We start from the raw sequence: 43,960 nt of genomic DNA on the forward strand, positions 1-43,960 counted from the left end.
CACGTTTACAGATATAGTCAAACTGATTTTCTATTGTGGTCTGAAAAGAAGATGGTTTCATGTTTCTCACCCCCTTTCTGTCTAGGAAAGGAAGTGAGCCTTGCTCGTTTATCTCCTTTCACTCTTAGTCCCAATGTGAAAGGGGGATTTGTTGCATTACTGATAAATAAACTTTGTAAAAAAGTTCTGAATAGCCAAAAAAGCATATAAACAGATTTATTTCTCTGTTTACATGCTTCTGTTATTCTATCTATATGATTTATAAAACCACATTGGTGGACGTACTTATCTATTGCAGATAGACGACTTTTTTTGACAAGAACCCAATGTAAGGAAATTTATTGTATATGATGTACTTCATGGCGACGTTGACCTCCAACAAACCGCCATTTGGAAGTAATATACAATATTTTAACAGCGTAAATAGCACTACCATATAACGGTTTTTTTTATTGGCGTTTAGTAGTGCTTTTTATTAAATATAAACCTATAAACCATATAACACGTTTTTCTATACCTGTTTTTAATTCAGTAGGAACAATAAAATGTATAGAGGTGGTCTACTATGCGTAAAAAAGAAGATAAATATGATTTTAGAGCCTTTGGTTTAGCCATTAAAGAAGCTCGATTGAAACGAGGTTTAACTCGTGAACAAGTGGGAGCATTGATTGAAATTGACCCACGGTACTTAACTAATATTGAAAATAAAGGGCAACACCCCAGCATACAAGTTCTTTATGACCTTGTATCGTTACTTCATGTTTCCGTTGATGAATTTTTCTTACCTGGGGTCCCGAGCGCTTAGTGGGAATTTGTATCGATAAGGGGTACAAATTCCCACTAAACCAATGTTTCAAGGCCTATTTATTTTTTATATTCAATTCTCTTAAGTGTTTAGGAATAGATAACAAGTCAAATTTATACTCTCCAAGAAAAGTGATATGCTCCCAATTAATAGGAGATACATGCTTCATATACTTAGTTACTTCGGGATCTATTTTGACGAGATAATTATAAGCTGCTTGTAAGTAGACGGCGTTCCATATACTTATTGCATTTATTAACACATTAAGCGCACTAGCACTTTGAAGTTGTCGGCGAATATCGCGCTCCATAAATTTTCCGCGTCGCCCAAAAAATAGTTCTCTAGCTAAAGCATTAATCGCTTCTGTCTTATTTAGTCCATGAGTGATCCTTCGCCGTAGCTCACTATCTGTAATATAATCTATCATAAAAATGCTCTTTTCAATGCGACCTAGTTCTCTCAGTGCAAGAGCTACTCTATTCTTACGTGCGTATGAGCCTAGCTTTCCTAATAGTAAAGAACTAGATACTTTTCCTGTTTGAATCGAATAGGCGATTCGTTTAATTTCATCATAGTTTTCTTCAATAATTTTTACATTGATTTTTCCGCTTATATCTTCTGATAAGTTAGGGTAGTAGGAAGGTGATTTGATAGAAAATAATTGTGATTTTTTTATATTTCTGATGCGAGGTTCAAAATCAAAGCCTAGTAATGCGGTCATTCCAAACACCTGATCAGAATACCCATTTGTATCAGTAAAATGTTCCTCAATATCTAGATCTGTTTCATGATAAAGTAGGCCATCAAGGGTATGAGTAGCTTCCCTTGTATTAGTTGAAGCAACCTCGATATGATGAGTCGTATGCCTATCATTTATTGATCGAATCATTGTAGCTCCTTTTTCCATACTTTTGTAATGTGGATTAACATCGGATTTTAGAGCTGAGACGCCCACTGGGACGCGCATTCCGTCTGAAGCAGTGGTTTTTCCTTCACCCCAAAAGTCTGCAACAGGAAGCTTTAACTGATAATTAACCAAAACAGATTGAGCACGAGTCAGAGCTTCTTTATAAAAGCGCCATTGTTTGGCATTGGCTAACTGAGAATAAGAAATTCCAGGAGTTGATTGGGCCATTTTTTCAAGACCAATATTCATCCCTAAACCCAGCAAAGCAGCAAAAATAATTTTTCTTTCTTGTTCACTCGGCGGTTTCCCTGTAGAATCATGACTAAATTCTTGTGAAAAGTTGGTCCAACTGTCCACCTCAATTAAAAGATCACTAAGCCTTATCTTAGGAATTATTGAATAAAGTTTTTTTCTATATATTTCTGCTTCGCTAGGTGTAACTTTTTCCAACTTTTTAAGGTTTGCTCTTGAAATTCTCTTATCAACTGTCGAATAAAATTGAAGCTGTAAATCTAAAATTATTTCCCGATCCTTTAAATAGTCCTCAAACGTGTCTGGAATAGTTTCTGAATCAATACAAGCAGATAAATCAACTAAGTAATCATCAATATTTCGATGGATCATACTTCCTTCAACTGAAATATCTCCTGATCGAATATTGTTCTTTAGCTCGGTGAAAGCTACTAACTCATAGTAAGACCGATCTATTTTCCCCTCTTCTGGCCGAACAAGGCTTTTCCATTTTTTACTCACAAAATCAGTAGAAGTATCTGCCGGTATTTTTCTTTTACCACTATTGTGTAAATCAGTTAGTTGAGTTAGGGCCATGAGGACTGGATTTGCTGCCGGAGTTGCTTTGAACGAAAGGGTCCTCAATAACATTGGCGTGTATCTTCGGAGGTAATTAGCTTTATTTCGAACCATTTCTAAATAGCCATGATTTTTATTACCTGTAATTTTTTTAGCTTCTTCTCCATCTTGTACTAAATCTTCCCAAGGCATGATTCGTTCAATTTCGTCAAAAGGATTACTATCATTATCTTTTGCAAAGTGAAGAGCATCAATTAAAGAAGCATAATGTTCCAATTTTTTAGTAGCCAATTTTCCTTTTTCTTTTAACTGTTCTTGTGAATCACGTGTCCCTTTGCGTTTAATACTTGCTAAAATGCGGTCATTAATCTCAATCAGTTGATCGATCAGATATTGATGATGATTGACTAAAAAAGCAATAAGTAAAGAGTATCTTTTTTCAAGCTCAAAACGGGAGAAGTCATATGCATCATAATTTTCCCCTAGTCTAGCTAGCTGAAGAAACCTGTTCCGATTAATATGGGAGACATTAATTGTCCCGAGTCCCATGGAAGCAATCACTTCCACTTTTTTACAAATACTCATAAAGCTTTCTGGATTTGCCTTACCTGGAATGTCTTTTAGCCAAGCGAGTTTAGTTATTTTCGTCTCTTCATAAATTTGAAACAAACTCTCTAGTTTTTCAATTTGTATATCTGTTAATGAACAGAGTAATATTGAAAATAAGTTGTTTTCTGCTTTATCTCGACAGCGGCTTATAATGTCTTCAAGTGTAGCTATAGATGGAAAAATAATTCTTTTTCGAGTTAAGAAATCAATTGTTTTTTTCATTAGATAGATAGAGTCATCATTTTCTAAAGCTAGTTCAATTAAATATTCTATTAACTGTTTTTGTGTATTAGCACTACCGAATCGATGATAGTTGAATACTTCTAAGATCTCGTTGAAGTGATTTGCACGTGTATTTCTATGATCATATGAATTTAAATCAATTGCATCAAGATGGAGCTGTCGACTCACATAAGAAGTTAGTCTGGTTGATTTAATCGGCCAATTACTTAAAGAACACCCAGGATACCGGGCCAAACAAAGTTGTATCGCAAATCCTAGTTTATTGACCTTTCCACGGTGTTGATTAATAACCTCCAGATCATAATCAGAAAAACTAAAATACGCTTTAAAATCCTCTTCTGATAAGTGGTCTACAGAAAGAAGTTGTTCACGCTGTGAAGTAGTTAAAATTCTTTTCATAGCCATATCTTAAGCATTCCTTTTATTGAGGTAACGGTAAAAGGTTGTTTTGCTTAATTTAGAGGCATCAAGAATTTGACGAATAGAATACTCTTTGCTGTCATACATTTTTAAAGCTAAATCAATTGATAGCTTACCTTTACTTGGACGGCCCCCTTTTTTTCCTCGGACTCTGGCTGCCTTAAGACCAGAGTTAGTTCGTTCAATAATAATATCCCGTTCCAGTTCTGCTAAACTAGCCATAACTCGGAAAAAGAATCTTCCCATAGACGTTGAAGTATCTACGTTATCTTGAATAGATATAAAATTGACACTAAGTTCTTCAAATAATTCAGAAAGTTCAATCAAATGTTTAGTTGATCGTGAAATTCGATCTAACTTGTAAATGACAACAGAATCTCCTTCACGTAGTAGGTTGATCATTTCTTCTAATTGCGGTCGGTCTTTTTTCGCACCAGTTACTTTTTCTTGAAATAATTTATCAATTCCATAATGAGTAAGTGCATCAATTTGTAAACTAAGATTTTGATCATCCGTACTCACTCGAGCATAGCCAAAAATCATAAAAAAACCTCCTTAATTTTATAATTTAAATGTACCATAACTCATTAAGTATAACTATATAGGAACTATGAAAAAGGAACGGATTTTGGTACTTGATTTACTTAAAAAACATTTAGAAAAAGCAGGAAAATGAAAAGGTACCATAAACGGTCGTTTATGGTACCATTCAAATTTATCCTTATTGTACAAAATAACAGCGAAATTTTTAAATCTATTCCTTATCGATACAAATTCCCCGTAGGCGCTAGGGACCTCTTTAGCTCCTTGGAAGCTGTCAGTAGTATACCTAATAATTTATCTACATTCCCTTTAGTAACGTGTAACTTTCCAAATTTACAAAAGCGACTCATAGAATTATTTCCTCCCGTTAAATAATAGATAACTATTAAAAATAGACAATACTTGCTCATAAGTAACGGTACTTAAATTGTTTACTTTGGCGTGTTTCATTGCTTGATGAAACTGATTTTTAGTAAACAGTTGACGATATTCTCGATTGACCCATTTTGAAACAAAGTACGTATATAGCTTCCAATATTTATCTGGAACATCTGTGGTATGGCGGGTAAGTTTTATTAAGACACTGTTTACTTTTGGTTTAGGATGAAAGCATTCCGCTGGCAGCTTAAGCAATTGCTGAATCGAGACTTGAGTGTGCAAGAGCAACCCTAGTGTTCGGTGAATATCCAAGGTACGCTTGTAGAATCCTTCTTCAACAATCAGATAGATGTCAGACGCATGGCTTTCAAAAACCACTTTTTTAATAATTTGTGTGCTTAAATGGTAAGGAATATTCCCAACAATTTTATACCTCTGTTTGTTAGGGAATTGAAACTGTAGAATATCTTGGTGAATTAAAGTGACACGAATGTTCAGTTTTAATTTTTCTGACGATAAGTTGAATAGATGACTGTCTAATTCAATAGACGTTACCTGTTTACTTATTTTAGCCAGTTTCGTCGTTAAATGCCCTTTACCTGTTCCAATTTCGTAAACGGTATCGGTTTCTTTTAAATTCAATTGTTTTATTATTTGGTTGAGTACTTTTTCACTCGTTAAAAAGTTTTGAGAATATTTTATATTTTTGTTCATGTAATCACTCCTGAAGTGATTACATCTATAAATAAATACAGAAGTTAAACGATTTGTTTGTAATTTTAGTTATCTGTTTAAAAAGTCATAAGATTAGTCACTGGTAGGAATTAATCTAACGTATTTATTTATCTGCGTAATCACTGTTTTTAGTCTGTTTCAAAACAGTAGATGTTTTATCTACATTACGCATTTGGAATACCAACATGACGAATCCCTCCTTCTTAATTACAAATTTTTAGCATCTAATTTAACTTCAATTCCTATTATACAAAATTTTAAGATAATGCACTATCAACACACTCTTAAGTTTGCTTCTAAGTCTTATTTCCATAACTTTAGGGTTAACCATACGCAAGACCAATCACTCTCGGACAATACTCATGATTTTAATGATAAAATCCATGTTAAACCCATAGATAAGAAATACACCTGCAATAACCGTTACCTGTTTGTGCCAATTTAAAAATGCACCACTTTTTTATAATTAAAACGGTTGAAAACTGTACCACTAATAACTCACAATAGAGAGATGTCACCGTCAAGTTAAATGTACAAAATAACAGCGAAATTTTTAAATCTATTTCTTATCGATACAAATTCCTCGTAGGCGCTCGGGACCCCTACCTGCTAATAACTTGGTAAAAAGCACCCGACGATTACAGATAGAGAAATACATGGATAGCTTTACAGACAAAGAACTATCCTTAATGGAATCTTTAGCCAGCGGTATCAACGAAGCAAGAAACATCGAAGACTAATTAAAAGAATCCATACATAACGGAAAGAGCCGATAAAATGAGATTGTATTAATCTCATTTTATCGGCTCTGCGTCTTTGCGTCTGGCTCTGTAATCACAGTTACTTTGAACTGCTTTATTTCAATTAAATTTTCTTGTCTGCATTTCGGACAATAGAGGGGGAATTTTTTTAATTCAGTATCTTCCCTTATCTTTAATCGTGTTTTATTTCCACATACAGGACACAATATCCACTTGTAGTTTATAATAACTATCTCCTCCTTTACACTTTAATTCAAATCTTTATTAAAAAATATTTCATCTTATTTAACAAGAAACCATATTTATATAACAACATAAAATACACTAAGTTATTTTATTGAACATATATCGTACTTTATCTATCCGACTATTTGGACGACGGGGCTGGCAAACAGGTTCACCGGTAGTAACATGGTACCCTTTTAACTCTGTTAAACAAACACTACGTCCATTTGTAAAGAAAGTTAAATCACTACGATATTCTTGAATACACCGAGCAGGGATTTCTCCACTAAGAATGACCTCATTATTTTTCAATTGAGTGTCTACGATGTTCGCACAATATTTAGGAGCATCGTTGTATGCTCGTGAAAGATATTCCTGTGGCGCATAAATTTTAAAACTAAGATATGGCTCTAACAATTCTGTTCCAGCTTTTTTTAAGACTTGTTCCAATACAATAGGAGCAAGCATCCGAAAATCTGCTGGAGTACTAACAGGGCTATAGTATAAACCGTACTTAAAACAGATTTTACAATCCGTCACATTCCAACCATATAATCCTTGTTCGCAACCATAGCGTATCCCTTCCATAACTGCATTTTGAAATGATTGATTTAAGTATCCAAGAGAAACCGAGCTCTCATACTGCATTCCACTTCCCAACGGAAGCGGTGATACAGATAAACCAATGGAAGCCCAGAAAGGATTTGGCGGCACTTCGATGTGAATGGTATATTCTGCATTTTTTAACGGTCTCTCCATATAAATGACTGTAGGCTCTTTTAGTTCTATCTCCACATGATACTTTTCTTGCAACAGTGCACTAATCACTTCCATTTGTACTTTCCCTAAGAAAGAAAGTATAATTTCATGTGTCGTAGAATCCACGTAATATCGTAGAAGCGGATCACTATCTGAGATTTCCAAAAGGGCATCAAGCAACATTTCTCTCTGTTCAGGTTTACTCGGTTCAACAGTTGTTTGTAGTAGAGGGTGCGGATTTTCAATCTTTTTTCTCTGTGGCAATAGTTTTGTATCTCCAAGAACACTATTTAACTTCAAAAACTCATTTTGCAAAATAACAATTTCTCCAGAATAAGCTCTATCAATCTTACATAATTCACCATTTATTGAAGTATACATTTCTGTAACTTTTATTTTTTCTTTTTCTGATACTCTAACCGAATCTCGTAAATGTAGTACTCCACTATAAAGGCGTATATATGCAAGACGTTGTCTTTTTTTTGTATATTCAATTTTGAAAACATTTCCGCAAAGTTCAGACGGACCTCGATGTGTTGATGAATAAAATTTATTAGTAATAACTTCTATAAGGTTATCAATCCCTATATTACTTTTTGCACTTCCATGATAAAGAGGGAACAGAGAACAATTCTGAAATCTTATGCTTTCCTCTTGTTCGAGTTCCAATGCTTCTAATGATTTACCGGACATATATTTCTCTAAAAGGTCATCGTTTCCCTCTATTACCGTATCCCATTGTTCAGATTCGGTAAAGTTCGTCACACACATATTAGGATACAGTTCTACCTTCTGTTTGATTACAATTTCGGCAGAAAGTTTCTCTTTAATATCCTGATAAACCGTTGATAAATCAATTCCATTTTGGTCAATCTTATTGATAAAAAAGATTGTGGGAATCCCCATTTTCCTAAGTGCATGAAATAATATACGAGTTTGTGCTTGTACGCCATCTTTTGCAGAAATCAGTAGAATTGCCCCATCTAAAACTGATAATGAACGATATACTTCTGCTAAGAAATCCATATGTCCTGGCGTGTCTATGATGTTCACCTTCGTATTTTCCCACTGAAAAGAGGTTATTCCTGTCTGAATTGTAATTCCTCTCTGACGTTCTAAAAGCGTATTATCCGTCCTCGTTGTACCTTTGTCCACGCTTCCTAATTCTGTAATCGCTCCACTGTTATATAATAAGCTTTCTGTTAAGGTAGTTTTTCCTGCATCAACATGAGCTAAAACTCCAATATTAATAATTTTCATGTGATTTTCCTCCATTCAAAAACCCAAAAGGGCATAAAAATCCCAGTGATAAATACTTTTATCACTGGGATTTTTATGCATAACCATAGGTATACAAAGCATACAGATATTCTCTGGATACTTTAGAATCACATGATAAAGGTATTCTTAAACTGGGTACAAAAAACTAAGCCCTCCTAAAAAAGGACATCTAATTATTTGTTCCCGCTATCAAATTGACAGTTTATTTAAGAATACCTTGCCGCATATTTATTAACTCCTTTTAAATAGTCACTTAAATAATAGCACGTAAGAGCATATTTGTAAAGGAATCTCCAATTTTTTATCAAAGAGAGTACGTGATTACAAAATAGCTGTAATAATGTACCAATATTTGTTATTCTATAATCTTCCAATTACTCCCGTTCTTTTCAAGTACCAAATCAAATTGAGATACCTGCGTTGCTTTGGTCTGCTGGTCGATATACTCCACTGTCAGCGATACCGTGACTTGATTATCCTTACGATTGTGAATAGGATTTACCAGTTCTTGAAAGATGTACTCTTTTCCGATTGGTTTTAATATCCCGTCATTCACATAGTAGGAAAGTTCACTGGCTGTCGCTGTAGGATAGAGCTTGAAGAACGTCGTTAAAAACTCATTGATTTCATTGGTTGTAATGGAATCAACCGTCCCCTCACTTTCAATGGCTTTTGGTTTATAACTTGATTTCTTAGGTATGTTGGTAATGGTCGGATTCTTAACCAGTACCATATTTCCAGAACCATCTACATAGACACTCACTATATAAGCAGAGTGGACGGTCTTTGTATTTTCTCCCTCTGTAATGAGCTGGTCTACACTGTAGGTTACATTAAACTCATTGTCGCCAGTTGGCTCTACCGTCCATATCTGAAATCCTCTTACAGAAGACGATACAGGAATATCTTTGCGTACTGTATCAACATTGAGAGCTTGAAGTTCATCTGTCAGATAGCCTTTTAGACTTTCCATTCGATTATCAATGGACTTATCGGATTGCTCCCATGAATAGTAGACTTTCGCAAAGTTCTCTACAAAATTTTCTACATGATGAGTATCAACGTATTCCTTTTCTATGATAGTTGTTTCGTGAATAGTATGAGTATCTATAGCTGTAAAGTGCTTGAATATCGCAAAGCTGAAACTAAGCCCTAAAAGTACCCACAAGGCAATCACAACCTTTTTATGAGGATTGACCTTATAGTAGACACGAGGTTTCTTTTCCTTTGGTATCTGTTTTTCTTTATTCTGATTTTTTCTAAATTTCATCATTAAATCTTCCTTTCTCATTGTTTGATTCGTCCTGCTCCCACTAAATGCTGTTGCCAGTAGGGGCTTGTTAAGTCGGCATAACCGATTGGGTCGCCTGCATGAAACATACGGTTATTGCCAAGGTATATCCCAACATGAGTAATATAAGAGCCAGCGTTATAGGTAGAATGAAAGAAAACCAAATCGCCAGCTTGTGCTTCCGATAGTGGGATATGCTGGGTCACATCATATTGCTGTTGTGCGGTTCGTGGTAAGTTAATTCCAGCTTTTCCATACGTCCATTGTGTCAGTCCGCTACAATCAAAAGAAGTAGTCGGGGAAGCTCCACCGTAAACGTATCGCCAGCCCTCATATTTCAGTGCTTCGTCCATGATGGCTTGTACCGTATCATCATCAAACTCTGTTGTGACAAGATACTGCGTTACCAGTTGCACATAAAACATATTGCCATAGTTGTATCGCCAGCCCCCATTGATAGGTATGGCTATGGGATTGGGGTAAGACACTTTTTCGCCACCTGAATACTCTTTTGAGAAACTTTGAGCCAGTTCAAAGGTATATTTATTTCCACGATTAGCCACATACCCTAAGAAACCACCACCATAATTGTAGGACTGGATAACCGATTCTAAATCTACACTGAGCCTTTCGCTACTGGCTAATAATTCACTGAAATACTTCACACCTTGCTTAATGGATTCTTCTGTACTCAATGAATTAGGTGGAAGACCGAGGGATTCCGAGGACTGCATAACATCTTCCGCAGTACCGCCCGATTCCACCTGTATAATCGCAAGAAGTATGTTGACATATTCTTCAACGCCATATTCTTTGGCATATTTTTCTACCATAGGCTTATGAGCCAGCACTTCTGCGGAAACATTCACACCTCCATAATGAATATTGGAAATTCCGCTGTCCTGTTCATCTGAAAATAAAATGGCAACAAACAGAAGCAGTGAGAAGACCATCAAGAATAATCCAGAACCACCAATCACTAAAGTTTTCAACTTCATGGTTTCTTACCGACTTTCTTAATGGTGGCGGTTTTGATTGGTGGTCTACTTCTTGTATTTTGTAGTGGTACTCTTTGAACAGTAGACGGACGTTCTTTTGTGATTGGACGTTGTGAAGTTCTATCTGCTGTAGTGGTTGAAGTTGCTGGCTTTTGAACGGTTTTTTCTTGAACGGTATTGCCTTGGCGTTCCACTTTTGGACTTGAAAAATCGGACTTAACTGCTGGACGCTCTTGTTTGGCTTGTTGAGATTCCTTATATGAAGTCTGAATATTAGACTGTTTTGAGGTCTGTTCATCATGATATTGTTCTTGTCTTGTAGTCGGTCTTTCATGAACAGAAGAAGCAGGCTGTTTTTTCTGTTTGACCTGTTCCATTTCAGAGCGACGCTTCGCAATGGTTTTTCGCCTTTGTTCCTGCTGTTCCTTGCGTCCACTGGCTCTGTCCGCTTTGGTTTGAGAAATACTACTGGTTAAATCACGGACATTCTCTTTTACTTTGGATTTTCCTTGATATACTGCATATCTTGCATTGGTCGGCAAATCTTTAACCTGTTCTTTCAAACCACTAGCAGTGTCTACCATTCTGTCTTTGGTATCAGCTACTGTACCGATGGTTTGACCGATACGTTTTCCAAGTGTTGATTTTTCCTTTCCGTCTGGTCGGGAGTGATCTGCTTGTGTCCTTGCAGAACTCCCCGAACCCGACTGTCCTTTTTTACCTGTAACAATGGCAGACCCAGCCCCTAGAGTAGTCATGGAACGTCCAAGTTTCCGCTGTAGACGGTGCATGTGAGCGTGCATAAGCATACGAGGTTTTCTCATCACACGACTTCCCACACTTTGAGAATCGTTACTCTGTAGAGAAAACATACTCATTAAATCGCCCAGCTTGAAGTAGATTCCTGCAAAGGTCACAATCTGTAGAAAAGCAATCAAAAAGAACGGATAACCAGCCGATAAGGTATAGAGCATGGTTGAAATACTAAATGCTGTCGTAATAATCAATGTGATTCCAGCTCGTGTCAAAATGGTATTAAAGAGCTTTGTTATGGCTCGTTTTGACATACCATCAAATGATGGAATCATGCTTAAAATAAAGCTCACAGGCAGAAACATAGCATAGATGATAAAAAGTACCTGCGAGAAAATCATGATTCCTGTTAATAGGAATACAAATATGGAAATCCCAATATTGAAGACAAATAGGAAGAAGACTGTACCTAAACGGTTAATGGTCTTTGTAATGGTTAGATTGGTATTGCTTCTGTCTTCAATTTCTTCCGCAACAATTTTTTCTCTGTCTTCGCCATTGTTGGAATCTGGGCTGGTGGAGAGCAGGCTTTCCACACGGTCAATACCGATACTTTCAATGTCTGAACTGTTGTATTGAAGCAGTAGCCACGGTTGCTGAACCTGTATGGAAAACAGGCTATCTCTGATTAAGTCCACGCTGTCCTTGCCTTGACTATCGGAATGGGGCATGACAATCTTCGTGCCAAGTGATAAACTGGCATTACTGATGTCTGATGAAAAGTCATTGATTTTTTTAATGTAGTCGGGAGCGTAGGCAATAAAGGAAGCCGATAGGATAAACACCAGCACAAAATTCATAATGGCATGAATTGCCTTTGTGGTTTCTCTCTTTATCAGTCCCGTATAGGCAACATAAACCCCAAGAACCAAAATCAAGAGTAAGAGGAATCCAACATAGAAACCCTCTGTTGAAAATCCGTTTGCACTCACACCAGCTAAGGTCTGCATATTCTTACCAATGGAATCTGCTGTAGCGGAAATGAAGTCTAAGGAATAGGCTTCCTGTACTAAGTAACCTGTCGCATTGGAAACATACAAACTGATTGTCCAAATAAAATTGGTAATGGCATATAGTCCATACATGACCTGTTTTCCAATCCCGTCCGACCAGTTCCACGGAAGCCAGCCCCAGCTATTATCCACATAAAAATCCAGTTGATAGTTTTCAAGTGGGTATCGGCTGTATTCATTTGCCACATTGACCGTATCATCTACCAAGCCCGCAGCTTGAACCACCGTTCCCAGCATGGCTAAAAGAAAAATGGCAATCACAAGTGTGAAAGCCACTGTCATTGCCACTTTACCTAGACGTTTCAGCGTCCAGTTTGATTTTATTCTGTTTACTATTGATGGTTTCACATTTACACCTCTTTTCGCACAGGTGGTCTGGTATCAAAGGCATGGAGCAGTTCTTCAAATACAGGGTGGAACTGTATCACACCGACACGACCATATAAATCACTGATAAGGCATTGCCCGTTTTCCAAATCACGCAATCGCTTCTGATTGTTTTCGTCCTCTGGGTCTACACCAAAAAAGGCTAAGGTCTTTTTAATCTCGTTAAGGTCAGTGGAACGAAATGCAAATTTTAAGCCGAGGTTATTTTTCAGTTTTTCATCTAAGAGGTCGTCTGTATTTTGGGTCACGAAATATACCCCAGCGTTCATAGCACGACCAGCCCGAACCAGCTTCATAGATAGTGTTTTTCCTTGTGCTACCTGTAAAAAGCTCCATGCTTCGTCTAAATCTACAATCTTGAAAATGCTTCGGTCTGTATGGATAAAGTCTAAAGCAAAGGTACTAATGACAATCAGCATAGCAACGGATAAAAGCTCCATAGTGGTATATTCCTCAAAGGAAGTTTCCTTGTCGGGAAGTACCAAGTCCGCAACCTGTATAATGTTCAGTTGTTTTTCTAAGCTGATAGACTGCTCCACATAACCATTACTGAATAATAAATGTGCAAAGTCATAGTCTGTAAAACTTTCGATATGGTCGGCTATACTGGTACTTAGTGGCGTATTCTCAACCCGTAATTCCTCAATCACTTTCATCAACCCTCGTACTTCACTATTGGTTACTGCACGAATGGCTTTTCTAAGGATTGGGAAGCGTTCCCCATCACGAGAGGAAATCCCCGTAAGGAATGTCAGAATATCAATAGCCAGTGATTCAGAATCTTTGGGATTTTTCATAATCACATAAGGGTCAAGTAAGCCTTTGTTTTTCTCATCAGAAGTCAGAGTGACGATATTGATTTCATGGGAAATCTCTGGCAAGGTTTCTTTCCATCTGCCACGTTCTGCTTTTGGGTCTACAATCACTGCTTGTGCCCCATAAAGCACCGCATAATAGACGATAAGGTTATTCGCAAAGGATTTACCACCACCCAGCGAACCAACAAAAGCCGACGCTAACGCATTGGTTACTGAACCCTTAACCCCTTGACTGGCAAGAGCAGGTTTCAGATAGACATTGCGTCCAGTATCTAAGCTGTAGCCAACATAAATCCCCTCATTTTCCCCCAGCATTTGAGTAGCACCAAAACCTAAACCAGCGAGGAAATCAGAGGTCACGTATTGAATATAATCATTCATATAACGCTTGCTGGCAGGTAAAAATTCTTCATGTAAGCCGAGCATATCCCCAAATGGTCGTACCAGTTTTACGCTTAAATCGTCATAAAAATCTTTCACTTCATTACAACGACGTTTGAGTTCGTCAAGATCATTTGCTGATACCCTTACCACATAAGACAGCTTGTACATAGATTCCTTGCTTTGGTCTAAATTGGTTTCCAGCTCATTCACACTTTCCAGAGCTTCCGCCACATTGGAGCTGGTTTCATTATCACTTTGCCAAGCGTGGTTATCCAAGTCTTTCAGTTCTTTCTTTTTATTGCGGACAGTAGATAGGGCTTTACGATTCGCTACAATTTCCACATTCATTGACGTATCAATCGGGAATGTAAATTGCTGTTGCTGGTAGTAGAAGATTTCAGAGGACGGGAAGTCCAGTTCTCCGACAATGCTGTTAATGGTAAAGTAAGCTACATAGACGGTTTCATCTTCCTGCTGGATTTTCAAATATCGCTGTTTTTCTTCCACCAAACAGCGAGTAGGCTTAATCAAGTCATAGTATTTAATCAGCGTTTCATTATCCAGCTTTTTCTTTGATAGATGGTACTCATACTCTTCATAGGCAGTGCCTGTCTGTCCGTAAAGGTGTTCAATCAGATAGCCGAAGTCGTCCTTATCTAACCTGCGGATTTTGAAACGACGAGAGATTTTATTTTCTAAGAGCTTTTCCATCTTCTGAAAACGCAGGATTTCATCATTACTCATACTAACAAAATCGCCCATCAGCTTATGGTTCACATCATAGACAAAATCAGACAAAGCATTTTTTGCTTCAACGGTAAGACTTTTCATAGAAAACTCCTGATCGTTGAGAAGCAACTTAAAGCCGATAAAGAAACGGTAGTTCACTTGATTTTCGCCAATCATGGATATTAAAGCGTCTGTCTGTTGGTCGATTTTGTCATAGGCAACCGCTTTGAGCTTGCCAGTGACTTCATTTTTGGAACGCTCTTGTGCAGAACGTATGCTGGATTCTGTACTGATTTGTAAAGCATGAATTTTGCCATCACGATTTTGTGCGATAAGCTGTCTGAAAGAATCATGCACTTGTATTTTCTGTTCTGGACTTAGAAATGAGTAATTGTAAGGAACAAGCTCATAGTAAGCATAACATTCCCCGTCTTTATTCCAGACGAGATTGTTTTCAATGTATTTAATTGGATATGCCATAAAATTCACTCCTAACTGCTGTAATGGCTTCTTGTGGCTGGTTTCTGCCAAGCGTTACTTTTTTTCCTGCATAGGTCAGCTTTGGTCGCAGTGCATAAGCAATGACAGACTTCAAAAATCCATAAGGCTTTTTACCATCAAAAGTTTTTGTAGACATAAACCATGTGAAAGCCACAGGAATCCCAAAGTATTTGAGAAATGCTCCCTCTATCATGGAAAGAGGGGGCAAGTTGCCAAGTATCATCACTGCAAAGAGTGACACGACAAACCATGTCATTTGCGTAAAGGTTATGGGAAACGGAAGTCTAAAATCATTGATAGAATACAGTACCTTTTCCACAGACCAGATACTGGTATAGCTTCGTATTTTCTTCATGTAATCAATCCTTTCATAAAAAATAGGGGTAGCTGATTGAGCCACCCCGTAAAATAGAAAATCTGCCAGTAGTAATGTACCGACAGATTTAATAGACGATTTCAAAAATCCCATGATTGGTTGAGATAAACGTTCCTGAAAGGTCTAAATCCCGACCATAGGCTTGATAATCAATATAGTTTTGAAGACTAGCTGGTACTTCGCCTAAAGCACCCGTTTCTTCAATGTAGTAGCGTGCCACGTCATACATATCATCACAATCGGAATGAATGATAATATCCTCTTGATGTTCGCTTAGTTCTTCAATGCTTGAAAAATGAGTGAGCAGAGCAGATAGCTCCGATTGTAATTCTTCGGGTAATTCCGATACCATTTCCCATAGTCGATTGAGTTCGCCAATGGAAGTGTATTCGTCAACCGTAAAGGGTAACTCGTAGTCATGAATGGCGTATTCCTCATATTCATCATTCAAGCCGATTTTCTCTTTGACTTCCTCAAAGTCAATGGGAAAGGTAAACCACGCACCGACCAATTCGCCCTCATTGTATTTGCCTAAATTCGCAATATAGACTTGCATATCGTCCATATATTCACGTCCTTTCTTTGTAGAGATTCAAAAATCCCTACCGCACTTCGTTTGGTGTACCATTCCTTTGCGGAACATAAGAAAACCACTTATATTCCACAAAAGAACGGTTTTATTTAAGCACCAATAATGCGATTGAATAGCTCTAGTAAAATGTCTTTTACTCCAGCAGCGTTGAAGACTAAGCCAACCGCAATAATCGCAATAATTAAAAAGCCAATCAGTTTGCTAAACTCACGCTTGAAGCCAAGATACAAGCCAATCACAACGATTGCTAAAAGCACCAGTGATTGAGCGTTTGATAGAAACCAGTTATAAAGGTTTTGTCCAAAATTCATAAAAATGTTCTCCTCTCTATATTCAATGAATTTGTATTTGAGTTATTTTTTTGTTGTTATCACGTCCTGTTCTTTTACTGACTGTTGCTTCAAAATCTGCTTGTGTCGGTCTGTCAGTTTCGCATGGTCGAGAATGTCTTTTACAACCTGCGTCTGGTTGATTTCATCAAGTTTAATCGCAACCTTTAAGGTCGGGGCAACTTGATGAGATAGCCAGTTCAGCGTCCTTTGGAAGGAGTAAGGCTCTGGTTTTGTGGTTAGTTTTAATCGTTCACGATTGTTCCCAATAAACCAAGCCCATTCTTCATTCAGTTTCCAATCAGAACGAGGTTTGGAATCGTCTTTATCTACAAAACGGATATACCGATTGATAATTTTAAAGGCGGTATGCTCTGGATTGTCATAGACGAGTAAATCACGGACTGCATAATAGGCACGCTCATTTTTCAATCGAATCTCAAAACGTTTTTTTACTTCTGCGTCTTCAATGGGAATATCATTTTTCTTGTACTGCTCGTAGTCCTTTTCATAGATACAGAAATAAACTTCACTTTGTAATGAACCGATATAGAGGGTGTTTCCCATACATTCCTTTTCCTCTTTGCGTACCAGTTCGCCACTGCGATAGCTTTTAAAACTGCGGAAGACGGAGATACATTCTTCCTGTTGGCACTTTTCAGTGAGTACAGGGATATTCAAAATCCCTGTCTTATCGTTAATGGCAAGGTCAAGGCGTTTCATCACACCGCCAGCCACCAAAACGTCCATAAAGAACTCATACCAGCTTCTTTGTTGTGCCAGAAGATAGCTTTCAAATTGTCTGCACCCACGACCTTTCAATTCCACCAGAACTCCTTTGTCCAGTTCATGGGAGCAAAGGACGAATATGTCGCCTAAAGCATAATGCTCTGAATAAGAATAGAAACCATAGTCCTCATGAAGAAAATAGGACAGTTTCAGTTGTAAGATGTTTTCGACCACCTGCTGTACGTCTGTTGTCGGAAAGCGAATCCTTACATAATCAAACAGCATTTCAAGGGGAGCGTCGGGATTGAAGCGTTCCAGAGCTTCCCAAAGGGACTGCTGTAAATCCTCTGATGGCTTGACTTTTCCTGTTTCAATATCGCTTAGATACTGCCTTGTAATACCAGTCGCAACAGCTAAACGGTTTTGAGATAGTCCATAAGCCAAGCGTTTTTCTTTTAAATGCTGTAACCAAGTTTGTTCATTCAGTAAAAATCCCTCCAATCAAAAAGGCGTATGTCAACTTTTAAAGCCCATTTGACATACGCTGAAATTTTGTAAATCCCTTGTAACCAAAGGATTTTCTAATGTTTTTTTGACTGTTTCCTGTCGATTTGTACCCCCCTGTTAGATACGGGGGGTTAAGTGCTGGCGTGGCTATTGCCACACCAGCCAGCAAGATCAGTCCACACCTGCGACTTCCGCTTCGCACGTCGCCTGCGTGGACTGTCTGCTGTTGGATAACTTTTTAATTTCCTCCAAGAAATCATATCCTTTTGGTACAAGGGGAGTATAAAACTCTGATATGACACTTGTTCCTACATCAACATAGCCACGACCTTTGATTCGCTTTAAGAAGAAATCCTTTTGTACGTCACTGCCAAACATCATGCCATAGCCCATTTCAGACATACGACCTAAAGCCACTCTGAAATTAAACTGATCACGGATTCCGTCGCCTAAATATTTTGCGTCTGGACGTTGACAAGCCAGTATTAGAAAGAAGCCAGCTTGACGACCTAACATGACAATCTGTTTCAGCTTATTCATAACTGCGGTGTTTTCTTTTGTTCCCAGCATTTCCATGAAAGCGACGTATTCATCAAAGATTAAGAAGTGTGCCGGGAGACCTAAGTAAGCATAATTTTTGCCAGTCTTATAGTTCTTCATCTGCTTCATTTCCTCACTACGTTTCATCATTTCTTCATAGAATGTTTCAATGCAAGAAAGCAAGTCTTCTTTTCTATAGTAGACATTTGCCATCACAGAACCTAAGTCCGCAAGGTCAGCATTTTTCGGGTCAAGAATATACAGTTTTGAATCTGTATGAAGCAAGGCTTCAATCAGTGTCAGTATAAAGTAAGTTTTACCGCCACCTGTACCACCAGCAATCAACATATGAGGGAGCTTATCATATTCCCACCATACGTTTTTCATTAAGCGAAGTTTACCATCTTTAGCTTCTACTTCATCAATAGAAATACGACTGGCTATGGTGTCATAGAGCAAAGTATATTCCACATAGGAATCCTTTAACTCTTTATCCGTCAGCTCACAGTACAAGCCACTCTCTAATTTCTTTTCCAAGTGTAAGAGTTGGTCTTGATATTTTCCCAGCGTGATTTCCACCCGTATCTGTATCAAGCCATTTTTAAGTCGATAATACATTTTAGGGAAGTAGGTTATCTTTTCCTTTGTACGACCAGCACTATCTTTAAAGAAACCCTCTGTTTTGACCTGTTCAGATTCATACCACTTGTTTTCAAGTATCATCTTTGCCAGTTTTTGACGGTGGTAAAGTTGTTTAACCGTATCATAGCGAACCCGTTTGAATACAAACGCTACCAGCAAGCAGATAAGAATTGCGACACTGAAACTGATAATTAAATAGGGAATGTCAATCTTATCTGCTTGTGATAGGTTAAAATCCTGCCAGTTGATCTGCTGGATTGTCTTCACATGAAACAGTCCGACAACCAGCAGGAAAACAGGCAGGAGTGACGCTATCGTAAAATGAAAGACTAAATCTTTACCAGATGGGCGAATCCTTTTACCACGCTGTTTCATGCGAAAAAGTCTCCTTTCTACCTAGCGACTATTTGTCTTGTGTCGGTTCTTTCTTTGCTTGTGGTTGAGCTTTGAATGAACTAGAATCCTTTGTCAGCACAATATCGTCTGCCTTGATATACCAGTCAACATCTGCTCCTTGATAGGTGGCAGTAGCAACGGTGTCCGCAATGGGATTGATAAGTTCCACCCGTGCGTTATAATCAAACTCTTTCAAAGGCACGCTGGCAGGAATACTTACTTGAATCATGCGTCCTTGTCCTTTGGATTTTAAGTCATAGGTACGTTCCTTGATTTCATCTGAAACCGACCCGTCTTCATTTTGGATTCTCACTTCACGACGTAGAGCAGAGAATTTCAATTCTCCAAAAGTCGTGTCTTTATCTAATACAATGCCATTTGCTAATCTCATCATTTTTCCTCTCTTTCTTTATTCTTTTATCATGTCGTCAGCATGTAAAAGGTAATTTGTAAAACCACGAGTGCCGATTTTGTAGCCCTCTGCGGTAATACGTGGATTGACTAACTTCACACGTTCCTCAAAGCCGAAATGTTTTTCGCCAGCTTCAGCAGGAAGCACCACCACAATATCATCTGCTCTTTGAACATCAGAATAGAGATTATAGCTTCTTGATAAGACAGTTAGCCGTCCGTTGATTCTTCGCTGAACGACTTTATCCTCGCCAGCAAATTCTAAATTGCCGAATGTTTTTTCCATGTTGGGAATCACAAATTTAAGTTCCATATTTTTACCTATCCTTTCTTTTTTATTGGCTGAATGAATGTTTGATGGTCTTAAAGAGTGGGGAACGACCTTTTGATTCTTGATTTTTTGTTTTCATAAGTTCACTTCCTTTCAAAATCGGGTAAAAAAATAGACACCTCATTTTTTGAAGTGTCTACCTATTAAATATTCAAATTTTATTGGAAGTATCTTTATATCTTCACTTTTCAAGGATAAATCGTCGTATCAAAGCTCATTCATAAGTAGTAAATTAGTAGTAAATTGAGTGGTTTTGACCTTGATAAAGTGTGATAAGTCCAGTTTTTATGCGGATAACTAGATTTTTATGCTATTTTTATTTTTAAAAAATATTTTTGAAAACGCTATTGACATTTGAGTGTACTAAGCGCATAATACAGTTAAAGATAAGTGTATTAACCGGTTAATACACTGAAAGGGAATCAAAGAAAGGAGTTACTGATGATCGTATTTGATAAAAGAAGTCCGGTCTACGAGCAAATTATCGCCTATTTCAAAGCGGAAATTGCCTCCCACAGAATGGAAGCAGGCCAAGAGATGCCTAGTCGGCGTGAATTTGCGCAAACCATGCAAGTGAATCCCAATACGGTCCAACGTGCCTTTCATGAATTGGAGGTCATGGGGTTGATTACGACTGGAAATAATGTCATGAGTCGTGTGACAGAAGATGTAGAACGGATTGAGCAACTAAAAGAAGAAATGTTGGGTGAGGCGATTGGAAGCTTTACAGAAGCGATTAAGCCTCTCAACTTAACTGCAGAAGATGTTATCGAACATCTCAAAAAACAATTGTAAGGAAGGAGCGGTACTATGTTAACTGTTCAAAACTTAAGTAAGAGATTTGGAAAGAAACAAGTGTTGAATGACATCTCATTTAACGCGAAAAAAGGGGAAGTGACGGCTCTTATTGGTGTCAACGGAATTGGGAAAACAACGATTATGAACTGTATTGCAGGACTATTACCATTTGATAAAGGGAAAGTTGTTATCGATGATATGCCAGCCCGTAAAGTGTTTGCGGAAAAGGTGAGCTACATTACAGATAGTTCGATTATTTCTCCAGACCAAACAGTGGACGAGGCAATTGATTTTATGCGCACGTTCTATCCAAACTGGAATCGTCAAAAGGAAAGACATTTATTAGACTTTTTCCGTTTGAATTTAAAAGATGAAGTACGATCACTCTCGAAAGGGAATGTTGCTAAACTGAACTTGCTTCTCGGGATGGGGCTGGATACAGATTACATCTTGATGGACGAACCATTTTCAGGAATCGACGTGTTTACCCGTGAAGAAATCGCGCGTGTGTTTACAAGCGACCTACTTGATGGACGGGGCGTATTGATTACAACGCATGAAATTAATGATATTGAGTATATCGTCGATAAAGCAGTGCTCTTAAACGATGGACGTGTAGTGAAGGAATTCTATCCAGAAGAAGTCCGCGAAGAAGAGGGCAAATCAATTGTCGATGTGATGAGGGAGGTATACTTACCATGAAGAAAGTCATCAACTTAACGATTTATAATATCGGCCAGGCGAAAGGATTCATCCTCGTGGTGGCCTTACTTCAAATCTTATTGCAACTAGGGTTGAAGGTGAAGACCCTTGCGACGACTGGATTACTAACCGGACAATTGCGCATTGTGAGTCCTGATATCGTGAAACAAGTCGTGCTAGACCAACTCTCAATCGGACTTCCAGTGTTCTTTGCGGGAACAGCGATTTTGGTTTACTCGGCAGTGATTTGGTCGAGAGAATGGAGCAGCAAAGGCTCATTTATTTACCGTCTACTCATGCTTCCAGGATCCCGTTTTGGAATCTACTGGGCTAAATTATTAACAATGCTTGTGATTACGTTCTTCTTACAAGCCGTTCAAGTAGTTGGGGTGTTCTTAAACTACTACCTCACAAGCTTCTTTATTCCAGAGTTTGCACAGTACCACATCACACCATGGTCGCTTGTGACAAACTCTATGGCAATGCCGCTTCTAGTGCCACAATATGCGGTGCAGTTTCTTCTCATTTTGACGATGGGGATAGCCCTCATCGTGACGGTCTTCCAACTCGCAATTCTTGTCTTTGGGGTTGAGAAGAAGGGGTACGTTCGTAAGGTAACTTCGGTCGTCCTCTACGTTTTAGTCATTGTTGTGACATTCACAGCTATCATGCGCACACAATTTGTCGTTCGTTTAATTGGAAATGAAGCGATGGTCTTTTTAATCGGTAGCATGCTCATTTGGATTGTTTTAAATATGCTACTCAGCGATTATTTATTAAATCATAAGGTTAGTGTGTAAGGAGGGGTTATCATGAAATCAAGTAAATTTGCAACAGCAGTATTTGCCTTTAGTGGACTTGTGTTTCTAGCAACAGCTGGGCACGCAGCGTATCAAGAAGTGAAGCCTGCTCCGGTATCGATTCAATTAACCGATGAAGAGAAAAAATTAGTCGACGGAGCAACCTTTGAAATGTCGTATTCCACAGATGATTTGACGTCGTCTAAGGGCGCAGAGTATGCACTTTTAGATGGAGACGTAAAACGTGTTGGATTTTCCGAGAATGCCTACAACTTCCAAACGAAAAAGAGATTGGCTGACTTTTCTTTTACAGACCGTCCAAATTATGACAATCTGGTGGCGTTTAAGGGGTATGACCTTCTATACGGCTTGACTTATAGCTTTGAAAGCACAACAGATCCAAAAGTGAATTTTAGTATCATCAATAAAGAGACGAAGAAGGTCACAACTGTATCGGTTCCGATTACGAAAGAAGTGCGCGGGGACGATAGTCATTTTGTAACAGATGTCACTTTCTATAGAAAAGGCAATACCGTGTATGGAGTGGTGCCGATGCCTGAGTATGAAAATAGAGGCTCGAAAGCACCAACCTATTTCTTAGTAACATTCTCTGTGAACTTAGAAACGGGAGCAACAACTCCGGCAAAACGCGTGAAATTACCAGAGGAATACGCTTCGATTGCATGGGGAGAAGCTAAGAGCTCTCGCATGTATGACCCGCAAGTGCTGCTGTTTAAGAGTATGTATTCAAGAGATGAAAAATTCCGCTTAATGACTTTTGATGCTGAGACTGAGAAGTTCACAGAAATCAGACCTGAACAGGGCATGAGTGCGGTACAATCGATTCTATACACAGTAGGAGACAAAGCATATATTGCGTTGGCAGATGAGGTGCCTGCATTCACTGGGTCGGATACGTATGTGAAGGCAAGTGAGCGCAAAAATAATGAGACTAAATACTATGTTCTTAATGCAGGTTCGCAGAAATTAGAAGAAGCATTTACAACGGAAACAGATGTCTATGCACCACAAGTGTACTTGAATAAAGGGAATCTTGTGATGATCACTCTAGTCGATGGCAAACCAACGCTACGTGTGCAATCGATGCAGACAAAAGACATCCTTCTTTCTAAAACAATTGATGTGAAGGATGATGTGTTCTTTATCGATACACGTATGTACGGCATGATGCGTATGAAATAAAAAAACAGTACAAAAAAGAGTTCTACCAGTGTGGTAGAACTCTTTTGTATTTTTAAGATTGTTGTTCTTTCAGATGTGGATTTGGTAGTAAGTGGTTTACCCCAATCGCAATGAGTGCTCCGATAATTGTATCGAGAATCCGTTGGATTGCATACGCAGTATTTTGTCCTGCTTCTACGTTGAAGAAGATAACAAGGAAAGTGGCGCATGAGTTAATAACGCCTGTTTTATTAAATCGATTGCAGAATAAAATAATGATTACAATCCCGACAGGAGCGAGCAGTAAATCGGTATATTCAGGAAATGGGAGAACAGCTCTTACGTAGAATAAAAGAATAGCTACGACCCCGCCTGTTGTATTTCCGATACAACGAGAAAGTGCAAATTTAAACGTTTGCTGATGGTCAGTTCGCAAACTGAAAATAGCAGACAAGGCTGCTAGCATCGGTGAACCACGATGTAAGATTCTAAAGAGAACCACGCAAATAAATACAGACACGGCTGTTTTAAAAGTACGAAGTCCGATATGGAATGGATTATTTGACGATTGTGGCACGCTCTCACCTCTGCTTTTTTTAGATATCGCTATTATAATATATGTGTTAAAAAAATGGTAGAGTTATTGAATAATGCACCTAATAGGTGTACAATGTGTTCAAGAGGTGATGAAGATGCATGAAGCATTTGTATTAATTGTAGTGAACGCTGTTAGAGAACGTTATGTCTCAGAAAAGGCATTTTATACAGAAGAATTAGGGATTAGTGGTCAAAGTTGGACGAGATGGAAGAACGGGGAACGCGGATTGAAGGCAGAAAATCTTCAAAAAATCGCACGTCTGTTTACGGACTATGAGTGGATGCTTGCTAATAAAGTCGCCCGAAATGCCGATGTGCTTCCAGAAGTCGCTTCAGACCCAGTCGCTGAATATTTACGTTTGAAGGTGGCGATTGCGAGTCGCTGGATTCGTCAAGAAAATGTCCGCGTGGATTGGAAGACGGCTGCTGTCAGCAAGGGTAAATTCAAAGAAAATGTCACGATTTTACGCGTGGCAACGACATACGGTCATTGGAGTTACCAAGATATTATTGAAATTCGTGTGGTAGGAATTACGCATAAACAAATCGGTACGAAAAAACAAGAGCTCCTTGAATGGATGAAGGACGAAAAAGCGCAACAAAAATATTTGGAATATAGCAAAAATGCATTTGTTCCAGAATCTAATTTAGAGGAATAACAGTTTGCAAAATGAATGCGATACTCTCTTTGAAAACAAGGGGGTATCCATTTTTTTATAGGCCATTTTATGATAAAATTGAAAAGATAAAGAAAGTGGTGAAACTGTGGCGAAAAGAAAGAAAAGAAAAAATAAATTCGTCTTTCATCTTGTCGAGTGGTTCAAGTCATTATCGAAATTGACGGGACTTCTCATCGTAGCTGTAGCAAGCGTTCTTTTGGCCGGGACCATCACATGGTTATCTGAACATAAATCCGAGCCACAGGAAATACATGTGACACAAGATGAATTTTTAAAAGTACTTATCCCAGCGGCACAACAAGCGTATAAAGACTACGGCGTGTTGCCGAGCGTGAGTTTAGCGCAAGCGATTCTTGAATCGAACTGGGGAGAGAGTTTATTAGCAAGTAAATATTATAATTTATACGGCGTGAAAGGGTCTGCTACTGAACCAAATGTCATCCTAGAAACCGCAGAATTCGTGAACAACACATGGATTACGATTAACGGACGATTTCGCGTGTATGAAAGCTGGGCAGAATCAGTTGAGGCCCATGCGCAACTATTAGCGTACGGCGTGGACTGGGACCCAACGCTCTATCACAAGGTGCTAGGGGCTAGAAACTACAAGCAAGCAGCACAAGCCTTGCAAGATGCAGGGTATGCGACCGACCCAACCTATGCACAAAAGCTTATTCAAATGATTGAAGAACATCAATTGTATCAATATGATAAATTGCCAAGCGAAGAAACAACCGCATCTGTGCGAAGAGGTTCTTAAGAAATCAAATTCATTCTAACGTATGCAAAAGGAGAGGATATACATGAGTCAATTATTACCAGGATCCATTGTCGGAATCATTGGGGGAGACGAGCAAGTTGCATCAGTTGCAATTGCTGCTAGAAAGATGGGGTATGTTGTATATAGCTACCATCAATCGAACGAGGCTGCTATTTCGATGGCAGAATATGAAATTGTGTCTTCCTATGATGACCGTGCATCCTTACTTGATTTTGCTGAGAAAGTAGATACTCTCCTTCTGATGACGAATTTAGTTTCTGTAGACACATTAGTGGCTCTAAGTAGTAAAACAAGATATTACCAATCATTGGAGCTAGCCGAAATTTCTCAAAATCGTACGGTCGAAAAATTATTTTTAGAGGAACATGCAATCAACGTAGCTCCTTATGGGATTGTCACCCATGTTGGGGAATTGCCTACTTTATTAGAAAGTATTGGGCTTCCCGCTTTTCTAGAAAGTAATCAAGTCCATAGCCGATATGAAGAACCTATCGAATTATATGATCAAGATATTGACGAGCGAGTTTTGGGGAAAATTGAAGAAGGGCCAAGTATGTTGACTGCCTTTGTCCCTGCTCAACGCCATTTTTCGTTGACTGTTGTTCGTGACTATGAAGATCGTGTAACGATTTTACCAATTACAGAAGATGTATATATCTCTGGAAAATTAAAGTATAGTATTGCTTCACGTCGGATGAATCCAGAATGGGTTCAAGAGTTGAAGAGGATTGCTTTTAAAGTCGTAGATTATCTTTCAGGGTCAGTGGTGCTATCGATTCAAGTGTTGATGGGAAATAATGGCATTTTTTATGTAAAATCGATTAATCAACTGCCTTTAATCCAACAACAATTTGGAAGTGCACAACTAGGAAAAGGATTATCGGACATCATTACGCGAGTAGCCACAGGACTTCCGGTGGAATACAAGAAACCTACTGAAGAAATGATTCTAGTGCCGATTTATGAATCCATGCTCGAAAAAGCAAGTTTATTAACACTATTGAAACCAAAATGGGATTTTGAATTTTTCCAAACCTCACCTAAGAGAGCAACAGACATCTTAGGAGTGATTCGATTAAGTGGAGGATCCAGTGTGGATCTACTTGGAGAGATTGAAGTTTCAGATTTATTCTTTAATGGAAAATAGTTCCTCAAGGAAAGGAAAGAGTAAGTGAAAAATTCAAACGAATTAATTAAGGGAATGAACCCTCGCCAAAAAGAAGCGGTCATGCATACACAAGGTCCGCTTCTCGTAATGGCGGGGGCTGGAAGTGGAAAGACGCGCGTGTTGACGCATCGAATGGCTTATATTTTAGCCGAGGAAGAAGTGCAACCGTGGAATATTCTAGCGATTACGTTTACGAATAAAGCAGCTAGCGAGATGAAAGAACGTGTGAGTGCTCTAGTGGGCGAACAAGCTAACGATATGTGGGTCTCCACGTTCCACTCGATGTGCGTCCGCATTTTACGAAGAGATTGTGAACGCATCGGTCTTGCAAAGTCGTTTACGATTATCGATTCTGGGGATCAACTATCCGCGATGAAACGCATTATGCAAAAGCTGAGTATTGATTCGGATAAGTTTGATGCGCGTGGAATCTTAGCAAGTATTAGTAATGCTAAAAATAATTTTGAAGATGCGGAAACCTTCGCAAAGACACATGCAAACTTCATGGACCAAATAACCGCGAAGTGCTATGTCGAATACGAAGCAGAAAAACGCAAAAATATGACCGTTGACTTTGATGATTTAATCATGTTAACGGTGAAATTGTTTAAAGAGCATTCAGATGTCTTAGCGTATTATCAACAAAAATTCCACTATATCCATGTGGATGAGTACCAAGATACAAACCATGCACAATACTTACTGGTGCAACTGCTAGCGGATAAGTTCAAAAATATTTGCGTGGTTGGGGATGCCGATCAAAGCATTTACGGTTGGCGTGGAGCCGATATGGAGAATATCTTGTCATTTGAACACGATTATCCACAGGCGAAAGTGGTCTTACTAGAGCAAAACTATCGTTCGACGAAGACGATTTTAAAAGCAGCCAATCAAGTGATTGAAAATAATCAAAATCGTAAACCAAAAGAGTTGTGGACCGAAAATGAAGCAGGAGACAAGATTACCTATTATTGTGCGGCTTCCGGTTATGAAGAGTCTCGTTATGTGATGAGAACCATTCAAAAGATGGTGAATTTTGATGGGTACGATTATAGTGATTTTGCAGTTTTATACCGTAGTAATGCTCAATCACGGACCCTTGAAGAAGATTTGTTAAAGGCGAATATGCCTTTCAAAATGGTAGGGGCCCAACGATTCTACGAGCGTATGGAAATCAAGGATTTACTTGCCTATTTACGTTTATTAGTGAATCCGACCGATGACTTTAGCTTTAGACGTGTTGTGAATGCGCCAAAACGCGGTATTGGTGGAAAGAGTATTGAAAAATTAGAAGACTTTGCTCAAATGCACGGCTTTTCTCTTTTAGAAGCTTCCGCTGAGACGACTCTTAATGGGATTAGTGGGAAAGCAGGAAAAGGCTTAGCCGATTTCGCAAAATTGATTAGCGATTTAACCAAGATGCAAGAGTTTGTCTCGCTAACCGATTTAATCGAAGAAGTCATGATAAAATCAGGCTACATTGCCTCTCTTGAACAGGCGCATACCATGGAAGCTGATGCGCGAATCGATAATATGCGCGAATTCCTATCCGTAGCCAAAGAGTTCGAAGAAAAACGGTTCGATTCTGAAGCAGAGGAATCAGTTTTAGTTCAATTCTTAACGGATTTATCCTTAGTAACGGATATGGAAAATGAAGAAGAAACGAGCGCTTCACAAATTACATTGATGACCTTGCATGCGGCAAAAGGGTTAGAGTTCCCCGTCGTGTTCCTTGTGGGAATGGAAGACGGAATTTTCCCTTCTGCAAGAACCTTACAAGAAGGTGATGAAGAAGAGGAGCGTCGATTGGCCTATGTGGGTATCACACGTGCAGAGAAAAAGCTCTTTATGACGCGTGCCTATTCAAGGCTGCTCTACGGGAAAACGCAACATTACCGCGAATCTCGTTTTATGCAAGAAATTGATGACAAACTTCTTCAAAAAGAAGGAGAAACGATTAGCGACTCTTATTATTCAAGTAGTTTCTACTCAGAAAAGCCAAGTTATAACAGAAGTTCTTCTGCTGCAACGGGTGGGGGACTCTTTGATCGTTACCGCAATACTAATGCACAAAAGAATGGGGGATATTTACAAAAGAAACCTCATTCTTCTGCAAGCATTCAGCGTGTAGAAAAACAAACGCCAACGTCTGTTTCAACCGATGGATGGACGGTTGGTATGAAAGTATCTCATAAGAAATGGGGCACGGGAACTGTAGTCCGTATTACCGGTGAAGGAGACCGTCAAGAACTTGACGTAGCTTTTGCAGGGATGGGGATTAAGCGACTCCTTGCAAGTTTTGCCCCAATTGAAAAAATCGAAGAATAGAGGATGAAGATGAATACAACGATTCAACAAAGAATTGAACAGCTTAAAGAACAATTAAATCGTTGGAGTCATGAGTATTATGTGGAAGATAAACCCACCGCAACAGACGCAGAGTACGATAAGGCGTATCATGAATTACTAGCTCTAGAAAAAGAACATCCAGAATTTGTGACGGCTGATTCTCCTACGCAACGTATAGGAGGAGAAGTGCTCGAGCAATTCCAGAAGGTCACGCACACCAATCCGATGCTCAGCCTTTCAAATGCTTTTTCAAAAGAAGATTTGGAAGAGTTTGATGCGCGTCTTCGTAAGTTAACGAACCGAGCAATCGAGTATGTGTGTGAACTAAAAATCGATGGACTTTCTATTGCGTTGACGTATCAAAACGGGCAGCTTCAACTTGGAGCAACCCGCGGAGATGGAACGACAGGTGAAGATGTAACAGGCAATGTGCGCACGATTAAATCAGTGCCCTTGTCTTTAAAAGAGCCTTGGAATGTCGAAGTGCGCGGTGAATGTTATATGCCAAAAAAATCATTCGTGGCATTAAACGAGTCTCGCGAAGAGGAAGGGCTTGAAGTCTTTGCTAATCCAAGAAATGCTGCAGCAGGAAGCCTCCGCCAGCTCGATCCAAAAATTGCGGCGAAGCGAAACTTGTCCGTCTTTTTATACAGCAGCCCTAGTGTGGAAGAACTAGGTGTTTCTACACAAGAAGAGTTGTTGGAGAAGATGGCAGAGATGGGCTTTGTGACCAATCCTGAGCGATTAAAATGCCAAACGATTGATGAAGTGTGGAATTACATCGAAACGATTGGTGCCAAACGTCCAGACTTACCATACGAAATCGACGGTATGGTGATTAAGGTCAATGATTTTGCCGCTCAAGAAGAAATCGGCTATACGGTCAAAGCACCGCGTTGGGCCATTGCGTATAAATTCCCAGCAGAAGAAGCGCAAACGGTTGTCCGCGATGTGGAGTGGACGGTGGGACGTACTGGAGTAGTCACCCCAACTGCAGTGATGAATCCGGTTCAATTAGCAGGAACGACGGTACGACGTGCGAGCTTGCATAATATTGATTTGATGAAAGAAAGAGATATTCGCTTGGAAGACACCGTGGTGATTCATAAGGCAGGAGACATTATCCCAGAAGTCACACGTGTGATTTTGGAGAAACGTCCAGCAACAAGTCAGCCGTACGAGTTCCCAACAACTTGCCCGGTCTGTCATGAAAAGTTAGAGCATTTGGAAGATGAAGTAGCGATTCGCTGCTTGAATCCAAAATGTCCAGCCCAACTGACAGAAGGCATGAGCCACTTTGTTTCACGAAATGCGATGAATATGAGTGGAATTGGGCCAAGTATCATTAAGCAACTTTTTGAAGAAGGTCTAGTTCTTGATGTGGCCGATTTATACAAATTAACTCTAGATCAGTTGTTAGCATTAGACAAAATTCAACAAAAGAGTGCAGAAAATATTCTTGAAGCCATTGAACAGAGTAAAGCCAATTCCTTGGAACGCCTTTTAACAGGACTGGGTATCCGTCATGTAGGAACCAAGGCTGCTAAAGAACTGGCACAACATTTTGGAAATATGAAGGCTTTACAAGAGGCGAGCATTGAACAATTGTTGGAAATTGATGGTTTAGGTGATATTATTGCTTATAGTGTAAAAACTTATTTTGAACAACCATCCGTTCAAGAACTTATCCAAGAATTACAAGATCGTGGAGTGAATATGAGCTATCTTGGAAAGACAAAAGCAGACAGTGAAGCCTCAGGACATATTCTAAGTGGAAAGACTGTCGTTTTAACAGGGACATTAGAACAATTAACAAGACAAGATGCAAAAGAAAAATTGGAATCGCTTGGAGCAAAAGTAACAGGCTCTGTTTCTAAGAAGACAGACGTTGTGATTGCTGGACATTCAGCCGGAAGCAAGTTGGATAAAGCCAATGTGCTAGGGATTGAAGTGTGGAGTGAACAACAATTTCTGGATTCTCTTGCATAGAAAGGAACTCATATGAAACATAAATTACGCTTGGGATTATTAGGGTTAATGAGTGCATTCACCTTAGCCGCCTGTGCAGATATTACTCAAGCCAATCGCCAAAATACAAATACGAAAAATGATGCCAATACAAAAGTGGTTCAGTCGACAACGAATCAACTGTCCAATAATTTTTATCGTGCATTGATGACTAACGGGAAATATCAAGTGAGCCAAAACCGTGGAGCTACTTTAAGCTTGAATACGGGCTTTAATTTGAAAAACTTTGAGACAGGTTTAATCGACCTTTCTAGAAATGTATTTCCTACGAATCAGTATTTCTTTAGAGAAGGACAGATTATCGATGCTGATACAACGGCTAAATGGATTGCTCGTAAAAGCGATAAAAATCCTGAAGGCTTGAATCCTGCTGATAATGGAGATACATCCCCAACAGGACGTGCTCCACTTTATTTAGCTCAGATTTTGGAACAAGACTACATGATTCAAACAGAAAACAATTTTGAATTAGGTGGGATTAGTATCGGGGTTGCGATGAACAGCGTTGATTATTATACAAATGGCGATCGTGATGCAGAAACTGAAATTTCAAAAGAAGTCATGATTGAACAAGCGAAAACGATCGTGAACCAAATCTTAACAAGACTGCGTCAAAATGATGCGCTTAAAGCTGTGCCAATTGTCTTTGGTGTCTTTAGACAAACTTCAAAAGATGATATTGGTGGAGGCGTTTATGTCTTAGAGGCGACTTCTGTAGAAGGAACTGAAATTACAAACTGGACGAATGTAAATCAGAAAGTGACCGTGTTACCTCTAGTGAACGAAGCAGCTACAGAAGAGTCAACAGCTTTTGAGAATTTCAAAACAGAAGTACAAAACTTCTTCCCAAATCTCTCAGGAGTAACAGCTAGAGTGAAATATCAAGATAATGTGGCTAAAAAAATGGTCGTTGATATTATGACGCAATTTTATGGTGAATCAGAAATTATTGCCTTAGCACAGCATGTAACCGATGCAGCTAATAAATATTTATCGAAAACTACTCCAGTAGAAGTGCGTATTAGTTCGATTAATGGGGTAGAAGCGTTCTTGATGCAAGATTTAACGCAGGGTGTGTTCACTTACCATATATTCGATTAATATTGATAACAATGTTTAAAGTGTTTACAATAGAAAAGTAATGATTTTGAAAGCGAGGAAAAGAAATGGCCATTGAGGAAAAAGAAGTTAGACACGTTGCCAAACTTGCAAAGCTAGCTTTTGCCGACAATGAAATCCTTCATTTTACAGAACAAATGAGCGATATCATTGATATGGTGGAACAATTAAACGAAGTAGATACAACGGGTGTGCCTGTTACCACTCACGGTTATCCATTAGTAAATGTGATGCGAGAAGACGTTGCTGAAAAAGGAACAGACCGCGACTTATTAATGCGTAATGTGAAAACGAGCGAAGATGGATTTATTCAAGTGCCTGCAATTATGGGTGAAAACGAGGAGGGTGAAGCATGAGTATTATTGAAAACAAAACATTAGTTGAGCTTCACGAAGGTCTTCGTAATAAAGAATTTACTTCTGTGGAATTAACCAAAGAAACATTCGGGCGTATCCATGCTTTAGAACCTAAAGTAGAAGCGTTCGTGACATTAAACGAAGAAGAAGCGTTAAAACAAGCAGCCGCTGCTGACGAAAAAGGCTACGGAGAAGAAGCGTCTCTTCAAGGTCTTCCAATCGGGATTAAAGACAATATCGTGACTCGCGACCTTTTAACAACTGCTTCAAGTCGTATGTTAGAAGACTTCAACCCAATTTACGATGCGCATGTAATGGAATTATTAAAAGCTGAAGGTGCGGTGAACGTTGGTAAATTAAACATGGACGAATTTGCCATGGGTGGTTCAACAGAAACTTCTTACTTCAAGAAAACAAAAAATCCTTGGGACTTAACAAAAGTGCCTGGTGGCTCTTCAGGTGGTTCTGCCGCTGCAGTTGCTTCTGGCGAAGTATTAGCATCTCTTGGTTCTGATACAGGTGGTTCAATCCGCCAACCTGCAAGTTTCACAGGGATTGTTGGGATGAAACCAACATATGGTCGTATTTCTCGTTATGGTTTGATTGCCTTTGCGTCAAGTTTAGACCAAATCGGACCATTTACACGTACGATTCAAGATAATGCCTTAGTATTAAGCGCGATTTCTGGATATGACCACCGCGATTCAACAAGTGTGCCTCAAGAAGTGCCTGCCTACCATAAAGGATTAACAGGCGACATTAAAGGCATGCGTATCGCGTTACCAAAAGAATATTTTGCTGAAGGCGTGGACCCAGAAGTTCAAGCTGCTGTATTAAAAGCGGCTGACCAATACCGTGAAATGGGAGCTATCGTTGAAGAAGTGAGCCTCCCTCACTCTAAATACGGGATTCCAGCGTACTATATCATCGCTTCATCAGAAGCTTCTTCGAACTTACAACGTTTCGACGGAATCCGTTACGGTCACCGTTCTACAGACGCAGAAACATTAGAAGATTTATACGTGAAGAGCCGTTCTGAAGGTTTCGGAATGGAAGTAAAACGTCGTATCATGCTTGGAACATTCAGTTTAAGTTCAGGTTACTACGATGCTTACTTCAAAAAAGCGGGACAAGTACGTACTTTAATCAAACAAGATTTTGCAAAAGTGTTTGAAAACTATGATTTAATCTTAGGACCTGTAACAACTTCTGCTGCATTCGGATTGGGCGCACACAGTGATGACCCAATCGCAATGTACATGGCGGACTTATTAACCGTTCCTGTAAACTTAGCTGGACTACCAGCAATCTCAGTTCCTGCTGGATTCACTAACGAAGGCTTACCAGTCGGAATTCAATTAATCGGAAATTACTTCCAAGAAAAAACTATTTACCAAGCAGCGTATGCATTTGAACAAGCAAATGATTACTACTTACGCCGCCCACAATTATAAGGAGGAACAATGACATGAACTTTGAAACAATTATTGGTTTAGAGTGCCACGTTGAATTAAAAACTGATTCAAAAATGTTCTCTCCATCACCAGCGCATTTCGGTGCGGAACCAAATACAAATACAAACGTGATTGACTGGGGATATCCAGGGGTTCTTCCAGTCGTTAATAAACGTGCGTTAGAATTCGGAATGCGTGCGGCTCTTGCGTTGAACTGTACGATTTCTCAAGATACAAAATTCGACCGTAAAAACTATTTCTACCCTGATAATCCAAAAGCGTACCAAATCTCTCAATTCGATTACCCAATCGGTCATGATGGCTGGATTGATATCGAAGTAGAAGGCCAAACAAAACGTATTCGTATTGAACGTGTCCACTTAGAAGAAGATGCGGGTAAAAATACGCACGGAACAGACGGATTCTCTTATGTGGACTTAAACCGTCAAGGAACTCCACTGATTGAGATCGTATCAGAAGCAGATATGCGTTCTCCTGAAGAAGCATATGCGTACCTTGAAGCACTTCGTCAAATCATCATGTTTACAGGTGTTTCTGACGTGAAGATGGAAGAAGGTTCAATGCGTTGTGACGCGAACATTTCAATTCGTCCTTATGGTCAAGAAAAATTCGGTACAAAAACAGAGTTGAAAAACTTAAACTCATTTAACAATGTCCGTAAAGGCTTAGCATTCGAAGAAGTTCGTCAAGCCAACGTCCTACGTAATGGAGGAGAAATCCTACAAGAAACACGTCGTTTTGATGATGCGACTGGTCAAACCATCTTAATGCGTGTCAAAGAAGGTTCAAGTGACTACCGTTACTTCCCAGAACCAGATCTACCAAACTTCCAAATCTCAAATGAATGGATTGAAGAAGTGCGTGCGTCTATTCCTGAAATGCCAAGCAAACGTCGTGAACGTTACGTGAGCGAATTTGGCTTACCAGAATATGATGCAATGGTATTAACATTAACGAAAGAAATGTCTGATTTCTTCGATGCAACAGTTGCTGCGGGTGCCGATCCTAAACAAGCCTCAAACTGGTTAATGGGTGACATCTCAGCGCACATGAACAGCAAGAAATTAGAATTGAAAGACTTGAAGTTAACGCCAGAAAGCTTAGCAGAAATGATTCAATTAATTGCAGACGGAACCATCAGTTCGAAATTAGCGAAGAAAGTCTTCTTGTTATTAGCCGAAGAAGGCGGAACGGCGAAAGGCATTGTTGAAAAACACGGTATGGTTCAATTGAGTGATCCAGCTCAGTTATTACCGATTATTCAAGATGTGTTGGATAACAATGCACAGTCGATTGAGGACTTCAAGAATGGTAAAGACCGCGCCGTTGGATTTTTAGTTGGGCAGATTATGAAGCAAACGAAAGGGAAAGCAAACCCTGGCGTTGTAAACCAACTATTACAACAAGAATTAGCGAAATACTAAAATAAAAGAAAATGGATATATGATGGCTTCGAATTTTTTCGGCTCCTTTTTGGGGTTCGAATCCTTTCGGATTGCTGTTATAAAAACTGTTATGAGGTACCGGTTCGAGCCTATGGTCTCTCGCCTTTAAAGCCTCAAAGAGGGCGTAGGGAAAAATTTCCTTACGCCCTCTAATTCGCATTTAATACGAATTCCCATAACTGTTTTTATAACATCCGAAAGGTTCTCCCTCCCAAAAAGTTCCTCAGGATTCTCCGCCATCAAAAGTTTTATGAATTTAGAATCCTTTTTGAAATAGGGGATAAAGCGCAGAGTTTGCTTGCCCGTTAAAAATCCAGAAAGGATAGAAGAGAAGAAATAGGCTTGAGAGGGGGATGGAAGATGAAATTAACGATTGAAACGGTATTGAGTCAAGGCGGGGAAACGATGAAGCAACGTATGTTTGCGGATGCGACTCGTCTTCGTAAGGACTCCGGTTTTGTACTAAGCTATGTGGAAGAAGAAACTAATACGCGCGTGAAAATAGAAGTGAATACCTCAGAAGCTACTCCTCAGGTAACTTTACACCGTCAAGGAGATGTGCGTAGTCAAATGGACTTTCATCATACAAAGGCGACTAAAGGAATTTACGAATTAGGCGCAGGGAGACAAATGCATTTTGAGATTCAAACCAAACAAGTACACCTCGAAGAGACGGAAGAGATGGTGTTACTAGTACTGGAATACCAATTATTCCAACAAAAACAACTGATTACGAGCTCTTTAGTCACCTTTCAGCTTCAAATCAAGGAAAATGTATAAAAAATCTCGCTAAACTAGCATAAACTAAAAAAATTATGCTATACTGTGTAAGATGAACTGGAAAGGAAGTGTAACCATTGGAATTAAAGAAACTCGATGGCATTAACAAAAACGAATTATCAATGGTCGAAGTAGCGCATGCTATTTTAGAAGCGAAGAATGAAGTTTTAGATTTCAACCAATTATTAGTAGAAATTCAAGAATATATGGAATTAAGCGACGAAGCGTTAGAAGCTCGTATGGCTCGTTTTTACACAGATTTAAATATTGATGGAAGCTTTATCTCACTTGGAGATAATCGTTGGGGCTTACGTGATTGGTATCCAATAGACTCAATCGATGAAGAAATCGCAACATCAATGGAAGATGAAGAAGTGAAGAAACCTCGTAAGAAACGTAAGAAAGTCAATGCGTTCGGAACTGAAGATGATCTTATCGATTACAATGATGATGATCCAGAAGATGAAGAACTTCTTGATGACGAAGATCTTGATAGTGATGATTTAGATGATGATATGGATGTTGATTTAGACGACGATGACGAAGAAGATGAAATCGATGCATATCGTTCTGACTTAAATGAACTAGGTGCAGATGAAGACCTAGAAGATGAAGTGAGTGTGGAAGAAGATCTGATTATCATTGATGACGAAGACCTTGATAGCGACTTCGACGAAGAAGAGGAAGAATAATCTTTCTTTAATAACAACTATCAAAGCACAACTTATGATTTCATGAGTTGTGTTTTATTTTGCAGTTTATTGTATAATAGGATGAACTTGAGACTTGGGAGGCGAGAACGTGCAAGAAAAATTGAAAAAGGTGTTCGACAAGACCTTTCTAACCTTTATTGCAGTAGGAGTTGTTAACACACTATTTGGAATGACCATCATGTTCTTTTGTTACAACATTTTAAACTTGGGATACTGGTTTTCTTCGGGAATGAATTATGTTTGTGGAAGTGTTTTAAGTTATTTCTTGAATAAGAAATTTACGTTTAAAGTGGAAGAAACGACGAAAAAATCGATTATCCGCTTTATCATCAATATCACGGTTTGTTATATTATTGCTTATGGTATCGCGAAACCACTTGTGTTGTACTTGTTTGCAGGTCTTGGTGAAAAACTTCAAGGGAACTTGGCGTTAGTAGCTGGAATGGGCCTTTTTGTATTACTAAACTATGTGGGTCAACGGTTTTGGGCATTTAAACAAGACGAACCTACAAACGATTAAAGAGAAGTAAAACGAGCAGGTTTTCTGCTCGTTTTTTTGTTGGAGAAGGACCCAAAAAGAACATTAAAGAGAAAAACAAGGTAAATATTCGTAAAAATAGAAAAATGATTCTAAAAACAGTTGAAAAATAAGAACCGTAACTGTAAAATAAGAACTATCTCAATCCAGCAAGTTATTAACGTCCGTTTTTTAATCCCCAGGTTTAAGGAGGAGTTATGGAAACATTAGAAGCTCGTATTTTAAAAGATGGTTATGTGTTAGGTGAAAATATCCTTAAAGTAGACTCGTTTTTAACGCATCAGGTAGATTTACACTTGATGAAAGAAATTGGAGAGGTTTTTGCGGCAAAGTTTAAAAATGCTGGGATTACAAAAGTGGTTACTATTGAAGCATCAGGGATTGCTCCAGCACTGTATACGGCAGATGCCTTAGAAGTTCCAATGATTTTTGCGAAGAAATCCAAAAATATCACGATGAATGAAGGAATTCTAACAGCAGAGGTGTTTTCATTTACAAAGCAAGTGACCAATACAGTGTCGATAGCTAGTAAATACCTTTCAGAGAAGGACAGAGTGTTAATCGTGGATGATTTTCTAGCGAATGGCCAAGCCGCAAAAGGATTAGTCGAGATTGTTGAACAGGCAGGAGCCAAAGTCGAAGCGGTTGGAATTGTCATCGAGAAATCTTTCCAAGATGGAAGACGGTTATTAGAAGAAGCGGGAATTCCAGTCTTTTCTCTGGCGCGTCTAGAACGGTTTGAAAACGGAAAAGTTGTGTTTAAGGAGGCTGACCTATAATGCAGCAGGAAAAGCATTCCAAGGCAATGGTGCTGGGACTTCAACATTTACTAGCGATGTATTCAGGATCGATTTTAGTACCGATGATGATTGGACAGGCGCTTGGCTATAATAGCGAGCAACTGACATATTTAGTCTCAACAGATATTTTTATGTGTGGGGTAGCCACTTTTCTTCAGTTGCAACTCAATAAGTATTTTGGGATTGGGCTCCCTGTCGTGTTAGGCGTGGCGTTTCAATCAGTTGCTCCATTAACGATTATAGGACAGAGTCACGGAAGTGGAGCCATGTTTGGCGCGCTGATTGTCTCGGGGATTTTCGTTGTTTTAATTTCGGGAATCTTCTCAAAACTGGCGAACTATTTTCCTGCCATTGTTACCGGCTCTGTGATTACAACCATTGGACTCACGCTCATTCCGGTTGCCATTGGAAATATGGGAAATAACGTAGCGAATCCAACTCTAGAAAGTTTAACACTAGCTCTCATTACAGTTTTTATTATTTTAGTCGTTAATATTTTTACGAAAGGATTCCTCAAATCCATTTCCATTCTACTAGGATTAGTGATTGGGACTTTGATTGCTTCTGGAATGGGCCAAGTGAACTTTACACCTGTGATCCAAGCGCCTCTCCTTCATATTCCTACCGTATTTTATTTTGGAGCTCCAACTTTTGAATTTTCTTCCATTGTGATGATGTGTATTATTGCGACGGTATCAATGGTGGAATCAACAGGGGTCTATCTAGCTTTGTCTGATATTACGAAGGATCCAATCGATGAAACACGACTTCGCAACGGGTACCGAGCAGAGGGGTTAGCAGTACTCCTTGGAGGGGTGTTTAATACATTCCCTTATACAGGCTTCTCTCAAAATGTCGGTTTAGTGAAAATGTCTGGGATTAAAACACGTCTTCCGATTTATTACGCAGCAGGCTTTCTTGTACTCCTTGGACTCCTTCCAAAATTTGGCGCTCTTGCACAAATCATTCCAAGTCCGGTCATTGGTGGGGCAATGATTGTTATGTTTGGATTCGTATCGCTTCAAGGCATGCAAATGCTCGCTCGTGTAGATTTCGTTAATAATGAGCATAACTTCCTCATTGCAGCGGTGTCTATTGCAGTAGGAGTCGGGTTCAATAATAGCAATCTTTTCAATAGCCTCCCAACTGCATTTCGAATGTTCTTCTCGAACGGAATCGTGATGGCCAGCATCCTTGCCGTAGTCCTAAACGCGATTCTCAATCGTAAGAAGAAATAAAAAAAATCCGTTATCTACACCCAAAGAGAAGGTCTCCCCCTTCTCTTTTTTCTATTCTCTCTTGAAGTTTCCTTGCCTTCTAATGTTTCCAACCACCCAAAAAATACGAGAAAATAATGTGGAGCAGAAAAAAATAAACTCAATTCAGTTGGATTTCAAGCCTTTCTATATAGAAGATTTCGGAGAAGCTTGCGGATTTTATAATCGCAGTAACGGGGAATCGCATCGAATGTGAGGGAGAAAGACAGAAATACTGTAAATACATTAATGTATTTACAATATTTCGTTTTCTTTCCTCCACAAAGTTGAATAGGAATGAGCAAGCTAGATATAGCGTAGCTCATCCCATTCAACCACTGTGCTTAGGCGGAGTAGGGACGTGTCCCGTACTCCGCGTTTGAAGCTTCGAAGGTGCAAGACTACAGGCTTGCACCGGTGCCCCGTAACAGCGATTATAAAAAGAATCCGCAAGGATTCTAAGAAATCATCAGCACAAACCCAACTCCAGAAAACCCAAATTGAATCTAAGTACAATTTACATCCCAATCGCGCTCCACTTTGTTTTCACTTCTCGTATTTTTTTGATAGGTATGGTATACTAACCCTATGTTTAAAGAATTTCAAGGAGGCTCTTCCCAACATGGCTGAAGACAAAAAAACATTCTATTTAACGACTCCGATTTACTATCCGAGTGGTAATTTACATATTGGTCATGCCTATACAACTGTAGCCAGTGACGCAATGGTCCGCTACAAAAAATTGCAAGGTTTTGACACTTACTTTTTAACAGGAACAGATGAACACGGACAAAAAATCCAAGAAAAAGCGAAAGAAGCAGGCGTTTCAGAAATTGAATTCGTCGATAAAATCATTTTCGGCATTCAAGATTTGTGGAAAGAGTTAGATATCTCTTACGATGATTTTATTCGTACGACTCAACCACGCCATACGAAAGCTGTTCAAAAGATTTTCCAAAAATTAGTGGACAATGGCGATATTTACCTCGGTGAATACGAAGGTTGGTATTCTGTATCCGACGAAGAGTACTTCACAGAAACACAATTAGTCGAAGTATACCGCGATGCTGAAGGAAATATGATTGGTGGGGTTGCGCCAAGTGGGCACGAAGTTGAGCTTGTCAAAGAAGAATCTTACTTCTTTAGAATGAGCAAATACGCTGATCGCTTATTGCAATACTACGAAGAACATCCAGATTTCATTCAACCAGAATCACGTAAAAACGAGATGATTAATAACTTCATCAAACCAGGTTTGGAAGACTTAGCGGTTTCTCGTACGTCATTTGACTGGGGGATTCCAGTACCAAACGATCCAAAACACGTAGTTTATGTATGGATTGATGCCTTATCAAACTACATTACCGCACTAGGATATGGTAGCGACGATGAAACATTATTCAACCGCTACTGGCCTGCAGATGTGCATTTTATCGGAAAAGAAATCGTTCGTTTCCATACGATTTACTGGCCAATTATGTTAATGGCCTTAGATTTACCATTACCGAAGAAAATCTTCGCACACGGATGGTTATTGATGAAAGACGGTAAAATGTCTAAATCGAAAGGAAACGTCGTAGATCCAAACACATTAATCGAACGTTACGGCTTAGATGCACTTCGTTACTACTTATTACGTGAAGTGCCATTCGGTTCTGACGGAATTTTCACTCCAGAATCATTCGTAGAACGTATTAACTATGACTTAGCCAATGACTTAGGAAACTTATTAAACCGTACTGTTGCGATGATTAATAAGTATTTCGATGGAACAATCCCTGCATACACTGCACCGGTTTCAACATTTGACCAAGAATTAGTCGATGCTTCAAAAGCGATGATTGTGGAAGTTGAAGAAGCGATGGAAAACATGCAATTCTCAGTAGCGCTGGCTGCAATCTGGAAATTCGTTTCTCGTACGAATAAATATATCGACGAAACAACTCCATGGGCCGCTGTGAAAGATGAAGCGCGCCAAGAAGAATTAGCACGTACAATGAATTACTTAGCAGAAAGCTTACGAATCATTGCCGTTGCCTTACAACCATTCTTAACGCAAACTCCAGGAGAAATCTTGGCTCAATTAGGAATTACGGACAGCGCGTTAATGGATTACCCTTCATTACACACATTTGGCGTGATTCCTGAAGGAACTAAGGTGGTTGAAAAAGGTCAACCAATCTTCCCGCGTTTAGATGTGGAAGAAGAAGTGGCTTACATCCAATCTAAAATGGGTGGAGCACCAGCTGAAGAAGAAAACACTGACTGGAACCCAGAAGAAGTGGAACTTTCAAGCGAAAAAGAAAGTATCAAATACGACGACTTCGACAAGATTGAATTAAAAGTCGCAGAAGTTATCGAATGCGGACCAGTAGAAGGAGCAGACAAATTGCTTCAATTCCGCTTAGACGCTGGAGATGCTGGAGGTCACCGTCAAATCCTTTCAGGGATTGCGGAATGGTACCCAGATCCAAGTATTTTCGTTGGTAAGAAAGTCGTGATTGTTGCGAACTTGAAACCACGTAAAATGCGTGGACAAATCAGCCAAGGTATGATTCTTTCGGCTGAAAAAGATGGCGTTCTTCAAGTGGTGTTTGCACCAGAAGGAATGCCAAATGGCTCAACCGTAGCTTAATTGAATAAAAACAAAAAGGGGACCCTTCGGATGCGAAGAAAGGCATTTGAAGGGTCTTTTTTTAGAAGGAGGACAAATGAAAAAAGGTGTATTAACAGGGTTGCTTCTATTTGGATTTTTCTTTGGAGCAGGTAATTTAATTTTTCCGCCAAGCTTAGGCTATCAATCTGCTGAGCAATTTTGGCCAGCAGTCATCGGATTTATCGTATCTGGAGTGGGACTTGCGATTGGAACGTTATTAATTGGAACAGTGATTAATGGTGGATTCAGAAAAGAATTGGACGAAAAGATTCATCCAATCTTCTCATTGGCATTTTTAGTAGTATTATATTTATCCATTGGACCTTTCTTTGCGATTCCGCGTACAGCAACGGTATCCTACAACATCGGGGTAGCACCGTTCTTGCCAGATTCTAATTCAGGTCTTCTAATTTACGCAGCGATTTACTTTGCTGTAGCCTTTTTCTTAGCGTATAACCGTTCATCACTCTTATCCAGCATCGGTAAAATCTTAACACCGATTTTTGCAGGATTAATTTTAATCTTAGTGGTCGTTGGAGCGTTTAAATATGGGCAAACGTCACCAGAATTAGCAGGCCAAACAAATCTAACCGTATCGACCGCTTTTGGAAATGGCTTTGTTGAGGGATATAACACACTCGATGCTTTAGCTGCCGTAGCCTTCTCAGTCGTTGCCGTAAACACATTAAAAGAGTTCCATTTCAGCTCTAAAAAAGAGTACATGAAAACGATTATGAGTGTGGGATTTGTAACAGCGATTGGATTCAGCGTTTTGTATATCGGCCTTGCTTTCCTTGGAAATCACTTCAATGTGGCAAGTGCCCTAGCACAAGATTCAACACTAAACGTAGGGTCTTACGTATTAACCATGGCTTCACGCGACTTGTTCGGGACATTTGGGCAAGCCTTCTTAGCGGTAATGGTAGTCATTACCTGCTTAACAACAACAGTAGGATTAATCGTATCTGTAGGGGAGTTCTTCGAAGAAACATTCCCACGCTTCTCTTATAAAGTCTATGCGACCGTATTTACATTCATCGGATTTGGCGTTGCGACCCTTGGACTTCAAACGATTATTGCCTTCTCACTTCCAGTATTAATGATTTTATATCCAATTACGGTTGTGATTGCGTTCTTCGTACTAGTGAATAAGAAAGTGGCATTCTCGAAGAGTGGAATGCAGCTAACAGTTGCGTTGACAACGATTATTTCAACGGTTTCAAGTGTGGCTTCTGCATTGAAATTAGAAGGATTAGTAAAAGCGTTGGAAATTCTTCCACTGCAAAGCTTATCGCTGGGATGGATGGGACCGGCGATTATCGGTATTTTAATCGCGCTCATCTTACCGGACAAAATCAAGGGCGAAGCATTCGACTTCGAAGCATTTCAAACAAAATAAAAGTGCTTAATAGTGCATAAATGATTACTGCGTATCCTTACGGATATCTTCATAGTAATGGAAATAACTGTACCG

Annotated in this window: 39 protein-coding genes and 4 pseudogenes; 22 read left to right on the plus strand and 21 right to left on the minus strand. The window is 39.2% G+C overall.

Annotated elements, in window-relative coordinates; all coding sequences use genetic code 11:
* Positions 1–565 precede the first annotated feature (565 nt).
* Positions 566–787: pseudogene (locus tag HMPREF3106_RS07410) on the plus strand (helix-turn-helix domain-containing protein); the annotation flags it as partial.
* 73 nt (positions 788–860) lie between these two features.
* Here HMPREF3106_RS07410 and HMPREF3106_RS07415 read toward each other — a convergent pair.
* From HMPREF3106_RS07415 to HMPREF3106_RS09720, 5 genes and pseudogenes are all read right to left on the minus strand, one after another.
* Positions 861–3,779 (minus strand): Tn3 family transposase, encoded by a 2,919-nt coding sequence (locus HMPREF3106_RS07415; protein WP_001240982.1) that lies wholly within the window; start codon positions 3,777–3,779, stop codon positions 861–863.
* A gap of 3 nt (positions 3,780–3,782) precedes the next feature.
* Entirely contained in the window at positions 3,783–4,337 is a 555-nt protein-coding gene (locus HMPREF3106_RS07420; RefSeq protein ID WP_000576156.1) for a recombinase family protein, read from the minus strand.
* Positions 4,338–4,691: 354 nt separating this feature from the next.
* Complete coding sequence (gene erm(B) / locus HMPREF3106_RS07425; protein ID WP_001038790.1) at positions 4,692–5,429, minus strand: 23S rRNA (adenine(2058)-N(6))-methyltransferase Erm(B); 738 nt, start codon at positions 5,427–5,429, stop codon at positions 4,692–4,694.
* Positions 5,430–5,553: 124 nt separating this feature from the next.
* The gene (locus HMPREF3106_RS07430; RefSeq protein WP_001814874.1) at positions 5,554–5,637 is read right to left on the minus strand and encodes a 23S rRNA methyltransferase attenuation leader peptide; all 84 of its coding nucleotides are present in this window, start codon (positions 5,635–5,637) and stop codon (positions 5,554–5,556) included.
* A gap of 48 nt (positions 5,638–5,685) precedes the next feature.
* Positions 5,686–5,769 (minus strand): annotated as a pseudogene (locus HMPREF3106_RS09720) (MLS leader peptide); the annotation flags it as partial.
* A 283-nt stretch (positions 5,770–6,052) separates the two neighbouring features.
* Here HMPREF3106_RS09720 and HMPREF3106_RS07435 point away from each other — a divergent pair.
* Positions 6,053–6,190: pseudogene (locus HMPREF3106_RS07435) on the plus strand (XRE family transcriptional regulator); the annotation flags it as partial.
* 59 nt (positions 6,191–6,249) lie between these two features.
* On the opposite strand, the gene HMPREF3106_RS09340 reads toward HMPREF3106_RS07435, so the two are convergent.
* From HMPREF3106_RS09340 to HMPREF3106_RS07495, 15 genes and pseudogenes are all read right to left on the minus strand, one after another.
* Positions 6,250–6,417, minus strand: a complete 168-nt coding sequence (locus HMPREF3106_RS09340) for a cysteine-rich KTR domain-containing protein (protein ID WP_000336323.1) — start codon at positions 6,415–6,417, stop codon at positions 6,250–6,252.
* Positions 6,418–6,535: 118 nt separating this feature from the next.
* Positions 6,536–8,455 carry a tetracycline resistance ribosomal protection protein Tet(M) gene (gene tet(M), locus HMPREF3106_RS07440; RefSeq protein WP_000691736.1) on the minus strand — a complete coding sequence of 640 codons (1,920 nt, stop codon included), beginning with the start codon at positions 8,453–8,455 and terminating at the stop codon, positions 6,536–6,538.
* A gap of 15 nt (positions 8,456–8,470) precedes the next feature.
* Positions 8,471–8,518 (minus strand): annotated as a pseudogene (locus HMPREF3106_RS09760) (hypothetical protein); the annotation flags it as partial.
* A gap of 313 nt (positions 8,519–8,831) precedes the next feature.
* Positions 8,832–9,767, minus strand: coding sequence for a conjugal transfer protein (locus HMPREF3106_RS07445; protein ID WP_001224320.1), 936 nt, complete (start codon positions 9,765–9,767; stop codon positions 8,832–8,834).
* On the minus strand, positions 9,764–10,765 hold the full coding sequence (locus tag HMPREF3106_RS07450) for a bifunctional lytic transglycosylase/C40 family peptidase (protein WP_000769868.1): 1,002 nt from the start codon (positions 10,763–10,765) through the stop codon (positions 9,764–9,766). The genes HMPREF3106_RS07445 and HMPREF3106_RS07450 overlap by 4 nt, the downstream gene beginning before the upstream one ends.
* The gene (locus HMPREF3106_RS07455; protein ID WP_000804748.1) at positions 10,762–12,939 is read right to left on the minus strand and encodes a CD3337/EF1877 family mobilome membrane protein; all 2,178 of its coding nucleotides are present in this window, start codon (positions 12,937–12,939) and stop codon (positions 10,762–10,764) included. Before HMPREF3106_RS07455 ends, HMPREF3106_RS07450 begins: the two co-directional genes overlap by 4 nt.
* 2 nt (positions 12,940–12,941) lie before the next feature.
* Positions 12,942–15,389 carry a conjugal transfer ATPase TcpF gene (locus HMPREF3106_RS07460; protein WP_000331160.1) on the minus strand — a complete coding sequence of 816 codons (2,448 nt, stop codon included), beginning with the start codon at positions 15,387–15,389 and terminating at the stop codon, positions 12,942–12,944.
* A complete protein-coding gene (locus tag HMPREF3106_RS07465; RefSeq protein WP_000723888.1) occupies positions 15,373–15,765 on the minus strand; it encodes a conjugal transfer protein in 393 nt (130 codons plus the stop codon). The genes HMPREF3106_RS07460 and HMPREF3106_RS07465 overlap by 17 nt, the downstream gene beginning before the upstream one ends.
* 88 nt (positions 15,766–15,853) lie before the next feature.
* A complete protein-coding gene (locus HMPREF3106_RS07470) occupies positions 15,854–16,351 on the minus strand; it encodes an antirestriction protein ArdA (RefSeq protein ID WP_000342539.1) in 498 nt (165 codons plus the stop codon).
* A gap of 116 nt (positions 16,352–16,467) precedes the next feature.
* Positions 16,468–16,689 (minus strand): hypothetical protein, encoded by a 222-nt coding sequence (locus HMPREF3106_RS07475; RefSeq protein ID WP_001009056.1) that lies wholly within the window; start codon positions 16,687–16,689, stop codon positions 16,468–16,470.
* 42 nt (positions 16,690–16,731) lie between these two features.
* Positions 16,732–17,937, minus strand: a complete 1,206-nt coding sequence (gene mobT, locus HMPREF3106_RS07480) for a MobT family relaxase (protein WP_070445562.1) — start codon at positions 17,935–17,937, stop codon at positions 16,732–16,734.
* 22 nt (positions 17,938–17,959) lie between these two features.
* A complete protein-coding gene (locus tag HMPREF3106_RS09350) occupies positions 17,960–18,112 on the minus strand; it encodes a hypothetical protein (protein WP_000879507.1) in 153 nt (50 codons plus the stop codon).
* A 2-nt stretch (positions 18,113–18,114) separates the two neighbouring features.
* Positions 18,115–19,500: an FtsK/SpoIIIE domain-containing protein gene (locus HMPREF3106_RS07485; RefSeq protein ID WP_000813488.1), complete on the minus strand. Its 1,386-nt coding sequence runs from the start codon at positions 19,498–19,500 to the stop codon at positions 18,115–18,117.
* 28 nt (positions 19,501–19,528) lie between these two features.
* Positions 19,529–19,915 carry a YdcP family protein gene (locus HMPREF3106_RS07490; RefSeq protein WP_000985015.1) on the minus strand — a complete coding sequence of 129 codons (387 nt, stop codon included), beginning with the start codon at positions 19,913–19,915 and terminating at the stop codon, positions 19,529–19,531.
* Positions 19,916–19,930: 15 nt separating this feature from the next.
* The gene (locus tag HMPREF3106_RS07495) at positions 19,931–20,245 is read right to left on the minus strand and encodes a YdcP family protein (RefSeq protein WP_000420682.1); all 315 of its coding nucleotides are present in this window, start codon (positions 20,243–20,245) and stop codon (positions 19,931–19,933) included.
* Positions 20,246–20,704: 459 nt separating this feature from the next.
* Here HMPREF3106_RS07495 and HMPREF3106_RS07500 point away from each other — a divergent pair, with 459 nt between their 5' ends.
* The 4 genes from HMPREF3106_RS07500 to HMPREF3106_RS07515 are packed head-to-tail and all read left to right on the plus strand — an operon-like array spanning position 20,705 to position 23,766.
* Complete coding sequence (locus tag HMPREF3106_RS07500) at positions 20,705–21,058, plus strand: GntR family transcriptional regulator (RefSeq protein ID WP_070445565.1); 354 nt, start codon at positions 20,705–20,707, stop codon at positions 21,056–21,058.
* 15 nt (positions 21,059–21,073) lie between these two features.
* The gene (locus HMPREF3106_RS07505; protein WP_048711145.1) at positions 21,074–21,763 is read left to right on the plus strand and encodes an ATP-binding cassette domain-containing protein; all 690 of its coding nucleotides are present in this window, start codon (positions 21,074–21,076) and stop codon (positions 21,761–21,763) included.
* Positions 21,760–22,563, plus strand: coding sequence for a hypothetical protein (locus HMPREF3106_RS07510; RefSeq protein WP_048711146.1), 804 nt, complete (start codon positions 21,760–21,762; stop codon positions 22,561–22,563). The genes HMPREF3106_RS07505 and HMPREF3106_RS07510 overlap by 4 nt, the downstream gene beginning before the upstream one ends.
* Before the next feature lie 12 nt (positions 22,564–22,575).
* Complete coding sequence (locus HMPREF3106_RS07515; RefSeq protein ID WP_070445568.1) at positions 22,576–23,766, plus strand: hypothetical protein; 1,191 nt, start codon at positions 22,576–22,578, stop codon at positions 23,764–23,766.
* Positions 23,767–23,818: 52 nt separating this feature from the next.
* On the opposite strand, the gene HMPREF3106_RS07520 is transcribed toward HMPREF3106_RS07515, so the two are convergent.
* Positions 23,819–24,322 carry an FUSC family protein gene (locus HMPREF3106_RS07520; protein WP_246827568.1) on the minus strand — a complete coding sequence of 168 codons (504 nt, stop codon included), beginning with the start codon at positions 24,320–24,322 and terminating at the stop codon, positions 23,819–23,821.
* Between the two features lie 115 nt (positions 24,323–24,437).
* On the opposite strand from HMPREF3106_RS07520, the gene HMPREF3106_RS07525 reads away from it, so the two are divergent.
* From HMPREF3106_RS07525 to brnQ, 16 genes are all read left to right on the plus strand, one after another.
* Positions 24,438–25,001 carry a helix-turn-helix domain-containing protein gene (locus HMPREF3106_RS07525; protein ID WP_070445570.1) on the plus strand — a complete coding sequence of 188 codons (564 nt, stop codon included), beginning with the start codon at positions 24,438–24,440 and terminating at the stop codon, positions 24,999–25,001.
* Positions 25,002–25,107: 106 nt separating this feature from the next.
* Positions 25,108–25,782: a glycoside hydrolase family 73 protein gene (locus HMPREF3106_RS07530; RefSeq protein WP_070445572.1), complete on the plus strand. Its 675-nt coding sequence runs from the start codon at positions 25,108–25,110 to the stop codon at positions 25,780–25,782.
* Positions 25,783–25,825: 43 nt separating this feature from the next.
* Positions 25,826–26,950 carry an ATP-grasp domain-containing protein gene (locus HMPREF3106_RS07535; RefSeq protein ID WP_244266374.1) on the plus strand — a complete coding sequence of 375 codons (1,125 nt, stop codon included), beginning with the start codon at positions 25,826–25,828 and terminating at the stop codon, positions 26,948–26,950.
* Positions 26,951–26,974: 24 nt separating this feature from the next.
* Positions 26,975–29,299 carry a DNA helicase PcrA gene (pcrA, locus tag HMPREF3106_RS07540; protein ID WP_210384832.1) on the plus strand — a complete coding sequence of 775 codons (2,325 nt, stop codon included), beginning with the start codon at positions 26,975–26,977 and terminating at the stop codon, positions 29,297–29,299.
* 3 nt (positions 29,300–29,302) lie between these two features.
* On the plus strand, positions 29,303–31,309 hold the full coding sequence (gene ligA / locus HMPREF3106_RS07545; RefSeq protein ID WP_148129426.1) for an NAD-dependent DNA ligase LigA: 2,007 nt from the start codon (positions 29,303–29,305) through the stop codon (positions 31,307–31,309).
* 12 nt (positions 31,310–31,321) lie between these two features.
* On the plus strand, positions 31,322–32,449 hold the full coding sequence (locus HMPREF3106_RS07550; RefSeq protein ID WP_049555086.1) for a CamS family sex pheromone protein: 1,128 nt from the start codon (positions 31,322–31,324) through the stop codon (positions 32,447–32,449).
* A 65-nt stretch (positions 32,450–32,514) separates the two neighbouring features.
* Complete coding sequence (gene gatC, locus HMPREF3106_RS07555; protein WP_049555085.1) at positions 32,515–32,823, plus strand: Asp-tRNA(Asn)/Glu-tRNA(Gln) amidotransferase subunit GatC; 309 nt, start codon at positions 32,515–32,517, stop codon at positions 32,821–32,823.
* Positions 32,820–34,277, plus strand: coding sequence for an Asp-tRNA(Asn)/Glu-tRNA(Gln) amidotransferase subunit GatA (gatA, locus tag HMPREF3106_RS07560; protein ID WP_070445577.1), 1,458 nt, complete (start codon positions 32,820–32,822; stop codon positions 34,275–34,277). Before gatC ends, gatA begins: the two co-directional genes overlap by 4 nt.
* A gap of 14 nt (positions 34,278–34,291) precedes the next feature.
* On the plus strand, positions 34,292–35,722 hold the full coding sequence (gatB, locus tag HMPREF3106_RS07565) for an Asp-tRNA(Asn)/Glu-tRNA(Gln) amidotransferase subunit GatB (RefSeq protein ID WP_070445579.1): 1,431 nt from the start codon (positions 34,292–34,294) through the stop codon (positions 35,720–35,722).
* Positions 35,723–36,103: 381 nt separating this feature from the next.
* Positions 36,104–36,523 (plus strand): YwiB family protein, encoded by a 420-nt coding sequence (locus HMPREF3106_RS07570; RefSeq protein WP_070439423.1) that lies wholly within the window; start codon positions 36,104–36,106, stop codon positions 36,521–36,523.
* A 77-nt stretch (positions 36,524–36,600) separates the two neighbouring features.
* On the plus strand, positions 36,601–37,215 hold the full coding sequence (gene rpoE / locus HMPREF3106_RS07575; protein WP_070439420.1) for a DNA-directed RNA polymerase subunit delta: 615 nt from the start codon (positions 36,601–36,603) through the stop codon (positions 37,213–37,215).
* A 109-nt stretch (positions 37,216–37,324) separates the two neighbouring features.
* Entirely contained in the window at positions 37,325–37,756 is a 432-nt protein-coding gene (locus HMPREF3106_RS07580) for a GtrA family protein (RefSeq protein WP_239652308.1), read from the plus strand.
* 215 nt (positions 37,757–37,971) lie between these two features.
* On the plus strand, positions 37,972–38,553 hold the full coding sequence (locus HMPREF3106_RS07585) for a xanthine phosphoribosyltransferase (protein ID WP_049555080.1): 582 nt from the start codon (positions 37,972–37,974) through the stop codon (positions 38,551–38,553).
* Complete coding sequence (locus HMPREF3106_RS07590; protein WP_148128833.1) at positions 38,550–39,812, plus strand: nucleobase:cation symporter-2 family protein; 1,263 nt, start codon at positions 38,550–38,552, stop codon at positions 39,810–39,812. The genes HMPREF3106_RS07585 and HMPREF3106_RS07590 overlap by 4 nt, the downstream gene beginning before the upstream one ends.
* A 595-nt stretch (positions 39,813–40,407) precedes the next feature.
* Positions 40,408–42,465 carry a methionine--tRNA ligase gene (metG, locus tag HMPREF3106_RS07595; protein WP_256364719.1) on the plus strand — a complete coding sequence of 686 codons (2,058 nt, stop codon included), beginning with the start codon at positions 40,408–40,410 and terminating at the stop codon, positions 42,463–42,465.
* Between the two features lie 76 nt (positions 42,466–42,541).
* Positions 42,542–43,885: a branched-chain amino acid transport system II carrier protein gene (gene brnQ, locus HMPREF3106_RS07600; RefSeq protein ID WP_070445593.1), complete on the plus strand. Its 1,344-nt coding sequence runs from the start codon at positions 42,542–42,544 to the stop codon at positions 43,883–43,885.
* Positions 43,886–43,960: the final 75 nt, after the last annotated feature.

Origin of the sequence: Granulicatella sp. HMSC31F03 (genome assembly GCF_001807725.1) — a bacterium.
GTDB lineage: Bacteria > Bacillota > Bacilli > Lactobacillales > Aerococcaceae > Granulicatella > Granulicatella adiacens.

Bases quoted from the DNA above. Each gene is read 5' to 3' on its own strand.
- HMPREF3106_RS07570 (WP_070439423.1), top strand. From the start codon at position 36,104: ATGAAATTAACGATTGAAACGGTATTGAGTCAAGGCGGGGAAACGATG.
- HMPREF3106_RS07495 (WP_000420682.1), bottom strand. From the start codon at position 20,245: ATGGAACTTAAATTTGTGATTCCCAACATGGAAAAAACATTCGGCAAT.
- HMPREF3106_RS07500 (WP_070445565.1), top strand. From the start codon at position 20,705: ATGATCGTATTTGATAAAAGAAGTCCGGTCTACGAGCAAATTATCGCC.
- HMPREF3106_RS07490 (WP_000985015.1), bottom strand. From the start codon at position 19,915: ATGATGAGATTAGCAAATGGCATTGTATTAGATAAAGACACGACTTTT.
- HMPREF3106_RS07525 (WP_070445570.1), top strand. From the start codon at position 24,438: ATGCATGAAGCATTTGTATTAATTGTAGTGAACGCTGTTAGAGAACGT.
- HMPREF3106_RS07460 (WP_000331160.1), bottom strand. From the start codon at position 15,389: ATGGCATATCCAATTAAATACATTGAAAACAATCTCGTCTGGAATAAA.
- HMPREF3106_RS07470 (WP_000342539.1), bottom strand. From the start codon at position 16,351: ATGGACGATATGCAAGTCTATATTGCGAATTTAGGCAAATACAATGAG.
- HMPREF3106_RS07430 (WP_001814874.1), bottom strand. From the start codon at position 5,637: ATGTTGGTATTCCAAATGCGTAATGTAGATAAAACATCTACTGTTTTG.
- HMPREF3106_RS07415 (WP_001240982.1), bottom strand. From the start codon at position 3,779: ATGGCTATGAAAAGAATTTTAACTACTTCACAGCGTGAACAACTTCTT.
- gatA (WP_070445577.1), top strand. From the start codon at position 32,820: ATGAGTATTATTGAAAACAAAACATTAGTTGAGCTTCACGAAGGTCTT.
- brnQ (WP_070445593.1), top strand. From the start codon at position 42,542: ATGAAAAAAGGTGTATTAACAGGGTTGCTTCTATTTGGATTTTTCTTT.
- HMPREF3106_RS07505 (WP_048711145.1), top strand. From the start codon at position 21,074: ATGTTAACTGTTCAAAACTTAAGTAAGAGATTTGGAAAGAAACAAGTG.
- gatC (WP_049555085.1), top strand. From the start codon at position 32,515: ATGGCCATTGAGGAAAAAGAAGTTAGACACGTTGCCAAACTTGCAAAG.
- HMPREF3106_RS07550 (WP_049555086.1), top strand. From the start codon at position 31,322: ATGAAACATAAATTACGCTTGGGATTATTAGGGTTAATGAGTGCATTC.
- HMPREF3106_RS07475 (WP_001009056.1), bottom strand. From the start codon at position 16,689: ATGAATTTTGGACAAAACCTTTATAACTGGTTTCTATCAAACGCTCAA.
- ligA (WP_148129426.1), top strand. From the start codon at position 29,303: ATGAAGATGAATACAACGATTCAACAAAGAATTGAACAGCTTAAAGAA.
- HMPREF3106_RS07445 (WP_001224320.1), bottom strand. From the start codon at position 9,767: ATGAGAAAGGAAGATTTAATGATGAAATTTAGAAAAAATCAGAATAAA.
- HMPREF3106_RS07450 (WP_000769868.1), bottom strand. From the start codon at position 10,765: ATGAAGTTGAAAACTTTAGTGATTGGTGGTTCTGGATTATTCTTGATG.
- HMPREF3106_RS07485 (WP_000813488.1), bottom strand. From the start codon at position 19,500: ATGAAACAGCGTGGTAAAAGGATTCGCCCATCTGGTAAAGATTTAGTC.
- HMPREF3106_RS07420 (WP_000576156.1), bottom strand. From the start codon at position 4,337: ATGATTTTTGGCTATGCTCGAGTGAGTACGGATGATCAAAATCTTAGT.
- HMPREF3106_RS07585 (WP_049555080.1), top strand. From the start codon at position 37,972: ATGGAAACATTAGAAGCTCGTATTTTAAAAGATGGTTATGTGTTAGGT.
- HMPREF3106_RS07465 (WP_000723888.1), bottom strand. From the start codon at position 15,765: ATGAAGAAAATACGAAGCTATACCAGTATCTGGTCTGTGGAAAAGGTA.
- HMPREF3106_RS07535 (WP_244266374.1), top strand. From the start codon at position 25,826: ATGAGTCAATTATTACCAGGATCCATTGTCGGAATCATTGGGGGAGAC.
- gatB (WP_070445579.1), top strand. From the start codon at position 34,292: ATGAACTTTGAAACAATTATTGGTTTAGAGTGCCACGTTGAATTAAAA.
- HMPREF3106_RS07510 (WP_048711146.1), top strand. From the start codon at position 21,760: ATGAAGAAAGTCATCAACTTAACGATTTATAATATCGGCCAGGCGAAA.
- HMPREF3106_RS07515 (WP_070445568.1), top strand. From the start codon at position 22,576: ATGAAATCAAGTAAATTTGCAACAGCAGTATTTGCCTTTAGTGGACTT.